Annotated in this window: 53 protein-coding genes (1 of these 53 cut by a window edge); 21 read left to right on the plus strand and 32 right to left on the minus strand. The window is 70.2% G+C overall.

Features of this window, described 5'->3' with window-relative positions; translation table 11 throughout:
• The first annotated feature begins 573 nt into the window (after window positions 1-573).
• Both ACX9GQ_RS20600 and ACX9GQ_RS20605 read left to right on the plus strand, forming a co-directional pair.
• Window positions 574-2,547: a peptidoglycan DD-metalloendopeptidase family protein gene (locus tag ACX9GQ_RS20600; RefSeq protein WP_459631474.1), complete on the plus strand. Its 1,974-nt coding sequence runs from the start codon at window positions 574-576 to the stop codon at window positions 2,545-2,547.
• Window positions 2,548-2,580: 33 nt separating this feature from the next.
• Window positions 2,581-3,498, plus strand: coding sequence for an AEC family transporter (locus tag ACX9GQ_RS20605; protein ID WP_459631475.1), 918 nt, complete (start codon window positions 2,581-2,583; stop codon window positions 3,496-3,498).
• Here the strand turns inward: ACX9GQ_RS20605 and gluQRS are convergent, their stop codons facing one another.
• The gene (gluQRS, locus tag ACX9GQ_RS20610; protein WP_459631476.1) at window positions 3,499-4,383 is read right to left on the minus strand and encodes a tRNA glutamyl-Q(34) synthetase GluQRS; all 885 of its coding nucleotides are present in this window, start codon (window positions 4,381-4,383) and stop codon (window positions 3,499-3,501) included.
• Between the two features lie 71 nt (window positions 4,384-4,454).
• Between gluQRS and ACX9GQ_RS20615 the strand changes: the two genes are divergently transcribed.
• Genes ACX9GQ_RS20615 through ACX9GQ_RS20625 form a run of 3 tightly spaced genes read left to right on the plus strand, consistent with a single transcriptional unit; the run spans window position 4,455 to window position 6,246 of the window.
• Window positions 4,455-5,126, plus strand: coding sequence for a DNA-3-methyladenine glycosylase family protein (locus tag ACX9GQ_RS20615; RefSeq protein WP_459631477.1), 672 nt, complete (start codon window positions 4,455-4,457; stop codon window positions 5,124-5,126).
• Window positions 5,123-5,791 (plus strand): alpha/beta hydrolase, encoded by a 669-nt coding sequence (locus tag ACX9GQ_RS20620; RefSeq protein WP_459631478.1) that lies wholly within the window; start codon window positions 5,123-5,125, stop codon window positions 5,789-5,791. Before ACX9GQ_RS20615 ends, ACX9GQ_RS20620 begins: the two co-directional genes overlap by 4 nt.
• A 17-nt stretch (window positions 5,792-5,808) precedes the next feature.
• Window positions 5,809-6,246, plus strand: coding sequence for an acyl-CoA thioesterase (locus ACX9GQ_RS20625; protein ID WP_459631479.1), 438 nt, complete (start codon window positions 5,809-5,811; stop codon window positions 6,244-6,246).
• A 6-nt stretch (window positions 6,247-6,252) separates the two neighbouring features.
• On the opposite strand, the gene ACX9GQ_RS20630 is transcribed toward ACX9GQ_RS20625, so the two are convergent.
• The 4 genes from ACX9GQ_RS20630 to ACX9GQ_RS20645 all read right to left on the minus strand — a co-directional run bounded on the left by ACX9GQ_RS20630 (window position 6,253) and on the right by ACX9GQ_RS20645 (window position 9,705).
• The gene (locus tag ACX9GQ_RS20630; protein WP_459631480.1) at window positions 6,253-7,146 is read right to left on the minus strand and encodes a DMT family transporter; all 894 of its coding nucleotides are present in this window, start codon (window positions 7,144-7,146) and stop codon (window positions 6,253-6,255) included.
• Window positions 7,147-7,149: 3 nt separating this feature from the next.
• The gene (locus ACX9GQ_RS20635; protein ID WP_459631481.1) at window positions 7,150-7,557 is read right to left on the minus strand and encodes a (deoxy)nucleoside triphosphate pyrophosphohydrolase; all 408 of its coding nucleotides are present in this window, start codon (window positions 7,555-7,557) and stop codon (window positions 7,150-7,152) included.
• Window positions 7,558-7,561: 4 nt separating this feature from the next.
• Complete coding sequence (argJ, locus tag ACX9GQ_RS20640; RefSeq protein WP_459631482.1) at window positions 7,562-8,803, minus strand: bifunctional glutamate N-acetyltransferase/amino-acid acetyltransferase ArgJ; 1,242 nt, start codon at window positions 8,801-8,803, stop codon at window positions 7,562-7,564.
• 77 nt (window positions 8,804-8,880) lie between these two features.
• Window positions 8,881-9,705 carry a peptidylprolyl isomerase gene (locus tag ACX9GQ_RS20645; RefSeq protein ID WP_459631483.1) on the minus strand — a complete coding sequence of 275 codons (825 nt, stop codon included), beginning with the start codon at window positions 9,703-9,705 and terminating at the stop codon, window positions 8,881-8,883.
• A 300-nt stretch (window positions 9,706-10,005) separates the two neighbouring features.
• Between ACX9GQ_RS20645 and secA the strand changes: the two genes are divergently transcribed.
• Window positions 10,006-12,804, plus strand: coding sequence for a preprotein translocase subunit SecA (gene secA, locus ACX9GQ_RS20650; RefSeq protein ID WP_459631484.1), 2,799 nt, complete (start codon window positions 10,006-10,008; stop codon window positions 12,802-12,804).
• Window positions 12,805-13,015: 211 nt separating this feature from the next.
• On the opposite strand, the gene ACX9GQ_RS20655 is transcribed toward secA, so the two are convergent.
• From ACX9GQ_RS20655 to ACX9GQ_RS20665, 3 genes are all read right to left on the minus strand, one after another.
• Window positions 13,016-14,458: a L,D-transpeptidase family protein gene (locus tag ACX9GQ_RS20655; RefSeq protein ID WP_459631485.1), complete on the minus strand. Its 1,443-nt coding sequence runs from the start codon at window positions 14,456-14,458 to the stop codon at window positions 13,016-13,018.
• 135 nt (window positions 14,459-14,593) lie between these two features.
• A complete protein-coding gene (locus tag ACX9GQ_RS20660) occupies window positions 14,594-15,547 on the minus strand; it encodes an acetyl-CoA carboxylase carboxyltransferase subunit alpha (protein ID WP_459631486.1) in 954 nt (317 codons plus the stop codon).
• 134 nt (window positions 15,548-15,681) lie between these two features.
• Window positions 15,682-16,410, minus strand: a complete 729-nt coding sequence (locus ACX9GQ_RS20665; RefSeq protein WP_459631487.1) for a methyltransferase domain-containing protein — start codon at window positions 16,408-16,410, stop codon at window positions 15,682-15,684.
• Between the two features lie 122 nt (window positions 16,411-16,532).
• Here ACX9GQ_RS20665 and gloB point away from each other — a divergent pair, with 122 nt between their 5' ends.
• Genes gloB through ACX9GQ_RS20680 form a run of 3 tightly spaced genes read left to right on the plus strand, consistent with a single transcriptional unit; the run spans window position 16,533 to window position 18,517 of the window.
• Window positions 16,533-17,300: a hydroxyacylglutathione hydrolase gene (gene gloB / locus ACX9GQ_RS20670; protein WP_459631488.1), complete on the plus strand. Its 768-nt coding sequence runs from the start codon at window positions 16,533-16,535 to the stop codon at window positions 17,298-17,300.
• 18 nt (window positions 17,301-17,318) lie between these two features.
• On the plus strand, window positions 17,319-17,759 hold the full coding sequence (locus tag ACX9GQ_RS20675) for a cupin domain-containing protein (RefSeq protein ID WP_459631597.1): 441 nt from the start codon (window positions 17,319-17,321) through the stop codon (window positions 17,757-17,759).
• A gap of 5 nt (window positions 17,760-17,764) precedes the next feature.
• A complete protein-coding gene (locus tag ACX9GQ_RS20680; protein ID WP_459631489.1) occupies window positions 17,765-18,517 on the plus strand; it encodes a GNAT family N-acetyltransferase in 753 nt (250 codons plus the stop codon).
• On the opposite strand, the gene yddG is transcribed toward ACX9GQ_RS20680, so the two are convergent.
• Entirely contained in the window at window positions 18,496-19,419 is a 924-nt protein-coding gene (gene yddG, locus ACX9GQ_RS20685) for an aromatic amino acid exporter YddG (RefSeq protein ID WP_459631490.1), read from the minus strand. The genes ACX9GQ_RS20680 and yddG overlap by 22 nt on opposite strands.
• A 157-nt stretch (window positions 19,420-19,576) precedes the next feature.
• Between yddG and ACX9GQ_RS20690 the strand changes: the two genes are divergently transcribed.
• Entirely contained in the window at window positions 19,577-20,116 is a 540-nt protein-coding gene (locus ACX9GQ_RS20690; RefSeq protein ID WP_459631491.1) for a hypothetical protein, read from the plus strand.
• Window positions 20,117-20,205: 89 nt separating this feature from the next.
• Here ACX9GQ_RS20690 and phbB read toward each other — a convergent pair whose 3' ends face one another.
• Window positions 20,206-20,931 (minus strand): acetoacetyl-CoA reductase, encoded by a 726-nt coding sequence (gene phbB / locus ACX9GQ_RS20695; protein ID WP_459631492.1) that lies wholly within the window; start codon window positions 20,929-20,931, stop codon window positions 20,206-20,208.
• A 99-nt stretch (window positions 20,932-21,030) separates the two neighbouring features.
• Window positions 21,031-22,206 carry an acetyl-CoA C-acetyltransferase gene (locus ACX9GQ_RS20700; protein WP_459631493.1) on the minus strand — a complete coding sequence of 392 codons (1,176 nt, stop codon included), beginning with the start codon at window positions 22,204-22,206 and terminating at the stop codon, window positions 21,031-21,033.
• A 253-nt stretch (window positions 22,207-22,459) separates the two neighbouring features.
• Between ACX9GQ_RS20700 and phaR the strand changes: the two genes are divergently transcribed.
• Window positions 22,460-23,056 carry a polyhydroxyalkanoate synthesis repressor PhaR gene (gene phaR / locus ACX9GQ_RS20705; RefSeq protein WP_459631494.1) on the plus strand — a complete coding sequence of 199 codons (597 nt, stop codon included), beginning with the start codon at window positions 22,460-22,462 and terminating at the stop codon, window positions 23,054-23,056.
• Between the two features lie 13 nt (window positions 23,057-23,069).
• Here the strand turns inward: phaR and ACX9GQ_RS20710 are convergent, their stop codons facing one another.
• The 3 genes from ACX9GQ_RS20710 to mtgA form a co-directional block, all read right to left on the minus strand.
• Window positions 23,070-24,797, minus strand: a complete 1,728-nt coding sequence (locus tag ACX9GQ_RS20710; RefSeq protein WP_459631495.1) for an EAL domain-containing protein — start codon at window positions 24,795-24,797, stop codon at window positions 23,070-23,072.
• Between the two features lie 462 nt (window positions 24,798-25,259).
• Window positions 25,260-25,445, minus strand: a complete 186-nt coding sequence (gene rpmF / locus ACX9GQ_RS20715; protein ID WP_459631496.1) for a 50S ribosomal protein L32 — start codon at window positions 25,443-25,445, stop codon at window positions 25,260-25,262.
• 125 nt (window positions 25,446-25,570) lie between these two features.
• Window positions 25,571-26,290 (minus strand): monofunctional biosynthetic peptidoglycan transglycosylase, encoded by a 720-nt coding sequence (gene mtgA, locus ACX9GQ_RS20720; protein ID WP_459631497.1) that lies wholly within the window; start codon window positions 26,288-26,290, stop codon window positions 25,571-25,573.
• Window positions 26,291-26,362: 72 nt separating this feature from the next.
• On the opposite strand from mtgA, the gene ACX9GQ_RS20725 reads away from it, so the two are divergent.
• Window positions 26,363-27,301 carry a polyprenyl synthetase family protein gene (locus ACX9GQ_RS20725; protein ID WP_459631498.1) on the plus strand — a complete coding sequence of 313 codons (939 nt, stop codon included), beginning with the start codon at window positions 26,363-26,365 and terminating at the stop codon, window positions 27,299-27,301.
• Window positions 27,298-28,380, plus strand: a complete 1,083-nt coding sequence (locus tag ACX9GQ_RS20730; protein ID WP_459631499.1) for a PLP-dependent cysteine synthase family protein — start codon at window positions 27,298-27,300, stop codon at window positions 28,378-28,380. The genes ACX9GQ_RS20725 and ACX9GQ_RS20730 overlap by 4 nt, the downstream gene beginning before the upstream one ends.
• Window positions 28,381-28,386: 6 nt before the next feature.
• On the opposite strand, the gene ispG is transcribed toward ACX9GQ_RS20730, so the two are convergent.
• The 5 genes from ispG to ACX9GQ_RS20755 form a co-directional block, all read right to left on the minus strand.
• Complete coding sequence (ispG, locus tag ACX9GQ_RS20735; RefSeq protein WP_459631500.1) at window positions 28,387-29,658, minus strand: flavodoxin-dependent (E)-4-hydroxy-3-methylbut-2-enyl-diphosphate synthase; 1,272 nt, start codon at window positions 29,656-29,658, stop codon at window positions 28,387-28,389.
• 23 nt (window positions 29,659-29,681) lie between these two features.
• A complete protein-coding gene (locus tag ACX9GQ_RS20740) occupies window positions 29,682-30,257 on the minus strand; it encodes a Fur family transcriptional regulator (protein ID WP_459631501.1) in 576 nt (191 codons plus the stop codon).
• Window positions 30,258-30,327: 70 nt separating this feature from the next.
• Window positions 30,328-30,990, minus strand: coding sequence for a class I SAM-dependent methyltransferase (locus ACX9GQ_RS20745; protein WP_459631502.1), 663 nt, complete (start codon window positions 30,988-30,990; stop codon window positions 30,328-30,330).
• Window positions 30,987-31,829 (minus strand): CHAD domain-containing protein, encoded by an 843-nt coding sequence (locus ACX9GQ_RS20750; protein ID WP_459631503.1) that lies wholly within the window; start codon window positions 31,827-31,829, stop codon window positions 30,987-30,989. The genes ACX9GQ_RS20745 and ACX9GQ_RS20750 overlap by 4 nt, the downstream gene beginning before the upstream one ends.
• Window positions 31,830-31,894: 65 nt before the next feature.
• Window positions 31,895-32,113: a hypothetical protein gene (locus ACX9GQ_RS20755; RefSeq protein ID WP_459631504.1), complete on the minus strand. Its 219-nt coding sequence runs from the start codon at window positions 32,111-32,113 to the stop codon at window positions 31,895-31,897.
• Between the two features lie 163 nt (window positions 32,114-32,276).
• Between ACX9GQ_RS20755 and ACX9GQ_RS20760 the strand changes: the two genes are divergently transcribed.
• Window positions 32,277-32,855, plus strand: a complete 579-nt coding sequence (locus tag ACX9GQ_RS20760) for an HdeD family acid-resistance protein (RefSeq protein WP_459631505.1) — start codon at window positions 32,277-32,279, stop codon at window positions 32,853-32,855.
• A gap of 127 nt (window positions 32,856-32,982) precedes the next feature.
• Here the strand turns inward: ACX9GQ_RS20760 and ACX9GQ_RS20765 are convergent, their stop codons facing one another.
• The 6 genes from ACX9GQ_RS20765 to ACX9GQ_RS20790 form a co-directional block, all read right to left on the minus strand.
• Window positions 32,983-34,056 (minus strand): ABC transporter ATP-binding protein, encoded by a 1,074-nt coding sequence (locus ACX9GQ_RS20765; protein ID WP_459631598.1) that lies wholly within the window; start codon window positions 34,054-34,056, stop codon window positions 32,983-32,985.
• A gap of 37 nt (window positions 34,057-34,093) precedes the next feature.
• A complete protein-coding gene (locus tag ACX9GQ_RS20770; protein ID WP_459631506.1) occupies window positions 34,094-36,298 on the minus strand; it encodes an ABC transporter permease in 2,205 nt (734 codons plus the stop codon).
• Between the two features lie 38 nt (window positions 36,299-36,336).
• Window positions 36,337-37,374 carry an ABC transporter substrate-binding protein gene (locus tag ACX9GQ_RS20775; protein ID WP_459631599.1) on the minus strand — a complete coding sequence of 346 codons (1,038 nt, stop codon included), beginning with the start codon at window positions 37,372-37,374 and terminating at the stop codon, window positions 36,337-36,339.
• A 65-nt stretch (window positions 37,375-37,439) separates the two neighbouring features.
• Complete coding sequence (locus ACX9GQ_RS20780) at window positions 37,440-38,228, minus strand: inositol monophosphatase family protein (protein ID WP_459631507.1); 789 nt, start codon at window positions 38,226-38,228, stop codon at window positions 37,440-37,442.
• 66 nt (window positions 38,229-38,294) lie between these two features.
• Entirely contained in the window at window positions 38,295-38,882 is a 588-nt protein-coding gene (locus ACX9GQ_RS20785; protein WP_459631508.1) for a glutathione peroxidase, read from the minus strand.
• Window positions 38,883-39,008: 126 nt separating this feature from the next.
• Complete coding sequence (locus ACX9GQ_RS20790) at window positions 39,009-39,665, minus strand: glutathione S-transferase family protein (RefSeq protein ID WP_459631509.1); 657 nt, start codon at window positions 39,663-39,665, stop codon at window positions 39,009-39,011.
• A 143-nt stretch (window positions 39,666-39,808) separates the two neighbouring features.
• Here ACX9GQ_RS20790 and ACX9GQ_RS20795 point away from each other — a divergent pair, with 143 nt between their 5' ends.
• The 6 genes from ACX9GQ_RS20795 (at window position 39,809) to ACX9GQ_RS20820 (ending at window position 45,261) form a co-directional block, all read left to right on the plus strand.
• Window positions 39,809-41,023: a polyhydroxyalkanoate depolymerase gene (locus ACX9GQ_RS20795; RefSeq protein ID WP_459631600.1), complete on the plus strand. Its 1,215-nt coding sequence runs from the start codon at window positions 39,809-39,811 to the stop codon at window positions 41,021-41,023.
• Between the two features lie 196 nt (window positions 41,024-41,219).
• Window positions 41,220-42,218, plus strand: coding sequence for a metal ABC transporter solute-binding protein, Zn/Mn family (locus ACX9GQ_RS20800; RefSeq protein WP_459631510.1), 999 nt, complete (start codon window positions 41,220-41,222; stop codon window positions 42,216-42,218).
• 10 nt (window positions 42,219-42,228) lie between these two features.
• Complete coding sequence (locus ACX9GQ_RS20805; RefSeq protein ID WP_459631511.1) at window positions 42,229-42,972, plus strand: metal ABC transporter ATP-binding protein; 744 nt, start codon at window positions 42,229-42,231, stop codon at window positions 42,970-42,972.
• Complete coding sequence (locus tag ACX9GQ_RS20810) at window positions 42,969-43,919, plus strand: metal ABC transporter permease (RefSeq protein WP_459631512.1); 951 nt, start codon at window positions 42,969-42,971, stop codon at window positions 43,917-43,919. The genes ACX9GQ_RS20805 and ACX9GQ_RS20810 overlap by 4 nt, the downstream gene beginning before the upstream one ends.
• A complete protein-coding gene (locus ACX9GQ_RS20815) occupies window positions 43,916-44,830 on the plus strand; it encodes a metal ABC transporter permease (RefSeq protein WP_459631513.1) in 915 nt (304 codons plus the stop codon). Before ACX9GQ_RS20810 ends, ACX9GQ_RS20815 begins: the two co-directional genes overlap by 4 nt.
• Window positions 44,827-45,261, plus strand: a complete 435-nt coding sequence (locus tag ACX9GQ_RS20820) for a Fur family transcriptional regulator (RefSeq protein ID WP_459631514.1) — start codon at window positions 44,827-44,829, stop codon at window positions 45,259-45,261. Before ACX9GQ_RS20815 ends, ACX9GQ_RS20820 begins: the two co-directional genes overlap by 4 nt.
• On the opposite strand, the gene ACX9GQ_RS20825 is transcribed toward ACX9GQ_RS20820, so the two are convergent.
• The 3 genes from ACX9GQ_RS20825 to clpB all read right to left on the minus strand — a co-directional run bounded on the left by ACX9GQ_RS20825 (window position 45,228) and on the right by clpB (window position 49,806).
• A complete protein-coding gene (locus tag ACX9GQ_RS20825) occupies window positions 45,228-45,977 on the minus strand; it encodes a phosphatase PAP2 family protein (protein WP_459631515.1) in 750 nt (249 codons plus the stop codon). The genes ACX9GQ_RS20820 and ACX9GQ_RS20825 overlap by 34 nt on opposite strands.
• Window positions 45,974-46,957 carry a heparan-alpha-glucosaminide N-acetyltransferase gene (locus tag ACX9GQ_RS20830; protein WP_459631516.1) on the minus strand — a complete coding sequence of 328 codons (984 nt, stop codon included), beginning with the start codon at window positions 46,955-46,957 and terminating at the stop codon, window positions 45,974-45,976. The genes ACX9GQ_RS20825 and ACX9GQ_RS20830 overlap by 4 nt, the downstream gene beginning before the upstream one ends.
• A 233-nt stretch (window positions 46,958-47,190) precedes the next feature.
• Window positions 47,191-49,806: an ATP-dependent chaperone ClpB gene (clpB, locus tag ACX9GQ_RS20835; RefSeq protein WP_459631517.1), complete on the minus strand. Its 2,616-nt coding sequence runs from the start codon at window positions 49,804-49,806 to the stop codon at window positions 47,191-47,193.
• A 132-nt stretch (window positions 49,807-49,938) separates the two neighbouring features.
• Between clpB and ACX9GQ_RS20840 the strand changes: the two genes are divergently transcribed.
• Window positions 49,939-50,715 (plus strand): MOSC domain-containing protein, encoded by a 777-nt coding sequence (locus ACX9GQ_RS20840; protein ID WP_459631518.1) that lies wholly within the window; start codon window positions 49,939-49,941, stop codon window positions 50,713-50,715.
• A 76-nt stretch (window positions 50,716-50,791) separates the two neighbouring features.
• Here the strand turns inward: ACX9GQ_RS20840 and ACX9GQ_RS20845 are convergent, their stop codons facing one another.
• The 4 genes from ACX9GQ_RS20845 to ptsP form a co-directional block, all read right to left on the minus strand.
• Entirely contained in the window at window positions 50,792-51,754 is a 963-nt protein-coding gene (locus ACX9GQ_RS20845) for a DUF4167 domain-containing protein (RefSeq protein WP_459631519.1), read from the minus strand.
• A 446-nt stretch (window positions 51,755-52,200) separates the two neighbouring features.
• A complete protein-coding gene (gene prmC / locus ACX9GQ_RS20850; protein ID WP_459631520.1) occupies window positions 52,201-53,100 on the minus strand; it encodes a peptide chain release factor N(5)-glutamine methyltransferase in 900 nt (299 codons plus the stop codon).
• Window positions 53,097-54,179 carry a peptide chain release factor 1 gene (gene prfA / locus ACX9GQ_RS20855; RefSeq protein WP_459631521.1) on the minus strand — a complete coding sequence of 361 codons (1,083 nt, stop codon included), beginning with the start codon at window positions 54,177-54,179 and terminating at the stop codon, window positions 53,097-53,099. The genes prmC and prfA overlap by 4 nt, the downstream gene beginning before the upstream one ends.
• 45 nt (window positions 54,180-54,224) lie before the next feature.
• Window positions 54,225-55,237, minus strand: partial view of a phosphoenolpyruvate--protein phosphotransferase gene (gene ptsP / locus ACX9GQ_RS20860; RefSeq protein ID WP_459631522.1) — the end only. Its footprint extends 1,255 nt past the window's final position; only the last 1,013 of its 2,268 coding nucleotides appear in the window; its start codon lies off the right edge, out of view; the stop codon is at window positions 54,225-54,227.

The raw sequence follows: 55,237 nt of genomic DNA on the forward strand, positions 1-55,237 counted from the left end.
CACAGCATCACACCCAACGCAAACACCCCTCACCCGACCGAAGCCAGGTCAACATCAGACCCGATGTCCAGAAGATGCCTGCAGGGCGCGCCGACCGTTGGTCCCGGGCGGCGTCGCCGTGTGTGAGGCGTATATAGATCCGCCCGATCAGCCCTGTCAACACGCTTCGAAAAAAAACTTCTCGGCGTCCGTTTGGGCAGGTCTTGCCCAACGGTGCAGCAGGCTCCCTCTGCCACGGCCCCGCCAGGCCGAAGGCTGCCTGATCCTCCGCAAGCGATATGCCAATCTGATGACAGCGTGGACCGCCAACGCGGCGGCAAGGGAACGGCACCGCAATCTTCGTCTCTGCAGGACGGTCATCAGGGGCACCGGCCCCGCCCCAATGACGCCACCATGTTCAAGGCATAAGGACCGGGCGTCGTTGACGGCACCCCGCCCTGCCGGCAAGGTGATCCGGGCTTCCTGGTATCGCCTGGCTGCTTCGGAAGCCGCGTCCGCCATCACTGTCGAGCTCGTCGCCCAACGCCCATGTCCCTGCCGCGTGGCACTGCCCCAGCGCCCTTCGCCGTTCCCTTGAGGACGACCGGCGCCGGCATCGATCTCGGCCTCGAGCCGCCGCTCGACCGCAGTGGCGGCGAGGCGCGCGGCGACCGGCGTGCGCTGAGCATCCGGTGGCTGACGGCCACCGTCCTCACGGGCCTCTTCGGCGCCGGCCTCATCGGCTCCGCGATCATCGTCTCCCTCGACTCCGAGCTGTACTTCGCAGAGCGCGGCCAGCTGGCGGTCGGGTCGACGGGACGGCCCGTGTCGCCGGACCGGTCGCCTCGGCGGGGCGACAGGCTGTTCGTCGCGACGGACATCGTCTCCGCGAAGCAGGCCTTCCGCACGCCCACGACGATCCGCATCGGCGACCGAGAGATCGTCAAGACGAAGCCCTTTGTCCGCGTTGCGACCAACCTCGCGCTGAGCACGATGGGCTTTGCCGAGGACGTGCCTGCCTTCAACCCTATGAAGCTCTACGCGGCGGGGGGCGATACCGGCGAGCGGGCGCCGGAGCTCGAGGCCAACGAGGGCGACGCCGAGGTGTCGGTGCAGCGCAAGCCGCTCGCCGGGTACTCGGGGGCACCGGACTCGGGCGCCGCCCTCGGACTGGACATGGTGCTCGCGCAGGTCATCGAGGAGCGCAAGGCCGCCCTCGCGGCCGGCCAGCGTCCATTGGGCATCCCGTCCCAGATGATGCTGATGCGCGCACTCACCACGCCGAAGTTGCAGGACGAGACCCCCGCGAGCCAGCCGGGCATCTCGTTCTCCACGATGCAGGTGACGTTCGTGCCCGAGAACGTCACCACGCGCGAGAAGTCGCCGCCGACGGAGAAGCAGCAGGTCGCAAGCGGCCCCGACGAAAAGCTTGCCACCATTCGCCGCGGCGAGACCATCGAGCAGGTGCTGCGCACCAACGGTGCCACGGCGCCTGAAGCCCGTTCGGCTCTGGTCGCCCTCGGAAGCAAGCTCAAGGACACGCCGCCGCGCGAGGGCCAGCGCCTCAAGCTGCTCTTCGGCCCCGCCCCGGAGCGCAAGCAGAACCCGCTGCTTCGCGTGATGCTCTACGACGGCGAAACCGTCCTCGCGATCGCTGCGGTCAACGACCGCAACGAGTTCGTCCCCGTCGCGGTGCCGCAACAGGAGACGGTCGCCAAGGCCTCGGACGAGGACGAGGGCGAGGAGGACGAGGACGAGGGCTCGGGCCTCCGGCTCTACCAGAGCCTCTACGAGACGGCGTTCAAGCACGACATCCCGAAGTCGATCGTCGACCAGATCGTCAAGGTCGCCTTCTACGACTTCGACCTGCAGCGCCGCGTCTCCGGCGGCGACAGCATCGAGATCTTCTACGGCGAGGACGACGAGGGCGACGGGCGGCCCGAACTGCTCTATGCGAGCCTCTCGGTCTCCGGCACCGTGCGTCGCTACTATCGCTTCGCACCCAGCGAGGACGGCGTCATCGACTTCTTCGACGAGGGCGGCAAGTCCAACCGCAAGTTCCTGATCCGCAAGCCGATCGCCGAGGGCCAGCTGCGCTCCACCTTCGGCATGCGGTACCACCCGATCCTGCGCTACTCGCGCATGCACACCGGCATCGACTGGGCCAACCGCATCGGCACGCCGATCATCGCCGCCGGCGATGGCCGGGTGCGCAGCGCCGGCTGGGACAGCGGCTATGGCCGCCGCGTCGAGATCGAGCACGCCTACAACTTCGTCACGACCTACAACCACATGTCGGCGTTCGCGAAGGGCATCCGGGAGGGCGTTCGTGTGCGCCAGGGCCAGGTCATCGGCTATCTCGGCAACAGCGGCCTGTCGACCGGGCCCCACTTGCACTACGAGGTCATGATCAACGAGAACTTCGTCGATCCGCTCGCCGTCAAGGTTCCCCGCAACAGGGACCTCGACGAACGGCAGGTTGCGGCTTTCAAGCGCGAGAAGGACCGGATAGACGAACTCATCCGCAAGGCACCCACGGCCACGCGGATCGCCGAGCGGGCCCGCTGAGCCAGCGCCGGCGTCCCCCAGGCGCCGGATCGAATGCTCCACGTCCTCTCCATCGTCCTGCCGATCTTCGGTCTGATCGCGCTCGGCTTCGCGGCGCGGTTGACCGGGCTCGTCTCGGATCGAGCCGGCGAGGGCCTGTCCGAGTTCGTCTTCACGATCGCCGTGCCCGCCCTGGTGTTCAAGACGCTCACGGCCGCGGAGCTTCCGGACGCCCAGCCCTGGGGCTACTGGATGGCCTATTTCAGCGCCGTCACCATCGTGTGGACGACGGGCAGCCTCGCCGCGACGCGGCTGTTCGGGGCCACCCGACAAGAGGGCGTCGTGGTGGGCTTCTGCTCAGCGCAGGCCAATACCGTCTTCGTCGGCGTCCCCCTCATCCTCGAGGCCTATGGAGCGCCGGGCGCCGTGCCCCTGTTCCTCCTCATCGCCATCCACCTGCCGATCATGGTGGCCGTCGGCAGCCTGCTCACCGAGGGCAGCGGCGCGGATCTGAGAAGGCTCGCCCGCCAGCTCGCGACGAACCCGCTCCTCGTCGGCATCGCCGTCAGCGTGGCATGGCGCCTGACCGGGTGGCCGGTCGGCGGCGCCTTCAAGGACGTGATCAACGCCCTTGCCAGCGCTGCGGCGCCTTGTGCGCTCTTCGCCATGGGCATCGCGCTGCGCCGCTACGGTCTTGCACAGCAGCCCCGGCTGGCGGCGACGATCACCGGGCTCAAGCTCATCGTGCACCCGGCGCTCGTCTACCTCCTCGCCTTCCACGTCTTCGCGATGCCGCCCGTCTGGGCCGGCGTCGCCGTGCTTTTCGCCGCCGCGCCCTGCGGGCTCAATGCCTACCTCTTCGCCGAGCGCTACCGCACGGCCGTGGGCGTGACGGCCAGTGCGATCACGCTTTCGACCGCCCTGTCGATCGCCTCCACCGCATTCTGGCTCGCAGTTCTCGGCACGCGCTAATCAGGGATCAGGGGCCGGCAGGCCCACGGCCCGCCGCACGTCGACCGGTGTCCATCCGGCCGCCCGCAGGTCCCGCAGCGCCGTCGATCCCGCGCTCTTGGCGAGCTTCTGCCCGTCCGGGCCGAGAAGCAGGCGGTGGTGGCAGTAGAGCGGCGTCGGCAGGCCAAGGAGGGCCTGCAGCAGGCGGTGGAGATCCGTGGCGGGCTCGAGGTCTCGTCCCCGCACGACATGGGTGACGCCCTGGGCGGCGTCATCCGTCACCACGGCGAGATGGTAGCTCGTCGGGACGTCGCGGCGTGCGAGCACGGCGTCACCCCACCGGGCCGGGTCGGCCCTGCGCGGCGTCGGGGCGAAGGTATCCTCGGCGAGCGCGATCCACGGCAGCGGCCCGGGAACAGCCGCCATGGCGGCATCCATGCGCAACCTCCACGTATGGGGCTCGCCCGCTGCCGCCCGCGTCTCGGCGGCGGTCTCGTCGAGAAGAGCGCAGGGCCCGGCGTGAAACGGCGCGCCGTCGGGATCCCGCGGCCACGCCGTCCCGCTCGCTTCATGCTCGGCCACGGCCCGTGCCGTGAAGCCGCGGCTGCAGAAGCACCGGTAGACGAGCCCCCGTTGCCGCAACTGGCCGAGACGGCCGCTGTAGACCTCCATCCGCGAGGACTGGCGCAGCACCGGTTCCTCGGCCGCGAATCCGAGCCAGTCGAGATCTTCGAGGAGGGCGGCCACATAGGTCTCCCTCGAGCGTTCGGGGTCGATGTCCTCGATTCGCAGGAGCAGGCGGCCCGCCATCCGTCGGGCGGCATCCGCGTTGAGGAGGGCGGACAGCGCATGCCCGAGATGCAGGAATCCATTCGGGCTCGGCGCGAAGCGGAAGACGGGTTGCATGCGCGGGAGCCGCGGTGTCCTCTGTCGGCGGTTCGGCAGGGGCAGCCAAGCATCACGGGAGGCCGTCGTCCATGATCGATTGCGATGAGGCGCTGGACCGGGCCCTCGCCGAGGTCGTGCGCATCGACCCGCACCTCGACCGTCTCATGGCGATCGGAGGACGCCCGCCCTTGCGCAAGCGCGATCCCGGCTTCGAGGGGCTTGCCGCCATCGTCGTCGCCCAGCAGCTCTCGACGGCCAGCGCGTCGGCGATCTGGCGGCGCGTGAAGCTGCGCTTCGACACCGTCACGGCGGCGGCCATCCTGGACGCCACGGATGACGACCTGCGGGCCTGCGGCCTGTCGAGCCCCAAGGTCCGGACGCTGCGGGCCTGCGCCGAGGCCGTTGCGTGCGGAGCCGTCCCGCTTGACCAGCTCCATGCCATGGAGGCCGGAGAGGCTCACGGGCACCTCGTCACCGTGCGCGGCATCGGGCCGTGGACGGCGGACATCTACCTGCTCTTCTGTCTGGGCCACCCGGATGCCTTTCCGGCAGGCGACCTTGCCCTGCAGGAGGCCGTCCGGATGGGCTACGACCTGCCGTCGCGACCGACGGCGAAGGATCTCGACGAGTGGTCCCAGCGCTGGCGTCCCTGGCGGGGCGCCGCGGCCAAGCTGCTCTGGGCCTATTACGGGGCCTGCAAGAAGGGAGCAGGGCTCCCGATCGTGCCGGGGCCCGAAGGGGAAGGAAGGGGCGCGGCATGACGGCGACCCTCGAAGGTCCGCGCCGGCCGGCACAATCGGGCCGCGTCCGCTCGCTCGTGGTGCTGGTGCACGGCTACGGCGCCGACGGCAATGACCTGATCGAACTGGCAGACACCTGGGCCGGGGACCTTCCCGACACGGCGTTCGTCGCGCCGCACGCACCGGAGCCTTGCGGCATGGCACCGATGGGCCGCCAGTGGTTCGCCCTGGAGCGCCGTGACCCGCATGAGGTTTGGCAGGGCGTGGTGGCCGCGCGGACGACGTTCGACCGATTCCTGGACACGGAACTTGCGCGCTTCAACCTGGACGACACAAGCCTCGGCCTCGTCGGCTTCAGCCAGGGCACGATGATGGTTCTCCACGCCGGCCTGCGGCGCGCCCGCGGACCTGCCGCCATCGTCGGCTACTCGGGCCTCCTCGCCGGGCCGCAGTACCTCGCCGGCGAGTTGACGGCGCCTGCGCCAGTCCTGCTGGTCCACGGTATGGAGGACGAGGTGATCCCGTTCGGAGCGCTCACCATGTCGGTCGCCGCGCTGGCCGGTGCGGGCGTGCCCTGCGAGTGGCACGCGTGCCCCGGTCTCGGCCACGGCATCGACGAGGACGGGCTTCGCCACGGCGGCGCCTTCCTCGCAAAGTCCTTCGCCGGCGGCGAGGCGTCACGCTGAAACCGGAGAACGACGCCATGTCGGGCAAGCCCCACCGAACCACCCGCGCCGACTACCGTCACGTCCTGCCGATCACGACCCGCTGGTCGGACAACGACGTCTACGCGCACGTCAACAACGTGGTCTACTACGGCTGGTTCGACACGGTCGTGAACCGCTGGCTCGTCGAGCGCGGACACCTCGACATCGCCGCGAGCCCCATCGTCAGCCTCGTGGTGGAGACGTCCTGCACCTACTTCGAGAGCGTTGCCTTCCCGGAGACCGTTCACGCAGCGCTCGCCGTCGAGCGACTCGGGTCGAGTTCGGTCACCTACGCCATCGGCATCTTCCGGGAGCACGGCGATCAGGCGGTGGCGCAGGGACGGTTTGTCCATGTCTGCGTCGACCGGGCGACGCAGCGGCCGGTCCCGCTGCCTGCGAGGCTGAGAGACGACCTGCAGGCGCTGTTGCGCTGACGCGGGTCAGGCCGCGCGGGGCGCCACCGAGACGATCCACACACCCGCCAGGATGATGGCCGCGCCGACGGCCTCCCGCAGCCCGACCGATTCCCCCAGGAACAGGATCGCCAGGAGCGAGGCCCAGACGGGCAGCAGGTAGCCGATCATCGCAGCCCGCGTGGGGCCTGCCTTCTGGATCAGCGACATGAAGATCGTGATCGGGATGGCCGTGGCCACAAGCCCCAGGGCCAGCAGCGCGGCGGCGTTGTCGACGAGGCTCGGGATCGCGGCCGAGCCGACGAGCAGGATCGCCAGTACCACCGAGAACAGCGCGGACACGGTCTGCTGCCCCAAGGCGAGCCGCGACGACTCGATGTGGTTGAGGTTGCGGGCGTAGATGTTGCCGACGGCATAGCTCAGCGACACCCAAACCATCGCGCCGATGCCGAGCGCGCCGCCCGTGGAACCGGCCAGCGCGGAAGGCCCGATCAGGACGGCCATGCCGACGAACCCCACCGCGACGCCGGCCGCCCGCTGCAGCGTCAACCGCTCCTCGGCGAAGGCGAAGTGGGCGAGGATCGCCACCATGATCGGGCCGGAGGCCTGGATCATGCTCGCCAGCGCCGCACTGATCTCCGAGACGGCATAGGCGGTGAGAACGTTCGGCATCCAGCCGTTGAGCGTGCCGAGCACCAGCCACGGCACCCGCTCCTCCCGCCGCGGCACCGGCGAACGCCCGCCGAGGAGGAACCAACCCGCGATGGCCACGGCCGCGATGGAAGCTCGGCTCGCGGACACGACCCATGGCGAGACGGTCACGGCCAGCTTCATGAACAGAAAGCCGGAGGACCAGAGCATGGAACAGGCGATCAGCCGCGACAGGATCCAGCCGCGCGAGAGGGATGCAACCGGTTGCACGGCTCAGGAGCCGCCGACGAGATCGATTAGGGGCGGGATCAGGGGCTCGTCCGCGGGCGGCATGGGGAACTCGCGGAGCTTGTTGGGACGCACCCAGCGCAACGCCTGGTGCTCCTTGGCCACCACGGTTCCCTCCCAGCGGCGGCAGACCCACAGCGGCATCATCAGGTGGAAGTCGTCATAGGCAAAGCTGGCGAAGGTGAGCGGAGCGAGGCAGGGTTCCTTCACCGTGATGCCCAGTTCCTCGTGCAACTCCCGGATGAGCGTTTCCTCGGGTCGCTCGCCGGGCTCCATCTTGCCGCCCGGGAACTCCCACAGCCCGGCCATGGCCTTGCCCTCCGGCCGCTGCGCGATGAGCACGCGGCCGTCTGCGTCGATGAGCGCGCAGGCGACGACGAGAAGGAGCTTCATCGGCTCAGCTCCGGTAGTCGCCGTTGATCTCCACGTATTCCTTGGTGAGGTCGCAGGTCCACACCGTGAAGCGGCCGCCGCCGAGGCCCAGGTCGACCCGGATGTCGATGTCCTGGCCCTTCATGTAGGCCGAGACGGTGGCCTCGTCGTAGGACGCGTCGCGCGCCCCCTCGACGGCGACCCGGTGCGGGCCGAACCAGATCGCGAGCCGGTCGCGGTCGGCAGGCTCGCCGGCCTTGCCCACGGCGGCCACCACGCGGCCCCAGTTGGCGTCCTCGCCGGCGATGGCGGTCTTGACCAGCGGGCTGTCGGCGATCGACTTGGCGATGCGCTTGGCGGAGGCGTCGCTCTCGGCCCCCGTCACGGTCACCCCGACGAAGTGACGGGCGCCCTCGCCGTCCTTCACCACCTGCTGCGCGAGGTCCAGGATGACGCCATGCAGCGCGGCGCGGAACGCGGCGAGGCGCGGATCGGCCGGATCGTCGATGCGCGGGCACCCGCGCGCCGCCGCCTTTCCGGTGGCGAACAGGATCAGGGTGTCGGATGTCGAAGTGTCGCTGTCGACGGTAATGGCGTTGAATGTCGTCTCCACGCTCGCAGACAGCATGGCCTGCAGAACGCCCGCGCCCAGCGGCGCATCGGTAAAGACGAAGGACAGCATCGTCGCCATGTCGGGCGCGATCATCCCCGCGCCCTTGGCGATGCCGGCGATGTGCACCGGCGCCCCGCCGAGGTCCACGGTGGCCCCTGCCCCCTTGGGGAAGGTATCCGTCGTCATGATGGCCCGGGCGGGCTCGATCCAGGCGCCCTGGCTCGCCCGCCCGGCACAGTCATCGAGGACGCCCTCGAACTTGCCGGCGTCGAGCGGCTCCCCGATCACGCCGGTCGAGGCGAGGAGGATCTCCGTCGGGCGGCATCCCAGCGCCGCGGCGGCGATGTCCGCCGTCCGCGCCACGGCCTCGGCCCCCTTGCGGCCCGTGAAGGCGTTGGCGTTGCCGGAGTTGACGACGAGGCCGCGCGCCCGGCCCTGCTTCAACGCGGCGCGGCACCAGTCGACCGGCGCCGACGGGCAGCGCGACTTCGTGAACACGCCGGCCGCCTCGGTGCCCTCGTCGAGCACCGCCAGCATCACGTCGGTCCGCCCCTTGTATCGGATGCCGGCCGCCGCGGTCGCGAAGCGGACGCCCTCGATGCGGGGCAGGTCCGGAAAGGCGGCGGGAGCGAGCGGGGAGACGGCGTGCGCCATCGGGGGAACTCCGGAAAGGCGGAAGGTAGAGGACGGAAGGCGCCCGGACGGAGCACCTTCCGGATCGGTGAGGCGGCTTACTGCTTCTTCACTTCGCCCGGGTTGTCGAGGCGCTCGACCTTGCCCTTGGCGCGCAGCGCCATGATGAGGTCGCTCTGCGCCTTGCGGGACAGGTACTGCTCGACCTGGTCCTTGACCTCCTCGAAGGTGGGCAGCGGCTTGTTGCGCAGCTCCTCGAGCTTGATCACGTGCCAGCCGAACTGACTCTTCACGGGCTCGGAGATCTCGCCGGGCTTCAACTTGAAGGTCGCCTCGGCGAACTCGGGCACCATCCGGTCCTTGGTGAACCAGCCGAGGTCGCCGCCGTCCTTGCCCGAACCGGGATCCTTCGAGACCTCGCCGGCCACCTTGGCGAAGTCCTCGCCGCCCTTCACGCGCTTGGCCACCGCCTTCGCCTCGTCCTCCGTGGGGACGAGGATGTGGCGGGCATGCGCCTCCTGCTCGGGCGTCACCGACTTGATGCTCTCCTCGTAGAGCTTGCGCGCCGCCTCGGGCGTGACCGCCTTCTTGGCCTCCTGCGCCACGTACTCGTCGAGCAGGAGCTTGTCCTGCATGTAGGCGAGCTTCTTCTCGAAGTCGGGGGTCTTGTCGATCTTCGCCTCGCGGGCGGCGCGGGCCACCAGCTTCAGGTCGGCGACGAAGCTGACGAGGAAATCCCGCTTCTGCTGCTCGGTCGCCTGCGCCGGCAGCTGGCCGGCCAGCTCCTCGGCGGCGAAGGAGAGATCCTGCTCGGTGATCGGGATGCCGTCCACCTTGGCCACCACCGTGTCGGGCCCGGCGGCGAGGGCCGATCCGGCGATGAGGACCGCGGCCGTCGCGGCAAGGAGGGCGTTCTTCAGCATCAGGAAGCTCCGGTACGGGAGGGCGGCCCGGCGGCGCCGGGTCTGCGGTTGCGCCGACTCATATTGACCCGCAGCCCGCGACGCAACGCGCCGCCCGCAAAGTTGAACGCGGCGGCAACGATTGTATCGCGGGCGTCGCGTCACCATGTCCGGGAGGGCGGTCGAGGCGTCTGGCCCGTGGCAACCGGGGCCGCAATCCCCCGTGCGTCCGGCTGCGGATGGCGTTATAAGCCCGTTCGAACAGGCCAAACGAGACAGCCGGCGGCTCCCTCGCCGCCCGACGAAAAAGGTTTTCCGAATATGTTCGGCGCACTTGCCAAGAAGGTCTTCGGCTCGTCCAACGACCGCCGCCTCAAGACCTACCGGCCCCGGATCGCGGCGATCAACGCCCTGGAAGGCGAGGTTTCGGCCCTTACGGACGACCAGCTCCGCGCCCGGACGCAGGAATTCCGGGACCAGCTCGCGGCCGGCAAGACGCTCGACGACATTCTCGTACCCGCCTTCGCCACCGTGCGCGAGGCCGCCAAGCGCACCCTCGGCCAGCGCCACTTCGACGTGCAGCTGATCGGCGGCATGGTCCTCCACGAGGGCTCGATCGCCGAGATGAAGACCGGTGAAGGCAAGACCCTCGTCGCCACGCTGCCCACCTACCTCAACGCGCTCGCCGGCAAGGGCGTGCACGTGGTGACGGTGAACGACTACCTCGCCCGCCGCGACGCCGAGTGGATGGGCCAGATCTACCGCTTCCTCGGGCTCACCGTCGGCATCATCGTCCACGGCCTCGACGACGAGGAGCGCCGCGCGGCCTACGCCTGCGACATCACCTACGGCACGAACAACGAGTTCGGCTTCGACTACCTGCGTGACAACATGAAGTACGAGCTCGGTCAGATGACCCAGCGCGCGCACAACTTCGCCATCGTCGACGAGGTGGACTCGATCCTGATCGACGAGGCACGCACCCCGCTGATCATCTCCGGCCCGCTCGACGACCGGTCCGACCTCTACAACGCGATCGACGGCCTGATCCCGAAGCTCGGCAAGGGTGACTACGACCTCGACGAGAAGCAGCGGGCCGTCTCGCTCAACGAGAGCGGCAACGAACGCATCGAGGAGCTTCTGGCCGAGGCCGGCCTTCTTCAGGAAGGCTCGCTCTACGACGCCCAGAACGTGACGCTCGTCCATCACGTCAACCAGGCGTTGCGCGCCCACACGCTGTTCCAGCGCGACAAGGACTACATCATCCGCAACGGTGAGGTCGTCATCATCGACGAGTTCACCGGCCGCATGATGCCCGGTCGCCGCTACTCCGAGGGGCTCCACCAAGCCCTCGAGGCCAAGGAGAAGGTGCAGGTCCAGCCCGAGAACCAGACGCTGGCCTCGATCACCTTCCAGAACTACTTCCGCCTCTACAAGAAGCTCGCCGGCATGACCGGCACCGCCGCGACCGAGGCGGACGAGTTCCTCGACATCTACAAGCTCGAGGTCGTCGAGATCCCGACGAACGTCTCCGTCGGCCGCATCGACGAGGACGACGAGGTCTACCGGACGGGTCTCGAGAAGTTCAAGGCGATCGTCACCGAGATCGAGGCGGCGGCCGAGAAAGGCCAGCCGCTGCTCGTCGGCACGACCTCGATCGAGAAGTCGGAGATGCTGGCGGAGTTCCTGATCCAGCACGGCTACAAGCTGCTGGACTTCACCAACCCGAACGCGATGGAGCCGCTCTACAAGGCGGCCCGGGAAGGCAAGCCGTCCAAGCACTTCGCCGTGCTGAACGCCCGCTTCCACGAGCAGGAAGCCTTCATCGTCGCGCAGGCCGGCGTGCCGGGGGCCGTCACCATCGCCACCAACATGGCGGGACGCGGCACGGACATCCAGCTGGGCGGCAACGCCGAGATGCGCATCCGCCACGAACTGGCCTCCCTTCCGGAAGGGGAGGACCGCGACGCGAAGGCGGCCGCGATCCGCGCCGAGGTGGCGGAGCTGAAGAAGAAGGCCCTGGGCGCCGGCGGTCTTTACGTCATCGGCACCGAGCGGCACGAGAGCCGCCGCATCGACAACCAGCTGCGCGGCCGCTCCGGTCGACAAGGCGATCCGGGCCGGTCCAAGTTCTTCCTGTCCCTGCAGGACGACCTGATGCGCATCTTCGGCTCCGACCGCATGGACGGGATGCTGCAGAAGCTCGGCCTGAAGGAAGGCGAGGCCATCATCCACCCGTGGATCAACAAGGCCATCGAGAAGGCGCAGCAGAAGGTCGAGGCCCGCAACTTCGACATGCGCAAGAACATCCTCAAGTACGACGACGTGATGAACGACCAGCGCAAGGTCGTCTTCGAGCAGCGTCGCGAGTTCATGGCCGAGGACAGCGTCCGGGCGACCATCGACGACATGCGCCACGGCGTGGTCGACGACGTGGTCGCGCGCGCGATCCCCGAGGGCGCGTATCCGGAGCAGTGGGACCTGGAGCGCCTCGACGAGGACGTGAAGCGCTTCCTCGCGCTGGACCTGCCGGTAGCCGACTGGGCCAAGGAAGAGGGCATCGCCGACGAGGAGATGCGCGAGCGCATCAAGAAGGCGGCCGACGAGGGCTACGCTGCGCGCATCGAGAAGAACACCCCCGAGGTGATGACCTACATCGAGAAGCAGGTCCTGCTTCAGATGCTGGACCACCTCTGGCGCGAGCACCTCGTGACGCTGGACCACCTTCGCCAGGTCATCGGCTGGCGCGGCCTCGCCCAGCGCGACCCGCTGAACGAGTACAAGCAGGAAGCCTTCGAGCTCTTCGACGGGCTGATCACCCATCTGCGCGAGCAGGTGACCGGCCAGCTGATGCGCGTCGAGGTGATGTTCCAGCCGCCCGAGCCGCAGCTGCCGCCGATGGAGGCCCACCACATCGACGCCTCGACCGGGCTCGACGAACTTGCGGGGCTCGACGTCAACGCGCGTGCAGCCATGGCGCTGGGCTTCTCCCCCACCGCCGAGACCGCCGTCGCGCGCGACCCCAACGACCCCTCGACGTGGGGCCGCGTCGGCCGCAACGAGGCGTGCCCCTGCGGATCGGGTAAGAAGTTCAAGCACTGCCACGGCCAGTACGCCTGAAGCAGGCAGATCGACCGGCGCGGCTGCGCGCCGGCATGACAACTGGCGTGGGATCGGTGGATCAGGGACCGGCCAGTGCCGGTCATTGGCAGCCGCGGCGACACGTGGGCCCGTCTGGCCGTGCGCGACCCGTCCGCCCGAACCGCAGCACAAAGGAAAACGGCCTCCCGGAAGGAGGCCGTTCCCGTTTTCAGGTGCTGATGGGACTGCGTCAGCGGGCCGGAGCCATCGCGACCTTGTCGTTGACCGAGCCGGACATCTGGCGGCGCGGCGGCAGAGGCACGCTCGCCGGCGCAGCCGGGGTGCCCGTCGTCTCGGGGGCGGGCGCATCGCCCGACCCGAGCCCGAGCCAACGCTTGTAGAAAGGCCGCTCCTCCCCGGCCGTGGCCGGGCGGGAGGTCGGGGCCGGTGCAGCAGCCGTCTCCGTCGACGCAGCCTGAGGCTTGCTGCCGAAGAAGCTGCCGATGGCCTGCAGGGCGCCCCCCGAGGACGACGGCGGTGGCGCGAGGGCGACCGCGGGCGAGGCCGGAACTGGCGTTGCCGTCGCGGCGGGCGCCGGTGCAGCAACCGCAGCCGAGGCGACCGCCGCCGGCTTCGCCACCTCGCGCGCCTGGTCCTTGCGCTGGCCCTTCTCGTCGACGTGGTACTCCTCGACCATCGCGACCGCTTCCGGACGGCTCACCTCGCCGAGGTTCTTCACCTCCTGCTTCGTGAACACGGCCGTACGGCCGTCGCTGTCGGAATAGGCCATGGCCGACGCGCGGAACGACGGATGCTGGCTGCCGTCCGCATACTGGATCCGCGTGGCCGGAGCGCCGCGGCTGACCAGCTCGGCGACCTTCTGCTCGTCCGCCCGGTTCTTGGCGGAGACGGCAGATGCAATCTCGGTGTCGACGGTCAGGGGCGGGCACGCCGCGGTCGGGTTCAGGCGGCCGGAGGCGGACGTGTTGAACACGTACTTCGACCCGCAGTAGTCGACCCGCGGCTCCTGCTGGGTGACCTCGAAGTGGTCGTTGCCTTCCTTCAGGTTCTTCCAGAAGGGCATGTTCGGGTCATGACGGAACCGGGCGAGGTTCTCGGCCGTCATGCGGAACGGATAGGACTGGAACTGGACCGCCTTCTGCCCGCCGTTGAAGGCCTCGCGCATGATCGCGTAGATCTCTTCGATCTGGTCGTTCGTCATGGCGAAGCAGCCGCGCGACGAGCAGGTGCCGTGCACCATGATGTCTCCGCCGGAGCGTCCCATCGCCCGTTCCATCGGGTTCGGGTAGCCGACGTTGAACGACAGCCAGTAGGCCGAGTTCGGATTCATCTGCGAGGCGGTGACCGTGTAGAAGCCCTCGGGCACCTGCCGGTCGCCCTCCTTCTTCTTCGGCCCGAGCTGGCCGGACCAGCGGCACACCGGGTAGGTCTTGAGGTGGACGTAGCGCCCTTCCGAGTTCTGCTTCCAGACCTCGATCTCGGATTCCTTCTTGTAAGCGCGCACGAGGACCGGCGCCGACCGCGTCGTGTCCTTCTTCACCATCAGCGAGAGCGTGTCGCCGGGGATCGGAGCATAGGCCCGCGCCGGGATGCGCCCGGACTCGGAATTGCAGCCCGCGACGAGAACGGCGGCGGCAGTGGCGAGAGCGAGGCGGCTGATGAGATGTGCCATGCGATGTCCTTGCGACCCAAGGCCGAGACTCACCCTCGGATTTAGGTCCCTCATCCTTTCCCGAACCTTACCGTCAAAATCGGCACGGTTCAAACATGGTCAACCAAGGGTTAATAAACGCCCCTTCACTAAACCCTAGGTCTTTCGCCCGATGGCGAGGAACTTCTGGGCGCGCCGCTCCCGCACCTGATCCCGCGACAGGCCCGCAAGGTCGGCGAGAGCCGCCGCAACCGCATCTCCCGTGGCGGCGATGGCCCCGGACGGGTCGCGATGGGCGCCGCCGGACGGCTCGGCGATCACGCCGTCGATGATGCCGAACTTCAGCAGGTCCTGCGCGGTGATCTTCATGTTGGTGGCGGCGTCCTGGGCGCGGCCCGAATCGCGCCACAGGATCGAGGCCGACGCCTCCGGCGACGCCACCGTATAGATGGCGTGCTCCAGCATCAGCACGGTATTGCAGCTGGCAATCGCCACGGCTCCTCCGGACCCGCCTTCGCCCAGCACGACGGCCACGTTGGGCGCGCCGAGCGCGAGGCAGGCCTCGGTCGAGCGGGCGATGGCCTCCGCCTGGCCGCGCTCCTCGGCGCCGATGCCGGGGTACGCCCCCGCCGTGTCGACGAAGCTCAGCACGGGCAGGTCGAACCGGTCGGCGAGTTCCATCAGGCGCACCGCCTTGCGGTAGCCTTCCGGCATGGCCATTCCGAAATTGTGCTTGAGGCGGGTTTCCGTGTCCGACCCCTTCTCCTGGCCGATCACGCACACTGCCTGGCCTCGGAACCGGCCGAAGCCGCCGATGATCGCCTCGTCCTCGGCAAACTTCCGGTCGCCGGCCAGGGGCGTGAACTCCTCGATGAGCCCATCGAGATAGTCGCGGAAGTGAGGACGCATGGGGTGGCGGGCCACCATGGTCTTCTGCCACGGCGTCAGCGCGGCATAGAGGTCGCGCAGCTGCTGGACCGCCTTGGCCTCCAGCGCCTCGATCTCCTTGGCGAGCGCCGGCGAACCGCTGCTCTCGGCGACGGACCGCAGTTCGTCCGCCTTGGCCTCGAGTTCTGCGACGGGCTTTTCGAAGTCGAGGTAGCTGCGCATGGAGCTCTTCACCGGGCGACGGGGCCCGCACGTGCAACGGATCCCCGGACGGAACGGCGCGGGGGCGGCGGCGGATAAGTGACGGTTCGCCTTCGCTTAGTCAAGCGACCGGCCCCCTCGGCCACGCTTTCGCTTCAGCTTCCCGGGGCGGGGACCAGCACCGGCGCCATCCTCAGCCCGGCCCGGCGCAGCGGGCGGACGGCCACCGGCCTGTACAGCGTCTTGCTCGCCTCGATCACGTGGACGCCGGCAAAAGGCAGCGACAGCGTCGTCCCCAGCCGCTCCCAGGCCACCGCCGACGTCAGGAAGAAGCGGCGCGGGATGGGCGGCACGTAGAGGGCCTCGGCCCAGTGCACCGGCGAGAACAGCGCGTCCCGCAGCACGCGGGTCAACTGGCCGCGGGAGAACGGCTGCCCCTGGCCGAACGGCGTGGTGTCCATCCGGGCCCACAGCCCGCGGCGGTTCGGCACCACGACGATCATCCGCCCCCCGGGCGTCAGGATCCGCCAGATCTCCGAGAGAAGCTCGCCCGGGTGCTCGTCCGTCTCCAGGGCGTGGACCACGAGGACGCGATCGATGCTCGAATCCGGCAGCGGCATCATGTCGAGGTCGGCGAGCGCCGTGGCCGATGGCGCCGTGGCGGGCCAGTTCACGACCCCCTGCGCGGCGGGCATGAGCGCCAGCACGCGTTCCGCCTCGCCGAGGAAGCCGTCCAGATAGGGCACGGCGTAGCCGACGCCGAGCATCGCCTGCCCGGCCACGGTCTCCCAGCGGGTCCGGATGGCGCGCCCCAGCAGGCGGCGCGCGACGGCCCCCAGGTGGCTCGCGTAGAAGGTTCTCAGGTCAACGACGTCGGCATGCACCCGGCGAATTCCTCGTCGGCCCCGGCGGCCCGTTTCGCCATTGCAGGACAGCTTCCGGCAAAAGACAATGGCGCGACGTCGCGACAGCGACCCGCCCCTCCTCCAACCACAAGAGGCCGACCATGCCCGCCGCCGTCCGCCAGTTCCTGTGCGCGTCCGACAACTTCGGGGTCATCCTTCACGACCCCGCCACCGGCGCCACCGCCACCATCGACGCCTGCGAGGAGGCGCCCATCGTCGCGGCTCTTGACCGCGAGGGCTGGAAGCTGACGCATATCCTCGTCACGCACCACCATGACGACCACGTCGCGGCGGTTCCCGCCCTGAAGAAGCGGTACAACGCCGTGGTGATCGGCCCGGCGGCAGACGCCGGGCGCATTCCGGACATGGACGAGGGCGTCCGGGAGGGCGACCGGGTCAAGGTCGGCGCGCTCGAGGCGCGGGTCATCGAGACGCCCGGGCACACGGCGGGCCACATCGCCTTCCATTTCCCCGCCGAGCATCTGCTCTTCGCCGGCGATACCCTGTTCGCGCTCGGCTGTGGGCGGCTTTTCGAGGGTTCGCCCGCCGACATGTGGCGCTCCCTCGGCAAGCTCGCCGCACTGCCGGACGAGACGGTCGTCTATTGCGGCCATGAGTACACCCTGTCCAACGCGCGCTTCGCCCTCACGGTCGACCCGGCCAACTTCGCGCTGCAGGACCGGGCCGCCGAGGTCGAGCGGTTGCGGCAGGCGGGCCAGTTCACGCTGCCGACGACCATCGGCCTCGAGAAGGCGACCAACCCGTTCCTGCGCGCCGACGATTCGCAGGTCAGGAAGGCGATCGGATTCGAGGGCCGCCCGGCCGTCGAGGTGTTCGCCGAATTGCGCGAGCGCAAGAACCGCTTCTGACGAGCGAGCCGTCCCGTGCTGCACAACGATCTCTCCGCGGCGGACGTCGTCCGCCTGCTTGGTCTCGCGCCTCATCCCGAGGGCGGCTACTTCCGCGAGACGTTCCGGGACCCGGCGCCGACCCCGTCCGGCCGCGCCCTCTCGACGGCGATCTACTACCTGCTCGGCGCAGGCGACGTGTCCGAGTGGCACCGGGTCGACGCAGCCGAGGTCTGGCACTGGTATGCCGGCGGCCCGCTGGTGCTGACCGTGTCGCCGAACGGGCACGACGCGCAGGCGCTCCACCTCGGGCCGGATCTCCGGGTCGGGCAGCGACCGCAGGTCGTGGTGCCCGCGGGTCACTGGCAGAGCGCGACGAGCCTCGGGGCCTGGACGCTGGTGGGCTGCACCGTCGCGCCTGGCTTCGAGTTCGCCGGGTTCGAGATGGCGCCCCCGGGCTGGCGACCGGTGCCGCGGTGAGTCCCGTGGAGCCTGCCGGCGACATCGCGCTCGTCCGGGCGATCGAGGAGCGCTCCTTCAACGCCTGGCCCGCGCTGGAGGTGGCCGTCCTGGACGGATGGCTGCTGCGTTTCGCCGAGGGCTACAGCAAGCGGGCCAACTCGGCCAACGCGCTTGCCCCCACGGGACGCTTCGCGACCTTGCTGCCCCTGATCGAGACGCTGTACCGGCGCCACGGGCTCAAGCCCTGCGTGCGCATCACGCCGCTCGCCGGAGATGAGCCGGGCCGGGTCCTCGACGGCGCCGGCTGGACCTCCGTCGACGAGAGCGTCGTCATGGTCGCCCCGATGCCGCGCGGATTGGTCGAGCACGAGACTGCGTCGCTTTCGGCGGCGGCTGACAGGGCCTGGATCGACGGTTACGCAGAGGCCAGCGCCCGACCCGACCTGCGGCGCGACACGCTGGCGAGGATGCTGGCGGCGATCCGGCCCGAGGTCGTCTTCGCCACCCTGCGCGACGACGAGGCCGGCGTGGCGTACGGCATGGCCGTGCTCGAGCGCGGCATGGTCGGCCTCTACGACATCGCAGTACCGGCCGCGGCGCGCGGCAAGGGGCATGGACGCCGCGTCGTCGAGACGCTGCTCGCCTGGGGCCGGCGGCGCGGCGCTATGCAGGCGTACCTGCAGGTGACGACGGGCAACGCCACCGCGCTGGGCCTCTACCGATCGCTCGGGTTCCGGGAACTCTACGGGTACGACTACCGGCTGCCGCCGTCCTGAACGGCCGCGGCGGCCTCCCTGCGACGCCCCGTGAGGGATGCGATGGCCGCTCCGGCCACGATCAGCAGCGTCGCCAGGGCCAGGGACCACGTCGGAGCCGCGAAGCCCGTCGCGACGAGAAGCAGCGTCGAGAGCACGGGCGCGGCGTAGGAGGCGACGCCGAGCATCCTGATGTCGCCTCGCTTCACGCCATGGTCCCAAAGGTAGAAGGCGGCGCCGACGGGTCCGATTCCGAGACCGACGACGGCGAGCCACTGGGCCGCGCCGGCGGGCCAGACGGTCGTTTCGAAGGCGAGGTGGCAGGCAAGGGAAAGCGCGGCGGTGACGAGGCAGAAGCCCGTCACGGCGTCGGTGGGGACCTCGCCGAGGAGCCGGGACAGCACGGAGTAACCCGACCAGACGATCGCGCACCCGAGCGCCAGCACGAATCCCGGCGCATGGGCCGGGTCCAGGCTCAGCCCCCCGCCCTTGCCGGCGAACAGGGCCACGACGCCGGCGAGGCCCAGCATCGCGCCGACGAGATGCGGCAGTCGCAGCCGCTCGCCCGGCAGCAGGGAGGCGAAGACGACGATCAGCAGGGGCCAGAGATACGCGATGAGGGCGGCCTCTGCGGGTGGTGCCAGGCGCAGGGCTGCAAAGTAGAGCGCATGGTATCCGAAGAGACCGCCGACGCCCACGATCCAGACGACGGGCCGTTGAATGAGGTTGCGGATGGCCCTCGGCTTAAGAATAAAGGACACGCATCCCAAACATCCGCCGATCAGGAAAGTCATGGCCGCCAGTTGGAAGGGCGGAATTGTCCCGGATGCAGCCGTCATGAGGGCCAGTGCGGACCACAGCGCGATGGCGCCGAATCCGATGATTGTGGCGAAGCGTTGTTGAGTCTCGAATTGAGTCGACATAACCCTAGGTTGTATCCTTTGGATTTCTGAACTCAAGATGGCAACTCTTGACGATAATTGAGCACTGTCGCGATTGATGGCTGCATTCAAGTACCTTGCACGATTCGTTTCATGGGAGTACGCTGGATTAAATGCGGCAATGATTGGATTAACGAGCATGGCCCAAGCGAACGAGCAGACGCGTGAAGCGCTGATCCGCTTGCAAGACGAAATCTCGGCTCGCCTGTTCAGGGACAGTGAGGATTATCGCGTTCTCCTGGCGCTCCAGCAGGCCATCGGCTGGCTGGACCGGACGGGCCGCGTGGCCCCTCCACGGATCGAGGCGGAGGCGTCCGAGGCCGGACGCTCCCTGTCGGCGATCGACATGCTGGCCAACCTCGCCCGCGACGCCCGGGCGCTTCCCGGTCGCCGCGCCGAACCGCGCCCGCTTCCGACGGCCGAGTCAGGTCCCGTGAGCCAGCGCGACGTGGTCGCGATGATCCTGCGGGAGCGCGGGGAGCCCGTTCCGATCTCGGAACTGCTCGAATTGATGCAGATCCGCGGCGTGGTTGTCGGAGGGGTCCGTCCGCAGGGCAACCTGTCCTCCAATCTTTCGCAGGACAAGCGCTTCCGCCCGGTCCGCTACCGGGATCGGGCCTGCTGGTGGCTGGTCGACGAGCCCGTGCCGCCGCCGGCCCGAGGCCCTGAACTGACCTGACGGACCGTCCGTCAAGCGTCGACTGGACAGGAGCGGCAGATTAACTCAATGAAGGCCGCGGCTCATCAGCCGCGGCCTTCATGTTTGGCTTAAGCCATGTACTGGCCGCCGTTGATCGACAGGGTCGAACCCGTGATCCAGGCCGCCTCGTCGCTGGCGAGATAGACCACCGCCGCGGCGATCTCCTCCGCCTCGCCGAGGCGCCCGATGGGGATCTGCGGCAGGATCTTGGTCTTCAGGACCTCCTCCGGCACCGCCTGCACCATCTCCGTGGCCACGTAGCCGGGGGCGATGACGTTGACGGTGATGCCCTTCGTCGCGTTCTCCTGCGCGAGAGCCTTCGAGAAGCCGATGACCCCGGCCTTGGCGGCGGAATAGTTGGTCTGGCCCATCTGGCCCTTCTGCCCGTTGACGGACGAGATGGTGATGATGCGCCCGAAGCCGCGACTGCGCATGCCATCGATGACCGGGCGGGTCATCGTGAACATGCTGTCGAGGTTGGTTGCGAGCACCGCCCTCCACTGGTCGAACGTCATCTTCTGGAAGAAGCCGTCACGCGTGATGCCCGCGTTGTTGACGAGCACGTCGACGGGGCCGAGTTCCGCCTCGACCTGCTTCAGGCCGGCGGCGCAGGCGTCGGGGTTCGACACGTCCCACTTGAAAACGGCGATGCCCGTCTCGGCCTTGAACTTCTGCGCGGCCTCGTCGTTGCCGGCATAGTTCGCCGCCACCTTGTAGCCCTTCGCGGCGAGCGCCCTGGAGATGGCGGCGCCGATGCCCCGCGTGCCACCCGTGACGACTGCAACCCGTGCCATGCGTTCCCCCGTCGTTGCGTCTGGTTCGTTGAGAAGTGATGCCTGAGCCGCCGGCAAGGCGGCCGGCGCCGCGCACGGGGCGCGACGCCGTGCAGCCTGTCAGCGCTCGACCGTGAGCGCGATGCCCATGCCGCCGCCGATGCACAGCGTGGCGAGGCCCTTCTTCGCGCCGCGGCGCTTCATCTCGTGCAGCAGCGTGGTGAACACGCGGGCGCCGGACGCACCGATCGGGTGGCCGATCGCGATGGCACCGCCGTTGACGTTGACCTTGGAGGTGTCCCAGCCGAGGTCCTTGTTCACGGCGATCGCCTGCGCGGCGAAGGCCTCGTTGGCCTCGATCAGGTCGAGGTCGTTGACGCTCCAGCCCGCCTTCTCCAGCGCCTTCCGCGACGCCGGGATCGGGCCCGTGCCCATGATGGCGGGGTCGACGCCGGCGGTGGCCCACGAGGCGATCCGCGCCAGAGGGGTCAATCCGCGGCGCGCCGCCTCGGCGGCGGTCATCAGCACGACGGCGGCCGCGCCGTCATTGATGCCCGACGCGTTGCCGGCGGTCACCGTGCCGTCCTTCGAGAAGGCAGGCCGCAGCTTGGCCACGGCATCCATGGTGGTGCCGTGGCGGATGTACTCGTCCTGGTCGACGATGACGTCGCCCTTGCGGCCGGGGACGGTCACCGGGACGATCTCCTCCGCAAAACGGCCGGCCTTCTGCGCGGCCTCCGCCTTGTTCTGCGACGCCACGGCGAAGGCATCCTGCTCCTCGCGCGTGATCTGCCAGCGGGTGGCCACGTTCTCGGCCGTGTTGCCCATGTGGTAGCCGTGGAAGGCGTCGAGCAGGCCGTCGCGGAGCATGGAGTCCTGGAACTTCATGTCGCCCATCTTCGTGCCGTTGCGCAGGTGCGCGACGTGCTGGGACTGCGACATGCTCTCCTGGCCGCCGGCGACGATCACCTTGGCGTCGCCGTTTGCGATCTGCTGCAGCCCGATGGCGACGGCACGCAGGCCCGAGCCGCAGAGCTGGTTCAGGCCCCACGCCGTCTTCTCCTGCGGGATGCCGGCCTTGATCGCCGCCTGGCGCGCCGGGTTCTGGCCCTGGCCCGCCGCGAGGATCTGGCCGAGGATCACCTCGTCCACCTCGTCGGGCTGGATGCCGGCGCGCTCGACCGCGGCCTTCACCGCGACGGCGCCCAGCTCGTGCGCCGCGAGCGACGACAGCGCTCCGTTGAACGAGCCGACGGCGGTGCGTGCAGCGCTGACGACGACGATGTCCGTGGCCATGGGCAGGATCCTCCGGTTTGGGTCGGGCGCCATGTTGCGGTGCAATGTCCGCCGGACACCCTCGGTTCGTTGCGATCTTTCTGCTGCCATTCGCCCAGCGTCAAGCCGCCGGAACGCTCGTGCTTCTCAGCCTTTGGTTTCGTCTCCTGCCCACTTCGTGACCAAAGTCGGAGGAATCGGGTTTTCGCGCTGCCACAAAAACGATAGGGTCGCGCCGAAAACCTCGGCACAGACGAGCGCCCCGGATCGGTTCATGGCCACAGAGAAGCAGCCCACGATCATCAAGAAGTACGCCAACCGGCGCCTGTACCACACCGGGACCAGCACCTACGTCACGCTCGACGACCTCGCGACGATGGTCAAGAACGGCGAGGACTTCGTCGTGTACGATGCCAAGTCGGGAGAGGACATCACGCGTCCGGTACTGGCGCAGATCATCTTCGAGCAGGAGGCCAAGGAAGGGCAGAACCTGCTGCCGATCACCGTGCTGCGCCAGCTCATCCGCTACTACGGCGACAGCATGCAGGCGCTGGTGCCGCGCTACCTCGAGTTCTCCATCGAGACGCTGGCCCAGAACCAGCAGAAGTTCCGCGACCAGCTGAACTCCACCTTCGGCGCCAACCCCTTCGGAAACGCGGCGCTGCACGCGATGGACGAGCAGGTGCAGAAGAACATGGCGATGTTCCGCGACGCCCTGCGGATGTTCACGCCCTTCCCGCTGGACGAGAGCAAGGGCGAGACGACGGAGGCGCCGGCGAAGCCCGCCTCCGACAAGCCGGCGGAGATCGACGAGCTGAAGCGTCAGCTGACCGAGGTCCAGAAGCGGCTCGACAAGCTCTCCGGCGACTGAGCGGGACGGACGCTCAGGAATCCGTCCCGGTACGCGGCGTGGATTGCCGCGGGGACGCCTCGCACTCGTCGAACAGTTCGCCCTGCAGGTAGTGGACGCCCCAGTCCGCGAGCAGTCGTGCCGCGGCCTCGTCGTTCACCCATTCGGCGACCACCTCCGCCCCTAGGTGACGGGCAAGGTCGAGGAGCGTGCGGACGAAGAAGCGATCGTCGCTGGAACGGGCGACGTTCTGCACGAAGGCTCCGTCGATCTTGATCATGTCCACGCCGAGGTGGCGCAGATGCCGGAACGACGTGTGCCCGGCCCCGAAGTCGTCGATCGCCACGCGCACGCCGAGATCCTTCACCTGCGCGACGCGGATGCGTGTCGTCTCCATGTCGTGGATGAAGCAGGTCTCGGTGAGCTCGACGATCAGCCGGCGGGCTAGCGAGGGCCGCGGCGCGGCGAGCGCGGTCAGCGTTGCGATCCACTCCGGGTGCACGACGCTGGTCGGCGACACGTTGACCGACATCACCAGCCGCGGGTCCGCCTCCAGTTCGGCGGCCGCGAGTTCCAGCACCCGCTGGTCCAGCATGGGCATGAAGCCGAGCTTCTCGACCATCGGCACGACGAACGCCGCCGGAAGGAGCGTGCCGTCCGTGGACCGGATCCGGAGCAGCGCCTCGCGGAACACGACCGCTCGCGTGCGCGCATCAACCACGGGCTGTTGCGCGATGCAGACCCGGCGGTCGTTCAGGGCCGAGATCACCTCGTCCGAGAGCCGCCGGTTGGACATGCGGCGCTCGGCCTTGCGCCGGTCCGGCGCGAAGATCACCACGTCCGACGTCGGCGACGCCTTGGCGTCGGCGAGCGCATCCTCGGCATGCGCCAGGGCGTCGGTGGCCGTCTGGCCGTGACGCGGCAGCAGCACGGCGCCGAGACGGACGGACAGGGACACGGCGCCCCCGCTGGTCGGCGCGGGCCCCTGCCGGACGCTGGCCACGAAGCGCTGCGTCGCGACGGGAAGCTGCTCCTCCGTGCAACCCATCAGGACCACCGCGAGCTTGCTGCCCGCATAACGGGCGATAACGTCCCCGCGCCGCATGACCGCCCGCAGCCTGCGCGCCGTCTCCGCGATCGACTCGTCGGCGACGTCGAAGCCATAGGCCTCGTTGATCCCTGCGAGCCCGTCGATGCCGACGAGCACCAGCGCCATGGAACTGTGGGCCCGGCGGGCCCGGGTGATCTCGTCGGCGAGAAGATCGATCAGAGCGGTGCGGCTGAGGGCGCCCGTGAGCGGATCCTGCTGCGGGGCCTGGGACCCGGCACCGGCCGCGCCGGCTGGCAGAACGCGGACGACGCCATGCACGCGCGCCGGCTTCCCGTCGGGTCCGGCGAACCAGCGTCCCGTATCCTCGATCTGCAGCACGACCCCGCCGGGGGCGGTGAAGGCATAGCGGGTCTGGAAGGCGACGCCGTGCCCGAGATCCCGCCCGTCACCGCGCATCACGGCATCGTAGCGGGACACGCCGGTGTCGTGGCGGATGAGGCGGGCGTAGGCCCGACCGGAGGCGATGGCGTCTGTCGAACCCGTCCTGAGGATCGCCGGAGCCTGGTGGCTCCACGAGAGGCGGTCGGAGGGCACGTCCCAGTCGTAGACGGCCTCGCCGATGGACCCCAGCACGGCGCGCAGGTCGTGCGGGAACGGCCGGTGGTCGGAGCGGCCCCTGATGGCCGTTCCCTCGGCCGCTGCATCCGTCATGTCCGCTGGCTCCCGCCTCTTCACGGCGGCCGGACCGGGGCGCTCCGCCCCGTTCTGAGACCGCATCGACCCCGGAGTGTGCCGAAACGATGCGTTCACCGCGGTTAAGGAGCGGTTAAGGGCGGCACGGAGCTTGCGACGGGATGGCAACCTTCCGTTAAGGTCTGACGACGCCCCGCCATGACACACGAGACGCCCCAGTCGACACCCGGAACCGCCCTCGTCTCACTCGCGGGGTCGCCGGAACGCGATGCGGGGTCCCGCCATGCGCTGCCGCGGCCTGACGCGGGCTTCGTGACGCAGCTTCTCGCGACGCGGGCGCAACTGCCCGACCACCGCGCCAAACGGCGCGCGGCGCCCGAAGTGGGCGCCGCGGCATATCGCTGGTCCGGAAATCTCGGAACGATGTCAGCCGTCGCAGGGCGGTCCGGCGTGGACGCCTGAGCGGACGGCGCGGAGGCCTCAGGCCTCCGACTTCACCTTCAGCACCTGCCGGCCGCGGTACATGCCGGTCTTCAGGTCGATGTGGTGCGGACGGCGCAGCTCGCCCGAATCCTTGTCCTCGACGTAGGTCGGCTGCTTCAGGGCGTCGGCGGACCGGCGCATGCCGCGCTTGGACGGCGAGGTCTTTCTCTTCGGAACGGCCATGGAACTCTCCGGTGACAGGCGGCAGGGCGAAGGACGAGCGTAAGCCGTCGGCGGCCGCCGCGAATTCGAAGCCGGGTCCATACAGCAAGACGCGGCCGAACGCCAGTCGTGCCGCCGCCTTTTTCTCACCCGAGGCACTTGAGCCAGGGCGCGGCATCGTTCGCGCGCACCATGACGATCGCCGCGAGCCGCGCGTGGCCGCGTGTCGGTCGCGACGCCGAACGCCGCACCGGATTGGGAAGCGCAGTGGCGAGCAGGGCGGCCTCCCGCGGCGTGAGACTTGCCGCCGGCTTACCAAAGGCGGCGCGCGACGCCGCCTCCACGCCGAAGATCCCCGGGCCCCACTCGGCGATGTTGAGGTAGATCTCCAGCACCCGCCGCTTCGACAGCGCGAGGTCGAGCCACAGCGCGAGCGGAATCTCAAGACCCTTGCGCACGTACGACCGCGACGGCCAGAGGAAGAGGTTCTTGGCGACCTGCATCGTGATGGTCGAGGCTCCGCGGCTCGGCGAGCCGTCCTCCGCGTCCTCGATCACCTCGCGCAGGGCGTCCCAGTCGACGCCGCCGTGCTGGCAGTAGCGTGCGTCCTCCGACATCAGGACGGACGCCACCAGCCGCGGCGAGATCGCCTCGAAAGGCACCCATCGCCGGTCGACGGGTTGCAGGGTCACGGTGCGTCCGACCATCAGCGTGGAGACGGGCGGGACGAATGCCCACAGCGCGGTGAGCGCCGCCACCAGAGCGAGCGCCGCCGCCACGCTCCAGCCGGCGATGCGGGCGAGGCGCCGCACCCAGCGACTGACGCCGCCGCCCCGCCTTCCGCCCGAACCCTCGCGCGACGCCATGGCCCGAGCCTTGACCGAATGGGGGCGATAGGGCAAGCGGGACGGATGCCCCCGTTGGGGATGGAGACCCGCATGGGCAATCCCACGTCCGGCGACATCGAGGCCCGGCTCACGGCCTGCGCCAGCGCCGTCGAAGCGATGCTCGACCGCCTGCTGTCGCCGCAGCCGCTGGCGGGCGAGATCGCCCGGCCCGTGCGGCTCCTCGACGCCATGCGCTATGCCGCGCTCGGCGGCGGCAAGCGGCTCCGCCCCTTCCTAGTCGTGGAGAGCGCGCGGATGCTTGACGCGGAGGGCGACGGCCCGCTGCGCGCCGCCTGCGCGCTGGAGATGGTGCACTGCTATTCGCTCGTGCACGACGACCTGCCGTCGATGGACGACGACGACCTGCGGCGCGGCCGCCCGACCCTGCACCGGCACATGGACGAGGCGGCTGCGATCCTCGCGGGCGACAGCCTGCTGACCTACGCCTTCGACGTCATGGCCGACCCTCTCACCCATCCCGACCCCGGCGCCCGGGCCGACCTCGTGCTCGGCCTGGCGCGCGCCGCCGGCCTCGGCGGCATGGCGGGCGGCCAGATGCTCGACCTCGAGGCGGAGGGCCGCTACGCCGCCGGGGTTCCGCTCGCACTCGGGCAGGCGGACATCGTCCGGCTGCAGGCGATGAAGACGGGCGCCCTCCTCGCCTATGCGGCCGAGGCCGGCGCCGTCGCCGCGAGCGCACCCCGCGCCGTCCGTGCCGCGCTGCTCGCCTACGGCAAGGCGCTCGGCGCCGCCTTCCAGGTCGCCGACGACATCCTTGACGTCGAGGCATCGCCCGAAGCGATGGGCAAGGCGACCGGCAAGGACGCGGGCCGCGGCAAGGCCACGCTCGTCGGGCTGCTCGGGCTCGACGGCGCCCGCGCTGAACGGGACCGGCTGGCAGCGGCGGCCATGGCGGCGCTCGCCGCCTTCGGCCCCGAGGCCGACACGCTGCGCCAGGCCGCCCGCTTCGCCGCCGAGCGCCGGTCGTGACGGGCAAGTCCACGTCCTCGTGGGTGCGGGAGGCGGTCGCGGCCATCGCCGCGGACTTCAACCGCTCCGCCGACACCCACCTCATCCGGCTCGATCTGCCCTGCCTTGCTGGCATCGATCTCTACCTGAAGGACGAGTCGACCCACCCGTCCGGCAGCCTCAAGCACCGCCTCGCCCGGTCGCTGTTCCTCTACGGGCTGTGCAACGGCTGGATCGGACCTCAGACCGTCATCGTCGAATCCTCGTCGGGATCCACGGCGATCTCCGAGGCCTACTTCGCCCGGCTGCTCGGCCTGCGCTTCATCGCCGTCGTGCCCGATAGCACGGCGCCGGAGAAGATCAGGGCCATCGAATTCTACGGCGGCGAGTGCCGCCGCGTTCCGGCCGGGTCGATCTACGCCGAGGCGCGTGACCTCGCCCGCAACCTCGGCGGCCACTACATGGACCAGTTCACCTACGCCGAGCGGGCGACGGACTGGCGCGGCAACAACAACATCGCCGAGTCGATCTTCGCCCAGATGGCCCGGGAGCGACATCCCGTGCCGCGCTGGGTCGTCGTCAGCGCCGGCACGGGCGGCACCTCCTCCACGATCGGGCGCTTCATCCGCTACCACGGCAATCTCTCCGGCACGACGCAGCTGTGCGTCGTCGATCCGGAGCACTCCGTCTTCGCCGACTACTTCGAGACCGGCGACGCCACCCTGACGTCGCCCCGCCCGTCGCGCATCGAGGGCATCGGCCGCCCGCGGGTGGAGCCGTCCTTCCTGCGCACCGTCGTCGACCGCATGATCCGGGTGCCGGACGCCGCGTCGCTCGCCACCGTCCACTGGCTCGAGGGCATGATGGGCCGCAAGTGCGGCGGCTCCACGGGAACCAATCTCTGGGGCGCCCTGCGCCTCGCCGAGGAGATGCTGGCGCGTGACGAAACGGGCAGCATCGTCACGCTGATCTGCGACCCCGGCGAGCGCTACCTCAAGAGCTACTTCGACGACGCCTGGATCGCCGCACAGGGCATCGACACGGCGCCGTGGCGCGAGGCGCTGGACGGCTTCTGCCGCACGGGTCGCTTGACGCCCTGACGGGGCTCAGCGCGCCCCCGCGCCGTAGCGTGTCTCGATGTAGGTGCGCACCATGTCCTTGAAGTCGGCGGCCAGCGTCGGGCCACGCAGCGTCGCCGCCTTCTTCCCGTCGATGAACACCGGCGCGGTCGGGGCCTCGCCCGTGCCGGGCAGCGAGATGCCGATGTCCGCGTGCTTGGACTCGCCCGGTCCGTTCACGATGCAGCCCATGACGGCGACGTTGAGCGACTCGACGCCCGGATAGGTCTTCTTCCAGTCCGGCATGGAGGTGGAGATCCAGTCCTGGATGTCGCGTGCCAGTTCCTGGAACACGGTCGAGGTCGTCCGCCCGCAACCCGGGCAGGCGGCAACCAGCGGCACGAAGGTGCGGAAGCCCATGGTCTGCAGCAGTTCCTGCGCGACCTTCACCTCCAGCGTGCGGTCGCCGCCGGGCTCCGGCGTCAGCGACACCCGGATCGTGTCGCCGATGCCCTCCTGCAGCAGGATGCCCATGGCGGCCGACGAGGCGACGATGCCCTTCGAACCCATCCCGGCCTCGGTGAGGCCGAGGTGGATGGCGTAGTCCGAGCGCTGCGCCAGCATGCGGTAGACGGCGATCAGGTCCTGCACCGCCGACACCTTGGCGGAGAGGATGATGCGGTTGCGCGGGAGGCCGATCTCCTCGGCCCGCACGGCCGACAGCAGGGCCGACTGCACCATCGCCTCGCGGGTCACCGCGCGGGCGTCTAGAGGCGCGGCGCTGCGCGCATTGACGTCCATCAGGTGCGTCAGCAACTCCTGATCGAGAGAACCCCAGTTTGCCCCGATACGCACGGCCTTGTCGTGGCGGATCGCCATCTCGACGATGGCGGAGAACTGGCGGTCCTTCTTGTCCTTGAAGCCGACGTTGCCGGGGTTGATCCGGTACTTCGCCAGCGCCTCGGCGCAGGCAGGATGGTCGGCGAGCAGCTTGTGGCCGATGTAGTGGAAGTCGCCGACGAGTGGCACGGCAACGCCCATGCGGTCGAGGCGCTCGCGGATGTGCGGCACCGCCGCCGCCGCCTCGTCGCGGTCGACCGTGATGCGGACCAGCTCGGATCCCGCCCGCGCCAGTTGCGCCACCTGCCGGACGGTCGACTCGATGTCGGCCGTGTCGGTGTTCGTCATCGACTGCACGACCACCGGCGCGCCGCCGCCCACGATCACGGAGCCGACGGCGACGGGGACGGTCCGATGCCGCTCCGCCGGCCCCGAGGCGACGGGGGCGGGGAGACAGTCGGTGGGCAGGGGGGCGTTCATGGCGGTCGTCCGGGAGGGTGGGATCAGTCGGTACAGTGGGCGCAGCGGCCGGCGAGCTCGATCACGCGGGCCCGCGGCCGGAAGGCATGGGCGCCGGCGAGCTCGGCCAGCGCCGCCGAGAGACCGTCGGACACCGCCTCGTCGACGCCGCCGCAGCTCTCGCAGATCATGAAGACGACGAGTTCGCCCGGCTCGTGGTGGAAGGGGCACGCAATGAAGGCGTTGCGGCTCTCCAGCCGGTGGGCGAACCCGTGCTCGAGCAGGAAGTCCAGCGCCCGGTAGACCGTGACCGGCGCATGCTTCTTCTCGCCGCCCTCCGCCAGCACGTCGATGAGCTCGTAGGCGCTGGCGGGCCTGTGACTGGCGTAGAGCGCCTCCAGCACCTGCCGGCGGATGGGCGTCAGCTTGAGCTTCTGCGCGCCGCAGCGCCGCTCGACCTCGGCCAGCGCGACGGGAACCTGCGCGGCCCGGTCGTGGGCATGCGCGCAGGGAGCCGCTGCCCCGCCGTGGTCGTGGCCGTGGCAGGCGTGGCCGTGAGGGCCGTGCCCATGCGAGGAGGGCCCGCCGGGGCCAAGCCGGTGAGCCCGTTCCGATGCCATGCGTCGCTCCTGCATCGTCGGATCGCCGTGGTTCTAGCATGCCCCCCGCTGCCGTGCACGGGGAACCCCGTCACGGGGCAGGCGCGCGGAAACGCCACACGGTGGTGCGCTTCGTCTCGGAATCCTCGAGCTCGCGCGTCGTCGGGACGATGTAGGTCGCGACAGCGTCCATCAGGTCTCGACGCAGGTAGGAACGCCCGGGGTCTCCCACCAGCACCGCCGCGCCACGGGCTGCCAGCCGGCCCAGCCACCCCGCGACGCGGTCCGCCATGTCGCGCTCGTAGAAGACGTCGCCGGCCAGCACGACGTCCCACCCCCGGTCCTCGCCGATCACGTCGGCAAGCTCTGCCTCCAGCGAAACCCCGTTCGCGGCCGCGTTGAGGTGGGCCGCCGTCACCGCGAAGGCGTCGATGTCGGTTGCGGTCACCGAGGCTGCGCCGGCCTTCGCGGCGGCGATGCCGGCCAGCCCCGAGCCGGTCGCGAAGTCGAGGACGCGCGCACCCCGCACGAGGTCCGGATGGTCGAGCAGATGGCGGGCGATGGCCTGCCCGCCGGCCCACGCGAAGGCCCAGAACGGCGGCGGCAGGCCGATCTCGCCCAGTTCCTCCTCGGTGCGGCTCCACAAGGGCGTTGCCTCGTCGGCTAAGTGCAGGACGATCTCCGGTGCGTGCGGCACCGGGATGAGCCGCGTGTGAAGCCGGATGAACGACCCGGGGTCGGCGATGCCCGTCAAGTCCGGGCCTCGGCCAAGGCACGCGCAAGTCGGCTCGCGACCCGCGAGGGCGAAGGCGGGAAGGCCCTGCGAAGCCGCCGGTCCGCCTCGGCCTCCAGGGCGGCCATCCGCCGGTCGATCCCGCGCAGGGCCGGTCTCCTTCCCTTCCCATCCTTCGCAACCGAGGCGGTGACGACCTCCCGCAGCATCGCGAGATCATGGTGCTCGCCCAGCACGTCACGCAGCCTGTCGAGGCGTCGCACCCGGCGGCCAGGCTGCTTGCCCGCGAGGTCGCGAAGTCCCGCCAGTTGCAGTTGGGCCCTGACGGTCAGCGTGCGGGCGTCATGAATGACTTCGGGATCGGCGGCCTTCAGCGCCTGGACGAGGCGACGCCGCGCCTTCGCCAGCCGGCGGGAGACGTGGGCCACGACCATCTCGGGGTCGACGTCGCTCTCGAGGGACGCGAGCCGCCGCCGCACGCCGGCGATCCGGGGGTGCGGGTGCGGTGCAGCCTCGAGACGCCGGGCCTCCGCCTCGCGCTCGCGTGCGACTCCGTTCAGCAGACGCCGTGCGGACCGACTGCCGGATCGCAGGGCCGCTGCCTTTGCCGTGGCCGCGACGACCCGCAGGTCGCGTGCCGGAGCCAGGGAGCGGGCGAGCGCCTTGAGGTCCGCGTCGGCACGGCTGGTGTCGCCGGGCAACAGCCGAAGGAGGGCCCGCAGCACCTTTATTGCGCGCCGCGCCTCGTGGACCGATCGGTGTCGGGGGATGCCGGCGTCGTCAAGCCGCGCCGCGGCGGCGTCGAGCAGCCGCCGCATGTCGATCCGTGCTGCCGCCGGAGCGGAATGACGCTGCAGCATGTGGGGACGTGTCCGATGGGCGACACCCCATCAAACCACGGCCGCGGCCGGAAGGGAACGTGAGGTCAGTACCGCCCGTCTGCCGTATCGTGCCACAGGCCGAGGCCTGCCCTGAACAGGGGCCTTGCAGCGGGCCGGGACCGCTGCGGCGTCTGCGGCGGTCGCCCTGCGGGAACCGGCCTTGCCGTCTGCACCCGGTACGCGGCGTCGGTCGCCAGGCAGCGGCGCAGCAGCGCCAGGCCGCGCGGGTCGGTCTCGAGGCAGGCAGCAGAGAGAAACGGCATCCTGGTCACCTTCGGCGGAACAACCACCACCATGATTCATGGCGGGGCATTTGGTTCCCGGATGGGCGACACCTTGGCGGCATTTCGGCATTGTCGCAGCAGGCTCTGGCCAAGCCGGCCCCGGACGGCGATAGTCCGCGGACACGATCCGAGGCCAGCCGCCATGTCTGAACCGATCCAGAGCTCCCTTCCCCCGGAACCGGCGACGCCGCCGCCCGCCACGAACTGGCAGTGGCCCCTGGGGCTGGGTGCGCTGCTGATCGTCCTTGCGGCGACGTGCTTCTACAAGGTGCTATTCGGCGGATCCGACAACCCGATCCTGATCGGCCTGTTCATGATCGTCGGCGGCGTGGCCGAGGGTCTGCTCGCCGTCTTCGGCCGCGCGTGGCGGGAGTTCGTCAGCGACCTCGCCCCCGCGCTGCTCTACGTCATTGTCGGGGTCGTCATCGTCGCCGAGCCGCTCACCGGATCGTTCTGGCTGACGCTCGTGCTCACGGCAGCCTTCGTCACCGGGGCGGTGTTCCGCATCGCGGCGTGGTTCCGGGACCGGCCGCTGCACGGCTGGTCCATGCTGGGCGTCGCCGCGGCCGTGAGCGCGCTCGTCTGGCTGGTGCTGGTCTGGACGTGGCCCCGCTCGGGCATCTGGGTGCTCGGCAGCGTGGCCGGCGTTGGCCTTGCGGTCACGGGCTGGTGGTGGATCCGCCGGGGTCTCGACGCCCGGGCGGCACACGAGGAGCTGTGATGTGCGATTTCGCACATCACGAACGGACAGCCGAGGCTAGGGTCTGTTCATTCGAGGCCGGCACGCCCGGCCTTTGACCCCGACCCTCGACTTCAAGCCCCGCCAGCAACCCCCGGCGGGGCTTTTTTCATGCGCGCTCGGGCGGGAGCACGACGATGCCGTCGCCTCCGAAATCCAGCCATACGGCCGATCCGACCGGGCGCTCGTCGGCACGGCCGCGGTCGACCACGAAGAGATCCCCCACCGCGGTCGAGATCGTGTACTCCCGCTGCCGGCCGAGATAAGCGGCCTTGGCGACCTGGCCCTCCAGCCCCTGAGCCACCGCCACCGACGACAGCGCCGCCGCGTCCGGCCGGATCGCCAGCTTGACCGGGCCGCGCGGCGCGCCGCGGCGGGGCAGGTCCATTTGCAGCGGCCCGAGGCGGACGAGGCCCCGCTCGCCGCGCTCCTCCACCACCTCGGCGTCGATGACGTTGGCATCGCCGATGAAGTCGGCGACGAAGAGGTTCGCGGGCTCCTCGTAGAGCTCGCGGGGTGTGCCGCGCTGGGCGATGCGCGCGTTGGACATCACGATGATCCTGTCGGAGACGGCCAGCGCCTCCTCCTGGTCGTGGGTGACGTAGGCGACGGTCAGGTTCAGCTTGAGCTGCAGCTCGCGGATTTCCTCGCGCACGCGCCGGCGCAGCTTGGCGTCGAGGTTCGACAGCGGCTCGTCGAACAGCAGCACCTGCGGCTCCAGCACGAGCGCACGCGCCACCGCGACGCGCTGCTGCTGGCCGCCCGAGAGCTCGGAGGGCGCCCGCTTCTCGAGGCCGGAGAGGCCGACGAGGGCGAGTTTCTCCGCCGCCATCTGCTGCGCCTGCTGGCGCGGGAGGCCCTGCACGCTCGGCCCGTAGGCGACGTTCTCCAGCACGTTCATGTGCGGGAACAGGGCGTAGGACTGGAACACCATGCTGACGTCCCGGTCGGCCGCCGAAAGCCGGGTGACGTCGCGGTCGCCGATGCGGATGGAACCGGACGTCGCCATCTCGAGCCCGGCGATGAGACGCAGTGTGGTCGTCTTTCCGCAGCCCGACGGGCCGAGCAGCGTGACCAGCGTCCCCGGCTCGATGACGAAGGAGACGTCGTCGACGGCCGTCACCGAGCCATAGGCCTTGGTGACGTTGCGGAACTCGACCGATGCCGGCGCCTTGGCCATCAGCGGCCCTCCCCTGTCGTCGCACGCGCGGGTTGCATGTTCATCCTCCCGCCGCCACGGGCATCGACGGCGCGCCGCGCCTCCCGAGCCGACGCTCGCCGACGAGGAGCTCGATCAGCAGGATCGCCGCCAGCATCACCACGATGAGCGCCGAGGAATAGGCGATGGCGAGGCCGAACTCGCCGGCCTCGACGCGACCGACGATGTAGGTCGTCGCCATGTTGTACTTGGCGGAGACGAGGAAGATCACCGCGCTCACCGCCGTCATGGCACGCACGAACGAATAGACCAGCGCCGCCACCACCGCCGGGCGCAGCAGCGGCAGCAGGATGCGGCGCACGGTCGTCGCCGAGCGGGCCCCGAGCGTCAGCGACGCCTCGTCGAGCGACTTGTCGATCTGGCTCAGCGTCGCGATGCCGGCGCGCACGCCGACCGGCATGTTCCGGAACACGAAGCAGATGACGAGGATGAGGGCGGTGCCGGTGATCTCGAAGGGGGGCACGTTGAACGCCAGGATGTAGCTGACGCCGACGACGGTGCCCGGGATCGCGAAGCTCAGGAGCGTCGCGAACTCGAAGGCGCCCTTGCCGCCGAAGCGGTTGCGGGTCAGCAGCCAGCCGGTCAGCAGGCCGATCGCGGCCGTCACGGGTGCCGCCATGCCGGCCACATACACGGTGGCGAAGAAGCTGTCCCAGGCGCTGCCGGCGAAGCGCAGGCCGTCGCTCGTGTCGATCCGGAAGGCGGTGATGTAGTGCGCCAGCGTCGGCGTGTAGTCGCGCCCGAGGCTCTTCACGAAGCCGCCGACGATGATCAGGGCATAGACCACCGCCGTGAACAGCGCCCACGGCAGCGCGATGGCGTAGGCGAGCCACGCGACACGCCGCGGCAGCGGCGCGGGCAGCCCGCTGTCGCCCTTGCCCGTCACGGTCGTGTACGTCTTCTTGCCGAGCCAGACCTGCTGCAGCCAGAACGCGCCGAGCGTGAAGACGAGCAGCACGATCGACAGCACGGCGGCGCGCCCTTCGTCCGTCGCCGCGCCGACGACGGCGAAGAAGATCTTGGTCGACAGCACCTCGAAATTGCCGCCCAGCACGAGCGGGTTGCCGAAGTCGGCGAGGCTCTCGACGAAGCCGAGCAGGAAGGCGTTGGCGAGACCCGGGCGCATCAGTGGCAGCGTCACCGTGCGGAAGGTCGTCCACCGGTTGGCGCGCAGCGTCTGCGAGGCCTCCTCGAGCGAGGGACTGATGCCCTGCACCACGCCGACGAGCACGAGGAACGCGATGGGCGTGAAGGCCAGAAGTTGTGCGATCAGGACGCCCGGCAGGCCGTAGATCCAGCGCGAGCGGGGAACGTCGAACCACTCGAACAGCACGTTGGAGACGACGCCGGACCGGCCGAAGAGCAGGATCAGCGCGAGGCCGATGACGAAGGGCGGCGTGATGATCGGCAGGATCGAGAGGACGCGCAGCGCCTTCTTGCCCTTGAAACCGGACCGCGTGGCGATGAGTGCGAAGGCGAGCCCCAGCGCCGTGCTGCCGAAGCCGACCAGCACCCCGAGCAGCAGCGTGTTCCAGGCGACGCCGCAGCGCAGCGGGCCGTAGAGGCAGTCGAGCCCCCAGATCGAGCGGTCGGCGAGCTTGGTGAGGAACAGCCCCGGCACGAAGCTGCCGTCGTTGTCCCGCACGGCGCTGATGAGCACCTTCGAGATCGGGAAGAAGACGAACAGCGCGACCAGCGACACCACGACGCCGATCGAGGTGACGACGAAGACGTCGCCCCGGCACCACCCGGCCTCGGCGAGGCCGCGGCACAGGATGAGGAGGAAGACCGACAGGACGACGCTGGCGCCGAGGCCGAAGCCCGCCTGCGACGGCCCGGGCGTGCCGGCGAGCGTGGCGAGCCAGCCCCAAGACCAGCCCTTGAGGCCGATCCCGAAGCCCTGCCCGAGCGTGACGAAGAGGCCGAGGGCCCCGGCGGCCACGAGAAGCCGCCAGCGCCCCGGCGCGTCGCGAGGCTGAAGCACCGCGAGAAGCGTGAGCCCCAGCGGCAGGAGGATGGGAAGCAGCCACCAGGCGCCGCGGAAGCCCAGCACGAGGGCCGGGCCCGCGGCTCCCGATGGCCAGGAGCCGAGGGCAGGAGCGCCCCCGGAGAAATCGAGCCAGTACCAGGGCAGCAGGCAGTAGGCGGCGAGCGCGAGCAGCGCCAGCGGGAGGGCCTCGGCCCGTCCCGCATTCTGGTGTCGCATGGTCGCCCCCGCCCCCCGGATCGGTCAGCCCAGCCGGATCACTTCGGCTGCGCCTTGACCTCCTGGTCCCACTTGGCCAGAAGGCGCCGGCGCTCCGCCGACGAGCCGTACTTGGCGAAGTCGTAGTTGATCAGCTTGATGTCGGCGAGCTTGGGCGCCTGCGGCGGGATCGGCGTCGCCTTGTTCGACGGCACCTGGTACGAGCGCGCATTGGCAGCGAGCGCCTGCGCCTCGGGCGTCAGCGCCCAGTCGTACCACTTCTTGGCGTTGTCGAGGTTCTTCGAGCCCTTGATGATCGACATCGAGCCGATCTCGTAGCCCGTGCCCTCGCAGGGGGCGACCGCCTTCATGGGCGCGCCCTCGACGATCATCGTCACGTGGTCATGCAGGAAGGCGATGCCGACGGTCGTCTCGCCGAGGCTCGTGGCCTTGGCCGGAGCGGCACCCGACTTCGTGTACTGATTCACGTTGGCGTGCAGCTTCTTCATGTAGTCGAAGGCCTTGTCCTCGCCCATGATCTGCACGAGCGTGGCGAGCATCGTGTAGGCCGTGCCCGAGGAGTTCGGGTCGGCGACCTGCACCTCGTCCTTGAGCTTCGGGTTGAGCAGGTCCGCCCAGCACTTCAGGTCCGGGATGCCCTTCGCGGCGAGCTGCTTGGTGTTGTAGGCGAAGCCCAGCGCGCCGGAGTAGATCCCGACGGTCCGGCCCTTCGACTGCTCCCACTGGCGCACGGCCCAGTCGTTCAGCTCGGCGAGCTTCGGCGACTTGTACTCCTCCGTCAGGCCCTCCTCGGCGGCCTGCATGTGGGGATCGCCCGTGCCGCCCCACCAGATGTCGCCGCGCGGGTTAGCCGCCTCGGCCTTCACCTGCGCATAGATCTCGCCCGAGCTCTTGCGGGTCATCGCGACCTTGACGCCGGTCGCCTTCTCGAAGGCGTCGACCATCGGCCGGCACCACTCCTCCTGCACCCCGCAGTAGACGGTGAGCTGGCCCTGCGCCTGGGCGGCGCCGGCCCCGGCGAAGATCGCGACCGCGGCTGCGGACGACAGGGCGAGCGCCTTGAGGCGAACTGTCATGGTCATGTCATGCTCCTCCCGAAGTTCATTGTTATTCCGTAGGTTGCTCGATTACACGGCGTCGGTCAACGGATGCCGGTCAGCTCCGACAGCGTGTCGAACAGGGCCGGTGTCGATCCGAGGATGGGATTGCCTTCCCTGAGCCCGTTGCCCGCGAGGAAGGCGCTGCAGCGTCCTCCGGCCTCCTCGACCAGGAGCACGCCGGCGAGCACGTCCCACGCATTGATGTGCAACTCGCAGTACCCATCGATCCGGCCGGCGGCGACATAGGCCATGCCGAGCGCACCGGAGCCCATCCGGTACAGGCCGGCGCCGCGGTCCGTGATGCGGCGGATCATCGCGTGGTAGGTCTCCATCGGCACGCGCAGGCTCCAGCCGCACTCCACCGAGGCGTTCGTCATGCTCGCGAGGCCCGACACAGCCATCGGCCGGCCGTTGAGTGTCGCGCCTCCCCCGAGTCGCGCGGCGAACATCTCGTCGAGCATCGGATCGTAGATGACGCCCACCACAGGTCGGCCGCCCGCGACAAGCGCGACGGAGATGCAGAAGTGCGAGATGCCGCGGGCGAAGTTGGCGGTACCGTCGATGGGGTCGACGATCCAGAGCCGCTCGCCCGGACGACTGGCGCCCTCCTCGCCGATCAGTCCGTCGCCGGGGAAGCGCTCGGCAAGCCGCGCGGCCACCATCCGCTCGACCTCGCCGTCCGTCTCCGTCAGGTAGTCCTGCTGGCCCTTGAGGCTGAAGGTCCCCGGCGTCCGCGCCAGGAACCGCCGGCGCATCAGGTCGCCCGCCTCACGCCCGATGGCCTCCGCTGCCGCGAGTTCCTCACGCCAGTCGCCGCCCGTGTCCCCCATTGCGCCGATCCCCCGATCCACACCGCCACGTATGGACCGGTTTCCTAGCGAAGGGAAGCGGTGGGGTCAGGCGCGCTTGGCGAGTTCCTTCTCCACCGCGACCGTGATGCGGGCGTCGAGCGGGTCGACAGGGGTCGCGAACACTTCAGCGATGCGGCCGTCGATCCCGATCAGGTACTTGTGGAAGTTCCACCGCGGCACCTCCCGCGGCCGCTCGGCGGCGGTCCAGCGGTAGAACGGATGGGCGTCGGCGCCGACGACCTTCGTCTTGGCAGCCATGGGGAAGGCGACGCCGTGCGAGCGGGCGATCTGGATCGTCTCGGCCGGCGGGCCGGGCTCCTGGCCGCCGAAGTCGTTCGACGGCACGCCGATCATCGCGAGCCCGCGCGGCGACAGGCGGGCGTAGAGCGTCTGCAGGCTGCCGAACTGCGAGGCGTAGCCGCAGAAGGACGCCGTGTTGACGACCAACACGGGCCGCCCCTCGAACTGGGACAGGCGGATCTCGCCGCCGTCGAGACCAGCGAAGCTGAACGGCCACGCCGTCCGCCCGCTGACCTGCGCGACGGCGGCCGGCACGGGGGCCAGAGCCGTGGCGGCGAGGCCGGCGACCAGGTGGCGGCGGTTGATCGGCAGCGGGGAAGCGGCTCTCGACATGGCGATGATCCTGCGGCGCGGTCTCCCGTCTACGAGAGGGGAGACCATCGGTTCACCGCAGAGTTGTCGCAGCCGCGACGCCGGGCAAGCGGCCGGAGGGTCAAACCTGCGCGAGCCCGGGCCCGTTCAGAACTCGACGTCAAGTTCCTCGAGCTCTTCCGGCTCGGCCTTGGCCGCCGCGATCCACTCCTGCATCAGCGGCCAGGCCATCACGTGCTTCACGTAGCCGGCGCAGCGGGTGTCGAGCGCGACGGAATAGGTGGTGAAGCGGGTGCAGACCGGGGCGAACATCGCGTCGGCCAGCGTCGGCTTCGCGCCGAAGAGCCATGGACCCCCATGGGTGGACAGGCATTCGCGCCAGATGGCGACGATGCGGTCGATGTCCGGCTGGCAGCCGGCCCAGACCTTGAAGTCCGGGAACCGGGCCTTGACGTTCATCGGCAGCGCCGAGCGCAGGTTGGCGAAGCCGCCGTTCATCTCGCCCGACACGGAGCGGCAGTGCGCCCGTGCGATCCGATCCTCCGGCAGGAGCCCGGCCTTCGGCTTCACCTCCGCCAGGTAGGCGCCGATCGAGAGCGTGTCCCAGACCTTCGCGCCGTCGTGCGTCAGGCAGGGCACCAGGAAGGACGGCGACAGCAGCAGCAGCTCCGCCCGCGTGTCCGGGTCGTCGATCGACACGCGCACCTCCTCGAACTCAAGGCCGGCCATGCGGCACAGCAGCCAGCCGCGCAGCGACCACGAGGAATAGTTCTTGCTTGAGATGGTGAGCGTCGCCTTCGCCATGGTCAGGATCCCCCCGTGGTCGTGTCCTCGTGGTGGTCGGGGCGATGCGGCAGCCCGCCGTCCCGTGCTCCCGTCCGCGAACGGTTGCACAGGAAAGCGGCACTGCCCCGCAGCGACCCATGCCGACGGACGGACCGCACGCGATGCTCTATCTGGCCTACGAGACCCATGGCCACCTGATGTCTCCGGCGCGCGAGGCCGCCCGCTGGGCGCTCGGCACGTTCGGATCCGCCTTCTCCGCTTCCGACACCGCGGTCGGGAGCAATCTTCGTGCCGCTTGGGAACTGATCGAGCGGGCCACGCTGACCCACCGGTCGCCGCCGTTCGGGATCGATGCCGTGCGCGTCGGCAACCGAGAGGTCCCGGTCACCGAGCACGCGGTCGCGACGACCCCGTTCGGGACGCTCCGGCACTTCCGCAAGGACACCGACATCGCACAGCCGCGGGTGCTCGTGGTGGCGCCGCTGTCGGGGCACTTCGCGACGCTGCTGAGGCACACCGTCCGCACGCTGCTGGCCGACCACGACGTGTTCATCACCGACTGGCACAACGCCCGCGACGTGCCGCTCTCCGCCGGGCGCTTCGGCTTCGACGACTACGTCACCCATCTCATCAGCTTCCTGGAGGTGATCGGCCCCGGCGCGCACGTCCTCGCAGTGTGCCAGCCCTGCGTGCAGGTGCTGGCAGCGACCGCCCTGATGGCGCAGGGCGGCCACCCGGACACGCCGCGCAGCATGACGCTGATGGCCGGGCCCATCGACACGCGCGTCAACCCGACCAAGGTGAACGAACTCGCGTCCGGCAAGCCGATCGCGTGGTTCGAGCGCCATCTCCTGGCGACCGTTCCCTTTCCCCACCGTGGCGCTGGCCGCCGGGTCTATCCCGGCTTCGTGCAGCTGACCGCCTTCATGGCGATGAACCTCCAGCGCCACGTGAAGGCCCATCTCGACCTCCACGGCCATCTCGCCCGAGGGGAGACGGAGCAGGCACAGGCCATCAAGGCCTTCTACGACGAGTACTTCGCCGTGCTCGACCTGCCGGCGGAGTTCTACATCGAGACCGTCGACCGCGTGTTCCAGAAGGCGGAGCTCGCGCGCGGGGAGCTCGTCGTCGAGGGGACGAAGGTCGACCCCTCGGCCATCCGCAGGACCTCCCTCCTCACGGTCGAGGGCGAGCGCGACGACATCTGCTCGCTGGGCCAGACCGTCGCCGCCCACGACCTCTGCTCGAAGCTGAAGCCCTACCGCAAGCGCCACCACATGCAGACCGGCGCGGGACACTACGGCGTCTTCAGCGGCCGTCGCTGGGAGGGGCAGATCTACCCCCTCGTCCGCAACACCATCCTGGCGAGCGAATAGCGGCAGAACCGGAGTGGCGCGCTTGGGCGAACGGCCCGACCGGGCGGGTCGGTCAGGTGCCGGGGCGACGCACCCCGGCACGGCGGCTTTGTCGCGGTCCCGTGAAGGCCGGACGGTTGACTCCACGCCGCGTCAACCCACATTGTTACTGCAACTCATTTGCAAGTAAGCGCACCTGGTCGCCGAGGAGTCCCCCGTGCCGTCCGACATTCGCGCCGCCTGCTTCGCCACGCTCGACCGTCGCCGGCTCCTCGGCCTCGGCTTCAGCGCCTTCATCGCCACGGCCACGGGTCCGCGGGCCATGGCCCAGGACAAGCCCCTGTCGATCGTCGGCACGACTGCGATGATCGCCGACGCGGTCCGCAACGTCGGCCGCGAGCGCGTCGCCGTGACCGCCCTCTTCGGCGAGGGCGTGGACCCGCACGTCTACAAGCCCACCCGCGCCGATACTGCGCGCATGCTGTCGGCGGACATGGTGGTCGCCAACGGCCTGCACCTCGAGGCGCAGTTCCGCGAGGCCTTCGAGCTCATCGGCCGCACCCGGCCCGTGGTGCTGGCAGGCGAAGTGATCCCCGTCGACCGCCGCATCGCAGACGCCGACTACAAGGACCGGTACAATCCCCACGTCTGGATGGACCCGGACCTGTGGTCCCTCGTCGTGGGCGCCATCCGCGATGCCCTCGCGGCGCGCCTTCCGGCCGGCAGCGGAACCTTCGACGCCGGGGCGGCCGCCTATCGCGCCGAGCTCGGAACCCTGTCCCGATACGCAAGGCAGGTGCTGGGCACGGTGCCGCAGGACCGGCGGGTGCTGGTGACGGCCCACGACGCCTTCACCTACTTCGCGCGCGCCTACGGGTTCGAGGTCGTCGGCATCCAGGGCGTGTCGACCGAGAGCGAGGCCGGCTTGCGCCGGATCGAGGAGGTCGTGGACCTCGTCGCCAGCCGCCGCATCCCGACCGTCTTCGTCGAGGCCTCCGTCTCCGACCGCAACGTCCGCGCGGTGGTCGAGGGCGCGAAGAGGCGCGGCCATGAACTCGCGATCGGCGCCCAGCTGTTCTCGGACTCGATGGGCGCGCCGGGGACCTACGAGGGCACCTACATCGGCATGATCGACCACAACGTCACCACGATCGCGCGCGCGCTGGGCGGCGAGGCGCCGCAGGCCGGCCTCTCCGGCAAGCTCGCCCGCGGCTGAGGAACAGGTCATGCCGCAGGTGCAGCCGGGGTCGGACCCGGCACCGATCTCCGTCACCGATCTCGCAGTCGCGTATTCGGGGCAGTTCGCCGTCCACGACATCACATGGACTTCGCCCGGCCGGGGCCTGCTCGCCATCGTCGGGCCGAACGGCGCCGGAAAGTCGACCTTCCTGAAGGCCGTCCTCGGGCTGATCCCGGTGCAGGCGGGCACCGTGCGCATCTTCGGCCGGCCAGTCGACGCGGCGCGGGACCGGCTTGCCTACGTCCCCCAGCGTGCCGCCGTCGACTGGGATTTCCCCGCCACGGTGCTCGACGTGGTGCTGCAGGGCATGGTGCGCAGCCTCGGGCTCTTCGCCGGCTACGGCCGCCGCCATCGCGAGGCGGCGATGGACCGGCTGGCGCAGGTCGGAATGCAGGACTACGCGGCGCGCCAGATCGGCGAGCTGTCGGGGGGCCAGCAGCAACGCGTCTTCCTCGCCCGCGGCCTCGCCCGGCAGGCGGACGTCCTCCTGCTCGACGAGCCGCTGGCCGGCGTCGACGCCGTGTCGGAGGGCGTCATCTTCCGCGTGTTCGAGACGATCAGGGCCGAGGGCCGCCTCGTGGCCTGCGTCCACCACGACCTCGGCACCGTGAAGGACCGCTTCGACCACGTGCTCGTGCTCAACCGGACCGTCATCGCCTCGGGCCCGGTGGCCGACACCTTCACGCCCGCCGTCCTCGGCCGGGCCTACGGCGTGCCGGTGGCGGCGTGAGCGCCGCGTCCGACATCGTCGGCATCCTGCTGCTGCGCGGCGGCTGGAACACCGTCGTGGTCATGCTGGGGGCCGCCGCGCTCGGCCTCGCCTGCGGCGCCGTCGGCGTCTTCACGATGCTCCGCCGCAAGGCCCTGGTAGCGGACGCAGTAGCCCACGCCGCGCTCCCCGGCCTCGTCGCCGCCTTCCTCTTCGCGGCGGCGATCGGCCTGCCGCCGCGCTCCCCGCCTTTGCTGCTCGGCGGCGCCGCGCTGAGCGCCGTCCTGGCCGCGGGCCTCATCCAGTGGCTTTCCGGCCAACGCCGCATCACGGAGGACACGGCGACGGCGGCGGTCCTCGCCGCGACCTTCGGCCTCGGCATCGCGCTCCTCTCGGTGGCCCAGACGCTGCGGACGGGCGGCCAGGCCGGCCTCGATTCCTTCCTGCTCGGCTCGACCGCCGGGATGCTCGCCTCGGAGGCGATCCTCATCGGCGCCCTCGCGCTGCTGGTGATCGTCATCCTGCGCCTGGCGCTCGACTGGCTGGCGATCGTCGCCTTCGACCCGGTGTTCGCCCGCGCCAGCGGCGTTCCGGTCGTCGCGCTCGACCGGCTGGTCACGGTGCTGAGCCTCGCCTGCGTCGTCATCGGCCTGCGCGTCGTCGGCCTGGTGCTGGTCGTCGCCATGCTGATCATCCCGCCCGCTGCCGCGCGCTTCTGGAGCAACCGGCTGGGCGTCGTCGTCACCCTCTCCGGGCTCTTCGGCGCCGCGGCCGCCTACGGAGGTGCCGCCGTCTCGGCGGTGGTGCCGAACACCCCAACGGGCGCCACCATCGTCGTCGTCGCCGCGGCGCTCTTCGCCCTGAGCATGCTCTTCGGCCCCGCCCGCGGGCTGCTGCGCCTCGTCGGCCGCCGGCCGGAGCGCACCGCCGCGCAGGCGGTCATGGCCGGACGCGAGGCCGTGCCGTGACAGCCTTCCTGCAGATCGACTTCCCCGCCCTGCTCGGCGCGTCGCTTGCCGCCCTGGCCTGCGGCCTCGTGGGCAACCTCCTCGTGCTCACCCGCAGGGCCATGTTCAGCGACGCGCTGAGCCACGTCATGCTGCCCGGCGTGCTCGGCGCCTTCCTGCTCACGGGCTCGACCGCGGCGCCCGCGGTCCTCGCAGGCGGCATCGCGGCGGCGCTGGTGGCGGCCCTGCTCGTCCACGTCCTCGTCCGCTATGGCCGGGTCGATCCGTCCGCCGCGCTCGGCATCGTCTTCACCACGCTCTTCGCCATCGGCATCGTGCTGATGGAGTGGTCCGGCGCAGCGAGGACCAGCTTCGACGTGCACCACATCCTGTTCGGCAACCTGGAGACGCTGGTCTGGCCGACGGCCGAGGGTCTGTCTTCGCTGGTCGATCCCGGACGCCTCGCCGACCTGCCGCGCGGCCTCGGCCACATGGCCCTCGCCCTGCTCGCCGTCGCCGTGCTGCTGGCGGCTCTTCGCACGCGCCTCGCCCTCGTCGCCTTCGACCCCGTCTTCGCGGCGGCGTCCGGCCTGCCGGTGCGGTGGCTCGACCTCGCCCTGCTGGTCGCGACCGCGCTCGCCACCGTCGCCGCCTTCGAGGCCGTCGGCGCCATCCTCGCGCTCGCCATGATCGTCTGCCCCGCTGCCACGGCGCGGCTGCTGACGCGCCGGCTCGAGACGCAGGTCGCGGTCTCGCTCGCCGTCGCGCTCGGCAGCGTCTGGCTGGGATACGCCGTCGCCGTGCTGGCGCCGCCGCTCGCGGGCTTTCCCATCGCGCTCAACGCCGCCGGCACCATCGGCGCCGCGGCGGGCCTGTTGTTCATCGGCGCGGCCTTGTGGAAGGCGCGGCCGCCGGAGCGGAGGACGGCATGACGTCGAGGCCTGCACCCAACCGCATCGAGGCCGCCTGCCGCGAGAAGGGCCTGCGCCTCACCGGCCAGCGCCGCCTGATCGCGCAGGTCCTGTCGGAGGCCCGCGACCACCCGGACGTTCCGGAACTGCACCGCCGCGCACAGGAGCGCGACGCACGCATCTCGCTGCCGACCGTCTACCGCACGGTGAAGCTGCTGGAGGGGGCGGGCATCCTCGAACGGCATGCCTTCCGCGACGGTCGCGCCCGCTACGAGAGCGCCGGTCGCACGCACCACGACCACCTCATCGACCTCCGGACGGGCAAGGTCATCGAGTTCCGCAACGCCGAGATCGAGCAGCTGCAGGCCGAGATCGCGAGGCGGCTGGGCTTCCGCCTCGTCGGCCACCGGCTTGAGCTCTACGCCGAGCCGCTCGACGAGCCCGAGGCCTGAGCCGCCGGCCCGTCGCCTTCGATCTCTGCACCGTCTTCCACGCTTCCGCGCCGCTGCAGGAAGACCGCGGCGAGCCAGCACGCCATCGCCCACGTGGCGCCGATCGACCAGCCGGCGAGCACGTCGGTCGGCCAGTGCACGCCAAGATAGACCCGGCTCGCGCCGATCGCGAGCGTCAGCAGCACGGCCACGGCGACGACGTAGACCTTGATCCGGCGCCGCGGGCTGACGCGGGCGACCAGCACTCCCAGCGTCAGGTAGGTCACGGCCGACAGCATGGCGTGCCCCGACGGGAAGCTCAGCGAACGCACGTCCACGAGGTGCGCCACGAGGTCGGGCCGCGGGCGGTCGAAGCCGAGCTTGAGCAGGCTCGACAGCAGCGCCCCGCCGCCGATCGACACCACCACCAGCCACGCCGCCCCGCGCTTGCCGGCGAGCGCGAGGTAGGCCACCACGACCAGCGTCATGATCGTCAGCACCGTCGTGCCGCCGAGAGCGGTGAGGTCGCGCATCATCGATTCCAGCCACCACGGGCCGATGGGATCGGCGCTGTCGAGTGGCGAGCGCAACGCCCGCAGGATCGCCTCGTCGAAGGCGTGCGTCTCGCCCTCCCGCACCTCGCCCGCGATCCGCAGGAAGGCGAAGAGGCCGGCGGCGGCGACCAGCAGCGCAGAGACGGGGCCGATCTCCAGCCGGGCGACGAGGCCGCGGATCATTCGGCGTCCCCGTCGGCGCTGATCTGCTTGCGGCAGATGTCGGCATGGCCGCGCAGGACCGCCTCGTCGTCGGGCGTCACGGCGCCTTGCATCGAGCGCGTCAGGAGCGGGCTGCCTTCGAGCCGGTCCCCGACGCAGCCGCACATGCGCCGGCAGTAGCCGGCGTCGGTGCCGGTGGCCGTGCATGTCTTCGTGCAGGCGGCGGCGAAGGCCCCGGGCGGCGTCGAAAGGTCGGCCTTCGGTGCGCCCAGCGCCACGGCGAGCGACAGCAGGCCGAAGAACACGGGCTGGTGGACGAGGTAGACGAGCAGGCTGTGCCGCCCGCCGAAGGCCAGCACCCGGCCGACCGGACCCGGCTGCCAGGACGCCAGCCGGACATCCCATCCCGCCGCGAGGACGAGGCGCGCGGCGGCCACCCCGGCCAGAACGGCCGCGAACCAGGGGAACACCGGCACGAAGTCGTTGGTCAGCGGCGCCTTCGGCATCAGGCCCAGCCACCACAGGCCCGGGCTGTCGAAGGCCGGCGAGGTCAGCACGGCGGGCGCGCCGGCGACCAGCGCGGCGATCAGGACGATCCACCAGACGGGTGCCCGGAGCATGGGCAGTGCCAGCACGCTCGCCACCGCGATCGAATGCAGGATGCCGAAGAAGACGAAGCTCTGCGGTGTCGCGTACCACGTGCCCAGCGTCACCAGAAGCGCGCCCGCCGACACCATGCCGAGCCGCCGCAGGTATGGCACGGGCCGCAGCCCGCCGCGCGTCGACAGCACGAGGCTGACGCCCACGAGAAAGAGGAAGCTGCCGGCGATGAGCTTGGCGAAGAGCCGCCACGCCGGGTCGACGCCGGCCTGAAGCGTGATGAAGCCGAAGAAGCCGAGGTCCCACGTGAAGTGGTAGACGAACATCGCCACCAGCGCGACGCCGCGGGCGACGTCGACGGCGGGGATGCGGACGGCGGAAGTGCGGACGGGCTGCTCCATGCCCCGGTTCTAGGGCATCACCGGCCGGAGGGGATAGCGCCAATCGCTCCGACGCCGCGTACACCGGCGAAGGCCGCGTCTCCCTTCTCCCCTCGTCGGGGGGAGAAGGTCCCGGAGCGAAGCGCAGGGGGATGAGGGGAGCGGGCGGGGCGGGCAAGAACCCCTCATCCGGCGCTGCGCGCCACCTTCTCCCCGCAGCGGGGAGAAGGGAGCAGCGCGGGCGACCCGCCTTTTCAGTTCAGCATCGCGCCCTTGGGCGGGGCCTCGGGGGCCACGACCACGTCACCGATGCGCAAGCCCTCCGGGCCGGCCGAGATCGACACCTCGTCGCCGTCGTGGATCTTGCCCGACAGGATCAGCTCGGCGAGCGGATCCTGCACGTTCTTCTGGATCACGCGCTTCAGAGGCCGGGCGCCGTAGGCGGGATCGTACCCCTTGTCGGCGAGCCAGGTGCGCGCCGACGCGTCGAGCGCCAGCACGAGCTTGCGCTCGTCGAGGAGCTTCTGCAGCCGGGTGAGCTGGATGTCGACGATGGCGCCCATCTGCTCCCGCCGCAGCCGGTGGAACAGCAGGATCTCGTCGACGCGGTTGAGGAACTCCGGCCGGAAGTGCGAGCGCACCACCGCCATCACCTCGTCGCGCACCGCGTCGGAGTCCTCGCCCTCGCGCTGGTTCACCAGGAACTCCGCGCCGAGGTTGGAGGTCATGATGATCAGCGTGTTGCGGAAGTCGACCGTGCGACCCTGCCCGTCGGTGAGCCGCCCGTCGTCGAGCACCTGGAGCAGGACGTTGAACACGTCCGGATGCGCCTTCTCGATCTCGTCGAACAGCACCACCTGATAGGGCCGCCGCCGCACCGCCTCGGTGAGGGCACCGCCCTCCTCGTAGCCGACATAGCCGGGAGGCGCGCCGATCAGCCGGGAGACGGAGTGCTTCTCCATGTATTCCGACATGTCGAGGCGCACCATCGCGGTCTCGTCGTCGAACAGGAACGACGCCAGAGCCTTGGTGAGCTCCGTCTTGCCGACGCCGGTCGGCCCGAGGAACATGAACGAGCCGATGGGCCGGTTCGGGTCCTGCAGGCCGGCGCGGGCACGCCGCACCGCCGTCGAGACGGCGGCGACAGCCTCCGCCTGGCCGACGACGCGGCGGGCGATCTGCTCCTCCATCTTCAGGAGCTTCTCCTTCTCGCCCTCGAGCATCTTGTCGACCGGCACGCCGGTCCACCGCGAGACGACCTGCGCCACGTCGTTGGCCGTCACGGCCTCCGCCACGAGCGCCGTCTGCTCGCTGCCCTCGACGTCCTTGAGCTTCTTCTCGAGGTCGGGGATCACGCCGTAGGCGAGCTCGCCGGCCTTCTGGTACTCGCCCTTGCGCTGGGCGTTGGCGAGGTCGGTGCGGGCCTGCTCCAGCTGCTCCTTGAGCTTCTGGGCGCTGCCGAGCTTCTCCTTCTCCGCCTTCCAGCGCGCGGTGAGCGTCGCCGACTTCTCCTCGAGACCGGCAAGCTCCGTCTCCAGGCGGCCGAGCCGGTCCCTGGAGGCGGTGTCGCTCTCCTTCTTCAGCGCCTCCTGCTCGATGCGCAGCTGGACGATGCGCCGGTCGAGCTCGTCGAGCTCCTCGGGCTTGCTGTCCACCTGCATGCGCAGCCGCGAGGCGGCCTCGTCGACGAGGTCGATGGCCTTGTCCGGCAGGAAGCGGTCGGTGATGTAGCGGTTGGACAGCGTCGCCGCCGCGACGATGGCGCCGTCGGTGATGCGCACGCCGTGGTGGAGCTCGTACTTCTCCTTCAGGCCGCGCAGGATCGACACCGTGTCCTCCACGGTGGGCTCGCTCACGAAGACAGGCTGGAAGCGCCGCGCCAGCGCCGCATCCTTCTCGACGTGCTTGCGGTACTCGTCGAGCGTGGTGGCGCCAATGCAGTGCAGCTCGCCGCGGGCGAGCGCGGGCTTGAGCAGGTTGGAGGCGTCCATCGCCCCGTCCGCCTTGCCGGCGCCGACCAGCGTGTGCATCTCGTCGATGAACAGGATCACGCCGCCCTCGGCGGACTGGACCTCGTTCAGCACCGCCTTGAGCCGCTCCTCGAACTCGCCGCGATACTTCGCGCCGGCGATAAGCGCGCCCATGTCGAGGGCGAGCAACTGCTTGTCCTTGAGGCTCTCCGGCACGTCGCCGTTGACGATGCGCAGCGCCAGGCCCTCGGCGATGGCGGTCTTTCCGACGCCGGGCTCGCCGATGAGGACGGGGTTGTTCTTGGTCCGCCGGGACAGCACCTGGATGGCGCGGCGGATCTCCTCGTCGCGGCCGATGACCGGGTCGAGCTTGCCCTCGCGCGCCGCGGCAGTCAGGTCGCGGGCGTACTTCTTCAGCGCGTCGTAGGCGTTCTCGGCCGACGCGTTGTCCGCCGTGCGGCCCTTGCGCAGCTCGTTGATCGCCGTGTTCAGGTTCTGCGGCGTCACGCCGGCGCGGGCGAGGATCTTGCCCGCCTCGCTGTCCTTCTCGGTGGCGATGGCGAGGAGCAGGCGCTCCACCGTCACGTAGCTGTCGCCGGCCTTCTGGGCGATCTTCTGCGCCGTGTCGAACAGGCGCACGAGGTCGCGGGTCGGCTGCGGCTGGGCCGCGGCACCCGACACCTTTGGCTGCTTGGCGAGCGCCTGCTCGGTGAGCCGCAGCGCCTCGCGGGCGTCGCCGCCGGCGCGCTGGATCAACCCGGCGCACAATCCCTCATTGTCCTCGAGCAGCACCTTGAGCATGTGCTCGGGGGTCAGCTGCGGATGACCGTCGCGCATCGCCGCCGTCTGGGCGGACTGGACGAACCCCTTGGCGCGATCCGTGTACTTCTCGAAATCCATGCGAAACCTCCTTCGGCCGCGCGCTTCGCCGTCCTGTCAGGCCCGGTCCCGCGCTCCGTGCTCGACGGTCCCTTTGCAGGCGGCCGTCGAGGCATAGATAGGTGTTGCATTTCCACAACGGAAGGGGCCCGCGTGTCGAACGCCGCAGACGCCGCCACCATCACCGCGATCCACTTCTACCCGGTCAAGGGACTGTCCCCGCAGCCGCTCGAGGCCGTCACGCTCACGCCGGGCGACCCGCTCCCGCACGACCGACGCTACGCCATCGAGAACGGGCCGTCGCCCTTCGACCCCGCAACGCCGTCCCACCTGCCCAAGATCCACTTCCTCATGCTGATGCGCAACGGCCTGCTGGCCCGCCTGCGCACGCATTTCGACCCGTCGACGACCACCCTGACCGTCGAGGAGGGCGGACGGGAGGTCGCCCGCGGCGATCTCTCGACGCCGGAGGGCCGGGCCGCCGTCGAGGCTTATCTCGCGGGCTATTGCGCAGCCGACTTGCGGGGGCCGCCGCGGATCCTCGAGGCGCCGGGATTCAGCTTCTCGGACACGAAGCGCCGGGTGCTGTCGATCGTCAACCTCGCCAGCGTCCGGGCGCTCGAGCAGCGCATCGGCGCGCCGGTGGACCCAGTCCGCTTCCGCGGCAACCTCCACGTCGAGGGCCTGCCGCCCTGGGGCGAGTTCGATCTCCTCGATCGCGACCTCGTCTCACCCGGCGGGGTGCGGCTGCGGGTGGTCAAGCGCATCGACCGCTGCGCCGCCACCAATGTCGACCCCGCGTCCGGCATCCGCGACATGAACATCCCGCAGACGCTGATGCGCGCCTACGACCACGTCGACTGCGGCGTCTATGCCGAGGTGGTGGAAGGCGGCACGCTGAAGCCGGGAGAGGCGCTCCGGGCGATCTGATCCGTCCAGACCGGTCCTGAAACGACGAAGGCCGGGCGCATGCCCGGCCTTCCTGCATTCTGAATTCAGTCGCCGATCACTCGGCCGCCGGCTCGCCGCTCGGGACGGGAGCATCGTCGCCCTCCTCCTGCCGGACGCGCGGGGCGCGGCGGCGGCGCTGGCGGAGCGGGAAGCGGCCCGTCTCCTCCTCGCCGCCCGGGGCCGCCACCTCGACGGGCTCGGCCACGCGCTCGTCCTCGACAGGGACGGGGGTGCGGACGGGAGCGGTGATGAAGGCCGGAAGGGCGCTGCCGGCCTCCTCCTCCACCGCGGGAGCCCGCTCCGGGCGTTCCTGGCGCTCGGCCCGCTCGGGCCGGTCCTGCCGCTCGGGGCGGTCCTGCCGGTCACGGAAGTCCGGGCGGTCGGGGCGCGGCCCGCGCCGGCCGAACCGGTCGTCGCGGCGCTGCTGGCCGTCGCGCGGCTGGAAATCGCCGCGCGGTTCACGCGGTTCGCGCTGCTCGCGCGGCTGCCACTCGCGCGGTTCCCTGGGCTCGCGGGGCTGCGGACCCTCGCCGCGGGGCTGCCATTCCCGCGGCTCGCGCGGTTCGCGCGGCTGCCACTCGCGCTGTTCGCGCGGCTGGTTCTGGCGGTGCTGCTGCGGCTGGGGCTGGTAGTCGTCGCCGTCGACGCCGGGGAAGCGGACGTCCGGCTGCGGACCGCCGGCGAAGGGCACGGACTCGTCGCCGTCGTCGTCGCCCTCGTCGCCACCCACCTCGAAGGGCCGGTAGGACGGGTTCTGCTGGCGGAACTGCTCCTGCGCCGCCGCAATGAGGCGCAGGTAGTGCTCCGCGTGCTGGAGATAATTCTCCGCCATCACGGGGTCGCCGGAGGCCTGGGCATCACGTCCGAGCTGCAGGTACTTTTCCGCGATGTGCTGCGCCGTCCCGCGGATCTTCACGTCCGGACCGTTCGACTCGTAGCTCCGCGACAGCGGATTCGGGCCCTTCCCGCCCCGATTGCGCCCGCGCATCCGCTTGTTGTTCTGATGACTGGGTCTCATCGAACGTCCTTCATGAGGAGAGGGTCTTGGCTCCGGCCGGAACGGGAACGGGCCCTGAGGGGCCTGGACCGAAAGACCGACGGGATGTGATCGAGGCTATCAAGCCTGGTTTCCGCCTTCGCGACCGTGGCGCGTGGTGTCGAGAGTCTCGTCCGCTCCGCGAATCCGCCGGTTCGCATGAGCTTTCCGCCCATGGCCGACCGCATCCGCTTCACCGGAGCCCTTGTCGTCGCTTGGCGGAGCCTGTCCCAAGGGACGCGCTCCAGATCCCGGAGGCATGGCCACCGCTCACGAAAACGAGCGCGGTAGTGCTGGCCTCAACGCGATTCGCCCCGATGCTTTCGCACGGCGCACCCGACGATTTGTGCGGACACTAGTCGCTTCGGCCCCAGAAACCAAGCATTTTTCTGGAGAGCGAACGGATTTCCCCGGGGAATGGTTTCCGGTTACGCGCGCCGCCGCATGAGAAGAGCCCGGGGTCGGTTGCCGAAATCGGCGAAAGGACCTTCCACGACGTATCCGGCATCTCGGAAGAGCTGGGACACGGTCTCCGCCTGGTCGTGCCCGATCTCCACGACGCACAGGCCGCCGGGCGCCAGCACGCCTTCGAGCCCGGCGGCAATGATGCGGTAGGCGTCCAGCCCGTCCCGCCCGCCGGACAAGGCGAGGTGCGGGTCGTGCCGGCTCACCTCGGGTTCCAGCCCGGGGATCACGGCCTCGACGATATAGGGCGGGTTCGAGACGACGAGGTCGAAGAGGCCCTCCAGCCCCTCGAACCAGTCCCCCACCCGCATCTCCGCCCGGTCATCCACACGGTTCCGGGCGGCGTTGAACCGAGCCGTCTCCACGGCCTCAGGCGAGACGTCCACCCCGACGCCCGTCGCGCCCGGCAGTTCGCTCAGCAGGGCGACGAGCAGGCAGCCGCTCCCGGTTCCGAGGTCGAGAATCCGCAACCCCTTGGCCGCATGACGACGCTCCTTCAACCCCAGGAGGGCAGCAGCGACGACCGTTTCACTGTCGGGCCGCGGCACCAGCGTCGCCGGCGAGAGCACGAAGGGAAGCGACCAGAACTCCCATTCGCCCAGGATTCGGGCCACGGGGACCCTCTGCAACCGGTTGCGCACGTGGCTGGAGAGCTTGCGGGCCGCCTCCTCGCCCAGCGGCAGGCGCGGCGACCGCACGAGATCGGCATGCGTGAGGCCCGCCGCATCGAGGGTCAGCAGCCGCGCGTCGCGCTGCGCCGTCCCGATGCCCGCGTCACGGAAGAGGTCGCCGAGCAGCTTGAGCGCCTGCAGCCGGGTCGTCCCGGGATCGAGATCGGGCCCGCCGGAATCACGGCTGGTCATGCCCGGCCCTCCTCGGCGGCCAGCAGCGCCGCCTGGTGCTCCGTGGTGAGCGCATCGACCAGTTCGTCCAGCGCCTCCCCCGCGATGACCTGCGGCAGCTTGTACAGGGTGAGGTTAATCCGGTGGTCGGTCACCCGTCCCTGGGGGAAGTTGTACGTCCGGATCCGCTCCGAGCGGTCGCCCGATCCCACCTGCGAGCGCCGGTCGGCGGCGCGCGCGCTGTCGCGCTTCTGGCGCTCCAGGTCGAAAAGCCGGCTGCGCAGCACCTCCATGGCCTTGGCCCGGTTCCGGTGCTGGGACCGCTCCTCCTGCATCATGACCACGATGCCCGTCGGCACGTGGGTGATGCGGATCGCGCTCTCGGTCTTGTTGACGTGCTGGCCGCCGGCACCGCCGGCCCGCATCGTCTCGATCTGCAGGTCCCTGTCGTCGATGGCGACATCGACCTCCTCGGCGATCGGCAGCACGGCGACGGTGGCGGCAGACGTGTGGATGCGCCCGCTTGCCTCCGTGTCAGGCACCCGCTGCACGCGATGCACGCCGCTCTCGAACTTGAGCCGGGCGTAGGCGCCCTTCCCGTGGATCTCCGCCACGATCTCCTTGTACCCGCCGACGGTGCCCTCGCTGGCGGAGAGGATCTCGACCCGCCAGCGCTTCGTGTCGGCATAGCGCTGGTACATGCGGAAGAGATCACCGGCGAACAGCGAAGCCTCGTCGCCGCCGGTGCCGGCCCGCACTTCGAGGATGACGCCGCGCTCGTCGGCCTCGTCGCGGGGCAGCAGCAGCAGCTTCACCTGCTGGCGCAGCGCCTCGACCCGCCCCACGGCCTCGCCGCGCTCCTCCTCGGCGAGGGCGCGCATCTCCGCGTCCGTCTGCGGGTCCGCGAGCATCGCCTCCACGCCGGCAAGGTCCTGCTCGGCCGCCCGCATCGCCTTCACGGCGTCCACGACCGGGTCGAGCTCCGCCAGTTCGCGCGACAACGTCACGAAGGTGTCTGAGTCGCCGCCGGCCGCGAGCCGGTCGGTGATCACCGCGTGGCGGGCGAGGATGGATTCGAGCTTCTGGACGGGAAGGGACATGGCAAACCGGCGACGGAGGTCGAAAGGGCGGCGGAAACCGCCCCGCTAGACCGGGATGCCGTGGGTCTCGGCGAACTGGACGAGGTGCGGCCGGATGCTCGCCGACACGTCCCTCGCCGTGACCAGCGGCATCAGGAACTCGGTGAGGCGGGCCATCTCGAGCGACAGCAGCATCGCCTTCACCGGGCCGATCGACGCCGGCGACATCGACAGCGAGCGGAACCCGATGCCCAGAAGCGCCATGGCGTCGACGGGACGTCCGCCCAGCTCGCCGCACAGCGTCGCGGGGATGCCGGCACGGTCGGCTGCCTCCACAACCGCCCGCAGCGCCCGCAGGACCACGGGGTTCAGCGCATCGAAACGGTTGGCGACCTGCGGGTTCTCGCGGTCGGCGGCGAACAGGAACTGCATCAGGTCGTTCGACCCGACGGAGAGGAAGTCCGCCTCGGCGCAGATCTCGTCCAGCTGGAAGAGGAGGGAAGGCACCTCCACCATCACGCCGAGCCGCACGCTGCGCGGCGCCTCGTAGCCGTGCCGCGCGAGGTGGGCCTTCTCCCGGTCGACGATGGCGCGCGCCCGGACGAACTCGTCCACCGTCGCCACCATCGGGAACATGATGCGGATGTCGCGCCCGCCCGCGGCCTTGAGCAGCGCGCGCACCTGCGCGCGCAGCAGGCCCGGCCGGTCCAGCCCGATGCGGATGGCCCGCCAGCCCAGCGCCGGGTTCTCCTCCTCGACTTGCCGCATGTAGGGCAGCACCTTGTCGCCGCCGATGTCGAGGGTGCGGAAGGTGACCGGCCGGTCGCCGGCGGCCTCCAGCACGGAGCGGTAGAGGGTCAGCTGCTCGCCCGCCGTCGGCATCCGCTCGGCGATCATGAACTGCAGTTCGGTACGGAACAGCCCGATGCCGGCCGCGCCGGTCTCCTCCAGGTGGGGCAGGTCGACGAGCAGGCCGGCGTTGAGGTGCAGGTTGACGTCGACGCCGTCCTTGGACCGGGCCGGCTTGCCGCGGAGCTTGCGGTACTGCTCCTGCCGCCGGGCGCGCAGCCGCGCCTTCT

It is taken from the genome of Alsobacter sp. R-9, assembly GCF_054612375.1.

What these genes read in the sequence shown, in the direction of transcription:
- ACX9GQ_RS20845 (WP_459631519.1), bottom strand. Translation starts at nt 51,754, where the DNA reads ATGAGACCCAGTCATCAGAACAACAAGCGGATGCGCGGGCGCAATCGG.
- ACX9GQ_RS20620 (WP_459631478.1), top strand. Translation starts at nt 5,123, where the DNA reads ATGACGGCGACCCTCGAAGGTCCGCGCCGGCCGGCACAATCGGGCCGC.
- ACX9GQ_RS20755 (WP_459631504.1), bottom strand. Translation starts at nt 32,113, where the DNA reads ATGCCGTTTCTCTCTGCTGCCTGCCTCGAGACCGACCCGCGCGGCCTG.
- ACX9GQ_RS20780 (WP_459631507.1), bottom strand. Translation starts at nt 38,228, where the DNA reads ATGGGGGACACGGGCGGCGACTGGCGTGAGGAACTCGCGGCAGCGGAG.
- ACX9GQ_RS20805 (WP_459631511.1), top strand. Translation starts at nt 42,229, where the DNA reads ATGCCGCAGGTGCAGCCGGGGTCGGACCCGGCACCGATCTCCGTCACC.
- ACX9GQ_RS20760 (WP_459631505.1), top strand. Translation starts at nt 32,277, where the DNA reads ATGTCTGAACCGATCCAGAGCTCCCTTCCCCCGGAACCGGCGACGCCG.
- ACX9GQ_RS20785 (WP_459631508.1), bottom strand. Translation starts at nt 38,882, where the DNA reads ATGTCGAGAGCCGCTTCCCCGCTGCCGATCAACCGCCGCCACCTGGTC.
- gluQRS (WP_459631476.1), bottom strand. Translation starts at nt 4,383, where the DNA reads ATGCAACCCGTCTTCCGCTTCGCGCCGAGCCCGAATGGATTCCTGCAT.
- ACX9GQ_RS20660 (WP_459631486.1), bottom strand. Translation starts at nt 15,547, where the DNA reads ATGCGCAGCTACCTCGACTTCGAAAAGCCCGTCGCAGAACTCGAGGCC.
- rpmF (WP_459631496.1), bottom strand. Translation starts at nt 25,445, where the DNA reads ATGGCCGTTCCGAAGAGAAAGACCTCGCCGTCCAAGCGCGGCATGCGC.
- ACX9GQ_RS20820 (WP_459631514.1), top strand. Translation starts at nt 44,827, where the DNA reads ATGACGTCGAGGCCTGCACCCAACCGCATCGAGGCCGCCTGCCGCGAG.
- prmC (WP_459631520.1), bottom strand. Translation starts at nt 53,100, where the DNA reads ATGACCAGCCGTGATTCCGGCGGGCCCGATCTCGATCCCGGGACGACC.
- ACX9GQ_RS20725 (WP_459631498.1), top strand. Translation starts at nt 26,363, where the DNA reads ATGGGCAATCCCACGTCCGGCGACATCGAGGCCCGGCTCACGGCCTGC.
- argJ (WP_459631482.1), bottom strand. Translation starts at nt 8,803, where the DNA reads ATGGCGCACGCCGTCTCCCCGCTCGCTCCCGCCGCCTTTCCGGACCTG.
- ACX9GQ_RS20710 (WP_459631495.1), bottom strand. Translation starts at nt 24,797, where the DNA reads ATGACGGATGCAGCGGCCGAGGGAACGGCCATCAGGGGCCGCTCCGAC.
- ACX9GQ_RS20770 (WP_459631506.1), bottom strand. Translation starts at nt 36,298, where the DNA reads ATGCGACACCAGAATGCGGGACGGGCCGAGGCCCTCCCGCTGGCGCTG.
- ACX9GQ_RS20775 (WP_459631599.1), bottom strand. Translation starts at nt 37,374, where the DNA reads ATGACAGTTCGCCTCAAGGCGCTCGCCCTGTCGTCCGCAGCCGCGGTC.
- mtgA (WP_459631497.1), bottom strand. Translation starts at nt 26,290, where the DNA reads ATGGCGTCGCGCGAGGGTTCGGGCGGAAGGCGGGGCGGCGGCGTCAGT.
- prfA (WP_459631521.1), bottom strand. Translation starts at nt 54,179, where the DNA reads ATGTCCCTTCCCGTCCAGAAGCTCGAATCCATCCTCGCCCGCCACGCG.
- ACX9GQ_RS20750 (WP_459631503.1), bottom strand. Translation starts at nt 31,829, where the DNA reads ATGCTGCAGCGTCATTCCGCTCCGGCGGCAGCACGGATCGACATGCGG.
- ACX9GQ_RS20825 (WP_459631515.1), bottom strand. Translation starts at nt 45,977, where the DNA reads ATGATCCGCGGCCTCGTCGCCCGGCTGGAGATCGGCCCCGTCTCTGCG.
- ACX9GQ_RS20645 (WP_459631483.1), bottom strand. Translation starts at nt 9,705, where the DNA reads ATGCTGAAGAACGCCCTCCTTGCCGCGACGGCCGCGGTCCTCATCGCC.
- gloB (WP_459631488.1), top strand. Translation starts at nt 16,533, where the DNA reads ATGCCCGCCGCCGTCCGCCAGTTCCTGTGCGCGTCCGACAACTTCGGG.
- secA (WP_459631484.1), top strand. Translation starts at nt 10,006, where the DNA reads ATGTTCGGCGCACTTGCCAAGAAGGTCTTCGGCTCGTCCAACGACCGC.
- ispG (WP_459631500.1), bottom strand. Translation starts at nt 29,658, where the DNA reads ATGAACGCCCCCCTGCCCACCGACTGTCTCCCCGCCCCCGTCGCCTCG.
- phaR (WP_459631494.1), top strand. Translation starts at nt 22,460, where the DNA reads ATGGCCACAGAGAAGCAGCCCACGATCATCAAGAAGTACGCCAACCGG.
- ACX9GQ_RS20625 (WP_459631479.1), top strand. Translation starts at nt 5,809, where the DNA reads ATGTCGGGCAAGCCCCACCGAACCACCCGCGCCGACTACCGTCACGTC.
- clpB (WP_459631517.1), bottom strand. Translation starts at nt 49,806, where the DNA reads ATGGATTTCGAGAAGTACACGGATCGCGCCAAGGGGTTCGTCCAGTCC.
- ACX9GQ_RS20740 (WP_459631501.1), bottom strand. Translation starts at nt 30,257, where the DNA reads ATGGCATCGGAACGGGCTCACCGGCTTGGCCCCGGCGGGCCCTCCTCG.
- ACX9GQ_RS20690 (WP_459631491.1), top strand. Translation starts at nt 19,577, where the DNA reads ATGGCCCAAGCGAACGAGCAGACGCGTGAAGCGCTGATCCGCTTGCAA.
- ACX9GQ_RS20795 (WP_459631600.1), top strand. Translation starts at nt 39,809, where the DNA reads ATGCTCTATCTGGCCTACGAGACCCATGGCCACCTGATGTCTCCGGCG.
- ACX9GQ_RS20830 (WP_459631516.1), bottom strand. Translation starts at nt 46,957, where the DNA reads ATGGAGCAGCCCGTCCGCACTTCCGCCGTCCGCATCCCCGCCGTCGAC.
- ACX9GQ_RS20605 (WP_459631475.1), top strand. Translation starts at nt 2,581, where the DNA reads ATGCTCCACGTCCTCTCCATCGTCCTGCCGATCTTCGGTCTGATCGCG.
- ACX9GQ_RS20700 (WP_459631493.1), bottom strand. Translation starts at nt 22,206, where the DNA reads ATGGCCACGGACATCGTCGTCGTCAGCGCTGCACGCACCGCCGTCGGC.
- ACX9GQ_RS20615 (WP_459631477.1), top strand. Translation starts at nt 4,455, where the DNA reads ATGATCGATTGCGATGAGGCGCTGGACCGGGCCCTCGCCGAGGTCGTG.
- phbB (WP_459631492.1), bottom strand. Translation starts at nt 20,931, where the DNA reads ATGGCACGGGTTGCAGTCGTCACGGGTGGCACGCGGGGCATCGGCGCC.
- ACX9GQ_RS20635 (WP_459631481.1), bottom strand. Translation starts at nt 7,557, where the DNA reads ATGAAGCTCCTTCTCGTCGTCGCCTGCGCGCTCATCGACGCAGACGGC.
- yddG (WP_459631490.1), bottom strand. Translation starts at nt 19,419, where the DNA reads ATGTCGACTCAATTCGAGACTCAACAACGCTTCGCCACAATCATCGGA.
- ACX9GQ_RS20655 (WP_459631485.1), bottom strand. Translation starts at nt 14,458, where the DNA reads ATGGCACATCTCATCAGCCGCCTCGCTCTCGCCACTGCCGCCGCCGTT.
- ACX9GQ_RS20790 (WP_459631509.1), bottom strand. Translation starts at nt 39,665, where the DNA reads ATGGCGAAGGCGACGCTCACCATCTCAAGCAAGAACTATTCCTCGTGG.